Consider the following 56,399-nt stretch of genomic DNA (forward strand, 5'->3'; position numbering starts at 1 on the left):
TCTCTCTGCCGGTTATCTGCCTTTTACTTTGGCATGATGAAAACCGTGGATATTCAATATCATCCCACAGAAGTCAGGACGTTAAATAAAAAGAGACTCAGGAGTCATCCGCTAAATTATTCAATTTGCAGCAAGGCGGCAAACGAAAGAAACCGGGGAGCATACATCAGTATGTGACCCGGTTTATTGAGTGCAGCCAACGCAGCTGCGGATTGAAGAATGACGCGGATAGGAATACTCAAAATCATTCGGTCTGTGGCAAGGCGGCAAAGTGAAGATGACCGGGGAGCATACACCAGTATGTGACCCGGTCAGCTGAATGAAACCAACACAGCCACAGGCTGAAGGATGATGAGTATTTAGCGGACGCCGCCCGGCGCCATGCTCACCTCATGCACCTGAGGGTAGAATCTGTCCAGCTGATGCCGCTGGATCCAGTCATAAATAAAATCTTTATCGTGCAGGGTGTCATCATAGATAAGCCCGGCCACGCTGCCGCTGTGGGCGACATTCAGACCGTAAATCTTTCCTTTATCTGCAAGGGCATGCAGCTCGCTGAAACCGGGTTTGGGCAGCAGATCCTGGCTGGCGATCGCACTCAGAGTGGCTGCTTCGCCCAGTCGCTGCGGATCCTGTTGTTCACAGGCGGCGGTAAGCAGTTTCCAGGCCTGAGCCAGCAGAGGTTCCCGCGCCAGCAATGCGGCCCGGCGGTCGCGCTTGTGGAAATCTTCCGTCAGTACCACATCCGGACTTTCCAGCAGCAGCAGTTTCAGATCCGGCGCCCAGCCGAGTGATATTTGTGTCTCAGCCGTCTGGTGGTCAAACAGTGTCAGGGAGGAAAAGAGCGTGCTGTCTGTCGGTTCAACCGCCACACAGAGTTCTGCGAGAGTTTCCGGTGATAATTCATGGCCGTAAAAACGTGCGGTCGCCTGGGCGGTGGCGGCAATATCCGCTGTGCTGCTAGCCAGCCCTTTACCGACGGGGATGGTGGATTCATATTCGATCCGCAGCATACCGGTGGCTTCCGGCACGATATCCAGATGTTTCAGTACGCGTTCCAGCATCTGGCGCATGCGGGGCCGTTCCAGCCCCAGCGGAACACCTTCTTCCACCGAGACATAGCTGTACCAGTTGATGGGGCAGGAAACCAGTTTTTCTCCCCCGAGGATCCATCCCTGCAACAATTCTCCGCAGGATGCCGGACAATGTGCCTCAGCCATGTTGAAATACCTGTTTTAATGCGCCGATAAGATGACGGTTCTCCGCCTGACTGCGGACCGCGATCCGGTAATAAGAGCCATCCAGCCCCGGGTAGTTCTGACAGCGGCGGATCAGCAGCTTATATTTCAGCAGAGCGGACTGGAGTTCCACGCCGTTCAGGCAGCGGATAAAGATATAGTTTGCCGATGGCTGCCGGATTTTCAGCAGCGGAAACTGCCGCAGTTCATTGCACAGGTATTCCCGCTGGGCGGCAATAAAATCCTGTGTTTTGCGGATATAGTCTTCATCATCCAGCAGTGCTTCACCCACCAGCGCAGCCAGACCATTGATAGTCCACGGCTCACGCCAGGCTTTCAGATTACTGATAATGTGGCTGTCGCCGCACAGCAGATAACCGAGGCGCAGACCGGGAATGGCGAAGAATTTTGTCAGCGAACGCAGCAGATAAAGGTAGCGGGTTTCCGGCAGGCGCGCTGTCAGCGGTGATCCTTCCGGCAGAAAATCAATAAACGCTTCATCGACAATCAGATGAATATGGCGGGATTCGCACAGGGACACCAGTTTGTGCAGCAGTGCGGTATCCGGCATCAGACCGGTCGGGTTATTCGGTGTGGCGATAAACACACAGTCCGGGCGGCGGGCTTCAATATCCGCCAGCAGGGATTCATCCGGCTGGAAATCATTCTCTTCCGTCAGCGGGTGTTCGATGATATCGCAGCCCTGCTGTTCCAGTGCTCTGCGGTATTCGGCAAATCCGGGGGTTAACAGTAATGCGCTGTGGGGGTTGAGATGGCGCACCAGCGCGTAAATCAGTTCCGTCTCTCCGTTACCGGCAATGACCTGCCCCAGTTCACAACCCGCACCTTTGGCCAGTGCGGCATGCAGATAGCGGTATTCAATATCCGGGTAGCGTTCAATAACTGACAGGTTATCGCGGATGATGGCTTTAACCCTCTCGGGCGGCCCCAGCGGGTTAATATTGGCACTGAAATCGAAGATAGATGCGGGTGAGATGCCGAGGAGCTCAGCCACCTCTACCACATTACCACCGTGTTCGCTCATAGCCTCCTCCAAATGTAAGGGCTGCACACAGTATCACCTGCATACAGCCGGATGCTTATTATTTTAAGGATAATACTATGACGCAGCTTCTAATGGGGCTTCCTGCGTAATATCAATTTGTGTGGCCGCAAATGCCAGAATCTGGTGCAGATTCACCACATTACCAACGACAATCAGTGCCGGCGGATGTAATTTATGACGCGCAGCCTCTTCCGGTAAGGTGGCGAGGGTGGCAGTAACCACCTGCTGGCGCTGCTGGCTGGCATACATGACCACGGCAGCCGGGGTATCCGGTGATTTTCCGCCGTCGATCAGCAACTGACTGATTTCGGCCAGGCGGGTCATCCCCATCAGAATCACCAGTGTGCCGTTAAGGGCAGCGAGTGCATTCCAGTTCTGCGGCTCATTCCCCTGACACATATGGCCGGTGACCACATGGAAGCTTGATGCGTGATCGCGGTGAGTCACCGGGATCCCCGCATACGCCAGCCCGCCGATAGAGGAACTGATGCCCGGGATAACCTCAAAATCGAGGCCGTTTTCGGCCAGAGATTCCGCTTCTTCGCCGCCGCGGCCGAACACATACGGATCCCCGCCTTTCAGGCGCACAACATTTTTGCCTTCTGCGGCATATTTCACCAGGATGGCATTGATTTCTTCCTGCGGCACCGGATGGTGATTCGGTGTTTTACCGACATTGATGATTTTGCAGTCCGCCGGTGCACAGGCGATCAGCTCAGGATTGACAAGACGGTCATGCACCAGCACTTCGGCATGACGTATACAGTGAAGTCCCTTTACGGTAATTAATGATGCATCTCCGGGTCCGGCTCCGACCAGCCATACTTTACCTTTGCTCATTTTATTGCCTTATCAATCAGATTAATCAACATGAAAAAATCACATCATTTTATTCGTTATGCACGACACCTGGTGGTGATAAAAAATACTATTTATTAATGATGTTTTGTAGTTGGACAGCAGTATTAATTACCCGTGAACTTTATTCTTTGATCTATTCACGATAAATGCGTAATAAAGACAATTCTGTTTAATATTTTGTATTATTAAATAATTACAGGAAAAAATATATGACTAATATCCCAATAATACGTTCACGTAACGGAAGAGTTCATGAAAAAAAATCAAGTAGATCATGCACTTTCAAGCAACTGAAATAAATGGATTTTTACATTCACCTCATAAAAACAGGTTATTATAATCAACAAATAAGCCGCCATTTCTGAAATTATCATTAACAAATAATAAAAACAAGATCATTTAATTAACATATTTGCATATGTTTATAAAAATAAAATAGTTGCATTTTATTCATCTTGATCACAAATCAAGTATTTATGTGAAGAAACTCACAAACTGTAATAAGCAGATATATAAAAGCAGCATTTTATGTTTTATTAAACCCGAATATAAATAGCCGTAAAAAAATCACTATATCAAAAATCGGCAATGTTAATTAAATGATCATTACATTTTCGTGTCGCTGTTCAGCAATATTCCGTGTTGCTTATGATCATGAAAATAAAAAGACAGTTCACCGGGTTAATTTATTTAACCTTTTTTTGCTTTCCTGGTATCAGGACGTTTTTTTGGCAACAACACCGTGTCAAAGGTAGCGTATGAATAAGGCACAAAAACAGGTCTTCGTAATCGCGGGCACCAGCAGCGGCTGCGGAAAAACCACCATCACCCTCGGGATCATGCGGGCACTCAGTGCACGCGGATTGCGTGTCCAGCCCTGCAAAGTCGGCCCTGATTACCTCGACAGCAGCTGGCATACCGCCGTCACCGGCGTACCTTCCCGTAACCTGGATGCCTTTATGCTGCCGGAGTCCGTTCTGACCCCGCAATTCCGTCATTATATGCAGGACAAAGACGCCGGTGTGATTGAGGGCGTGATGGGCCTGTATGACGGCTTCGGTACCGACCCTCACTATTGCAGCACTGCCGCGATGGCAAAACAGCTGGACTGCCCGGTGATTATGCTGGTCGACGGCAAAGCGGTTTCCACTTCTATTGCCGCCACGGTGATGGGATTTCAGCATTTTGATCCGTCACTGAATATCGCCGGGGTGCTGATTAACCGGGTTAACAGTGACAGTCATTTCCAGCTCCTGAAACACGCGATTGAACACTACTGCCATGTGCCGGTGATCGGCTACGTGCCGGTGATGAGTGATATTGAACTCCCTTCCCGTCATCTGGGGCTAATCCCGCCGCAGGAGCAGGCACAGCAGACTGAACGCTGGCAGCGCCTGGCCGATCAGATAGAAAAAACCGTTGATGTGGATAAGCTGCTTTCCCTGACACACTGGCAGGCACCGGCAGACAGCACACCAATACAGCTCGCCACACCGGATGCCGGACGCGGGCTGACCGTTGCCGTGGCGGATGATGCCGCTTTTAACTTCTATTATCCTGATAATCTCGATTTACTGCGTCAGAGCGGCGCGGAGATTGTCACATTCAGCCCGCTCAATGACAGCGTCCTGCCGGATCCGTGCCATATGATTTACATAGGCGGCGGTTATCCGGAAGTCTATGCTGAAAAACTTTCATCTAACACCGTGATGCGGGACGCACTGCTGGCAGCGCATCAGCGCGGTATTCCTGTTTATGCGGAGTGCGGCGGGCTGATGTATCTCGGTGAAACCCTGACAGACAGCACCGGCAACACCTTCCCGATGACCGGCATCATTGCCGGGCACAGCACCATGGGTAACCGACTGAAGCGCTTTGGTTACTGTGAAGGTACCGCACTGACAGACACCACTCTGGTTCGTGCCGGTGAACGCCTGCGCGGCCACGAGTTTCATTATTCTGATTTTGAGACTGATCTGCCGTCTGCTTTTGAGTTTATCAAAGAGCGCGACGGCGAAATCCTCAAACGCTGGCGCGGCGGTTATCAGGTCGGAAATACCTTTGCCGGATATCTGCATGTGCATTTTGCCCAGCGTCCGGGGTTATTGGATCACTGGTTTGCCCTGGCACGGAGTGTGTTATGACGTTGCTCAGCTGGCTGGCCGCTTTCCTGCTCGACTGGCGCCTCGGTGACCCGGAGCACTGGCCGCACCCGATCCGCTGGATTGGCAACGCCATCCGTAAAACCGAAGGTGTGATCCGCCGCCGCTGTCAGAGCGGTGCGGCACTGCGCCGTGGCGGAGCCGTGTTGTGGATTGTGATCGTCGGCGGCACCTGGGCGGTGAGTTACGGCGTGCTGGCGCTGGCGTTTTATCTGGAAACCAGTCTCGGCTGGCTCGTCACCATCTGGATGACCTACACCGTTCTTGCCACCCGCTGTTTACAGGATGCGGCGATGCGGGTGTATGACGCGCTGAAAGCGGATGATCTGGCTGAGAGCCGTGAAAAATTATCATGGATCGTCGGGCGTGATACCCGGGAGCTGACACCGCCGCAAATCACCCGCGCGGTAACCGAAACCGTCGCGGAAAATACCACCGACGGCGTAATCGCCCCGCTGTTCTTCTTATTACTGGGCGGCGCACCGCTGGCGATGGCCTATAAAGCGGTGAATACCCTGGACTCGATGGTCGGCTATAAAAATGAAAAGTACGGCGATATCGGTATGTTTTCCGCCCGTGCGGATGATGTCGCCAACTATATCCCGGCGCGTCTGAGCTGGCTGCTGTTCACCTTCGCCGCCTTTGTTCTGAAATACCGTTACCGCGAGGCTTTCCGCACCGGATTACGTGATCACGCCAATCACCGCAGCCCGAACAGCGGCTGGTCCGAAGCGACTGTTGCCGGCGCACTCGGTGTGCAGCTGGGCGGGCCGAATACCTATTTCGGGCAACTGGTGGATAAACCGTGGATCGGTGACAACACCCGCGACATCAATGCAGACGATATTCTCAGCACCATCCGGCTGATGTGGGTTGCCTCCTCCGCCGCACTGGCGCTGTTCGCCGTCATTCATCTTCTGGCACAGTGGATTTTGTAAGGGAAAAATATGAGTTACATACAACAGCCGCAGGAAATCGAAAAAAACAGTTTTCTGATCATTGATGACATTATCCGCGAAACACGGCCGGAATACCGTTTCGCCAGTGATGATCACGCGGCAATTATCAAACGCGCTATCCATACCACTGCCGATTTTGACTGGCTGGATATCCTGCATTTTTCTGACGGTGTGATTGAAATCCTCCGTGACGGCATTATGCGCGGCTGCACTATTTATACCGATACCACTATGGCACTGTCTGGGATCAACAAAACCCGCCTGGCGAAATACGGTTCAGAGTGCCGCTGCTATGTCAGCGACCCGCGTGTGGTCGCTGCCGCCAAAGAGCAGCAGATGACCCGCTCTATGGCCGCCGTGGATATCGCCATGCAGGAGCCGGGTGAGAAAATTTTTGTCTTCGGCAATGCCCCGACCGCCCTGTTCCGCGTGCTGGAACACACAGAAAAACCGGTTGCCGTTGTCGGTGTACCGGTCGGTTTTGTCGGCGCGGCGGAATCCAAAGATGCGCTGGCGGAGAGTTCGCTGCCGTGTATCGCCGCGCTCGGCCGCAAAGGCGGCAGTAACGTGGCCGCTGCGATTATCAACGCCATCCTTTACCGGATGCCGGAGGCGTAATCATGACGCAGAAAAACATCACAGCACCTGACGATAACGGCACCGGCGTCGTCTGGCACAAAGGCAAGGCACTGCGCAAGGGGTATACCACCGGCTCCTGTGCCACCGCTGCCGCCAAAGTGGCGGCGCTGATGGTGTTGCGTCAGGAAGTGATTCAGCAGGTGTCGATTGTCACGCCGTCCGGTGTGACACTGAACCTGAATGTGGAAGATCCGCTGATTTGCGGGCAATCCGCCACCGCCGCCATCCGTAAAGATGGCGGGGATGATATTGATGCCACCCACGGCATGCTGATTTTTGCCCGTGTCGCAGTCAATGACAGCGGCATTATCACCCTGGACGGCGGCGAAGGTGTCGGCCGGGTGACGAAGGCCGGTGTTGGTCTGCCTATCGGTGACGCGGCGATCAACAAAACGCCGCGTCAGACTATTGAAGCGGCGGTCCGCGAAGTCATCGGCCCGAACCGGGGGGCGGATATCACCATATTTGCCCCGGAAGGGGAAGAGCGAGCGAAAAAAACCTATAACGGTCGCCTCGGTATTCTCGGCGGAATTTCTGTCATCGGTACCAGCGGTATTGTCACGCCGATGTCGGAAGAGAGCTGGAAACGCTCCCTGTCCATCGAGCTGGAAATGAAACGCGCCCAGGGTATGACCCGCGTTTTCCTGGTGCCGGGTAACCACGGCGAACGGTTTGTCAGCGAACAGCTCGGGCTGGACGGCACCTATGTCGTCACTATGAGTAACTTTGTCGGCTATATGCTGCAGGAAGCCACACGACTGAAGTTTGAGCAGGTGGTGATCCTCGGGCACTTCGGCAAGCTGGTCAAAATCGCGGCAGGCATTTTCCACACCCACAGCCATATTGCGGATGCGCGGATGGAAACCCTGATTGCTAATCTCGCCCTGATCGGCGCTCCGCTCTCCTTATTACAGGAAGTGGACGGCTGCACCACCACCGAAGCGGCGATTGAACTGATTAACGCACAAGGCTGGCAGGCGGTCTATCCGCGGATCGCGGAAAAAATCTGTGACCGGATTAATCAGATGCTGCGTTTCTCCGATGAGCCGCCGCACTGTGATGCCATTCTGTTCTCGTTTGATAATCAGGTGCTGGGGACCAACCGGCCGCTCAGCGCCATAACGGAGGGATTCCGATGATTTATGTGACAGGCGTGGGCCCCGGCTCAGAAGCGTATCTGACCCGGCGGGCAGCGGATGTGATTTCCGGGGCGGACATTTTAATCGGCGGTCAGCGCCATCTGGATGAATTTGCCGGGCTGACCACAGAAACCCGTGTCATTGATGCGGATATCAGCGGCCTGATGAACTGGATAGCAGAGCGTCTTGATCGCCGCATTGTCATTCTGGCTTCCGGTGACCCGATGTTTTTCGGCATCGGCAAACGCATCAGCGAAACCTTCGCACCGGAGCAGGTTCAGATAGTGCCGGGTATCAGCTCCGTACAATATCTGTGTTCCCGTGCGGGGATGGATATGAATGATATTTATCTCACCAGCAGCCACAACCGCAGCCCGGATTTTGACTGGCTGCTCGCCCATGAGCGTATCGGCATGGTGACGGACAGTAAGATCGGCCCGAAAGAAATCGCTGCCGAAATCCGGCAGCGCGGCCAGACCCGGCGGATGATCATCGGAGAAAACCTCTCCGGCCGCAATGAACGGATCACCATCCTCAATGCGGACGATGTCAGCGGGGATTACGACATGAATGTGGTGTTAATTGATAAACAAGGCAGTGTGGCCTGATGAAAGACGAACTGTTTCTGCGCGGACAACAGATCCCGATGACCAAAGAGCCGGTACGGGCTCTCGCCCTGTCGCGGCTGGATTTACAGGGTGCACAGCGCCTGATTGATGTGGGTGCGGGCACCGGCAGTGTTTCGGTTGAGGCGGCACTCAGCCACCCGGCGCTTGAGATTATTGCCATCGAGAAAAAACCGGAAGCCATTGCGCTTATCAAAGAGAACTGCCTCCATTTCCGCTGCCCGCAAATCCGCGTGATTGACGCGTATGCACCGGTGGAACTGGCCGAAAAAGCAGATGCCGTGTTTGTCGGCGGTACCGGAGGAAATCTCACGGAGATTATCGACTGGTCTCTCGATCATCTGCACAGCGACGGCACCCTGGTGATGACCTTTATCCTGCTGGATAACCTGACACAAGCCATTGCGCACCTGAAACAGTGTGCGGTGAGCGAACTGGACTGCTGTGAATTACAGGCCGGAAATATGACCGCGCTCGGACACAGTTATTATTTTAAACCGAATAATCCTACCTATCTTATTTCCTGCCGTAAGGAGGCGCGTTGTGGCTGAACAGTTTGACCGTCAGAAAGTCTGGTTTGTCGGAGCCGGTCCCGGGGATATCAGTCTTATCACCCTGAAAGGCTACCGTATTTTACAACAGGCTGACATCGTCATTTATGCCGGTTCGCTTATCAATACTGATCTGCTGGACTACTGCAAAGACGGCGTCGAAAGCTACGACAGCGCCGCCATGACCCTCGACGACATCATCACTGTGATGGTTGACGGCGTGAAAAGCCACAAACTGGTGGTGCGCCTGCAGACCGGCGACCTTTCCCTGTACGGCTCTATCCGTGAACAGGGCGAAGTGCTGGCGGAACACAATATCGGTTTCAGTGCGATCCCGGGCGTCAGTTCCTTCCTCGGTGCCGCAGCCGAACTGGGTGTGGAATACACCGTACCGGAAGTATCCCAGAGCCTGATTATCACCCGTATCGAAGGCCGCACACCGATGCCGCCGAAAGAGAGTCTGCGCAGCTTTGCCGCTCACCAGACCTCAATGGCGATTTTCCTGTCTGTTCAGGATATCAAAGGCGTGGTGGAGCAACTGACCGAAGGCGGTTATCCGGAAACTACCCCGGTCGCCGTGGTGTATAAAGCGACCTGGCCGGATTGTCAGGTGCTGCGCAGCACACTGGCGGAAATCACCGTCGCCGTGCGCGAAGCAAAAATCCGCAAAACCGCACTGATTCTGGTCGGTCCGTTCCTCGGCGACGAGTATCACTATTCAAAACTGTATGACGCAGGCTTCAGCCATGAGTACCGCAAAGCCTCGCGGTAAGCGCATTGCGCTGTTTTGCCTGACACCGGGCGGCAAAGCGCTGGCGGAAAAGATCCGCCCGCTGCTGCCGGTGACCTGTTACACCAGCGAAAAACTGGTCTCGGATGGCTTTGAACCGTTCCGTGACGGCTTTGCCGCCACCTTACAGCAGGCATTTGCAGAGAATGACGCTCTGATTGTCATCGGCGCGACCGGCATTACCGTGCGGGTACTGGCACCGGTGATTCAGGACAAAATGAGTGACCCGGCCGTGATCGTGATGGATGAGAAAGGACAGCATGTGATCAGTCTGCTCTCCGGCCATCTCGGCGGGGCTAACGAGCTGGCCACCTGGCTGGCGGGCCGGATCGGCGGACAGGCGGTGATCACCACCGCCACCGATGTCAATCAGGTCACCAGTTTTGATCTGCTGGCGCAGGAGATGAATGCCACCTTCACCGATTTCCGCGCCACCGTCAAAACCCTGAACCAGATGATGGTCAGCGGGGATCGTATCGGCATCTGGTGGCATCCTGATATGGCGGCAGAGCAGGATAAATACGCCTTACCGGGGCTTATCCCGGTGGCGGATCTGCGCACTCTGCCGGAACTGGATGCGCTGGTGTGCGTCAGTTACCGCCGCGAGGAAGTGATGCTGCCGGTGCCGGTATATAAACTGATCCCGCGCCGGATTATTGCCGGTATGGGCTGCCGCAGAGATACCGGGGCAGACGAGGTTCAGCAGCTGTTTGCTGAACAGCTGGCTGAGAACAATCTGCTGCCGGAAGCCGTCCGCGCTATCGGCAGTATTACCCTGAAAGCACAGGAGCCCGCCCTGCTGGCGCTCGCTGCCCGCTATCAGGTGCCGTTTACCGTATTCAGTGCTGAGGAACTTGCCCCTGTGGCGGCACAGTTCCCGGAATCAGAATTTGTTAAAAAAACCACGGGTGTCGGGAGTGTATCCCGGCCGGTCGCCTGGCTGATGAGCAAAGGCTGTCTGATAGGGCAAACCTGTAAGACCCGGGGGATCACCATTACGTTAGGAGCAGAAACAGTATGTTAACCGTTATAGGCATTGGCCCCGGCAGTGAAGCCATGATGACCGAAGAAGCCGTCACCGCACTGAAAGAAGCGGAAGTGGTCGTCGGGTATAAAACCTATACCCATCTGGTGAAACCTCTGGTGGGCGACAAAGAAGTCATCAAAACCGGCATGCGCAAAGAGATCGAACGCTGCCATCTGGCCATTGAGCTTGCACAGGAAGGCAAAAACGTGGCGATGGTGTGCAGCGGTGACGCCGGGATTTACGGCATGGCCGGGCTTATCCTCGAAATCGTCACCAAAGAGAAGCGCGATATTCAGGTGCGTGTAGTGCCGGGTATTACCGCCAGTATCGCCGCCGCGTCTTTACTGGGTGCCCCGCTGATGCACGACTTCTGCCATATCAGCCTGAGCGACCTGCTCACGCCGTGGGAGGTGATTGAGAAACGCATCAAAGCCGCCGCCGAAGCCGATTTTGTTATCTGTTTCTATAACCCGCGCAGCCTGGGCCGCGAAGGTCATCTGGCCCGTGCCTTTGAACTGATGGCACCGTTCAAAGCCGCCACCACCCCGATCGGCGTGGTGAAAGCTGCGGCCCGTAAGAAAGAAGAGAAATGGATCACCACCTTCGGTGAGATGGAATATGAGCGTGTCGATATGACCAGCCTGGTGATTGTCGGTAATAAATCCACCTATATCAGTGATGACCTGATGATCACACCACGGGGATACAAACTGTGAATGACGGCAGACTGCTGATTTTCGGCGGGACCAGTGATGCCCGTCTGCTCTGTGAGCGCCTGGATGCACAGGGAGTCCGCTACCGGCTCTCGGTCGCCACCGCCGCAGGCCGTCAGCAGGCAGCCGGATTACAGGGTGAGATCCGGGAAGGCCGGATGGATGCACAGGCGATGGCGGAATACTGCCGCCGTCACGGGATCCGCCTGCTGGCGGATCTCTCGCATCCTTACGCCGCCGTGCTCAGCGACACTATTTTGCAGGTGCAGCGTGAGCTGGGCATTCCGCTGGTGCGTTATAACCGCCCGAGTGATATTGACGCGGTTGATAACCCGCTGATTTACAAAACGGACTCCATCGACAGCGCCTGTGAGATTGCCATGACACTCGGTCAGCGGATTTTGCTGACCACCGGCAGCAAACAGCTGGCGGATTATATTGCCCGGCTGCCGGGCAAAACCGTGCTGGCGCGGGTACTGCCGACACAGGAAGTGCTGGCGCAGTGCGAATCTTACGGGATGACCATTGACCAGATTTTTGCCCTCAAAGGGCCGTTTTCGGCGGAATTTAATGAAGCGTTTTACCGTTACTGCGGCACGGATGTGGTGATCACCAAAGAGTCCGGCACCCAGGGCGGATTCAGTGAAAAAATCGCCCCCTGTCTGGCGCTGGGAATTCCCTGCATTGTCGTGGTACGCCCGCAGACCCGGGTGTCCGGTGATGTGACTGAATTGCAGGATCTTTGCGGGGTAGAGCAGTATCTGACATCCCGTTTTTCTGTCTGTTGATTTACTGAGGTTATGAGATGAAAAAAGCGTTATTAGTGATTAGTTTCGGCACCAGTTACGCGGAAACCTGTGAAAAAAATATCGAAAGCTGTGAAAAGCAGCTTGCGGCAGCGTTCCCCGGCCGTGATTTTTTCCGCGCCTTCACCTCCGGCATGATTATCCGCAAATTAAAAGAGCGCGATAACCTGCATATCAATAACCCTGAAGAGGCATTACGCCATCTGCACGAGCAGGGTTATGAGGATGTGGCTATCCAGTCACTGCATGTGATTAACGGGGACGAATACGAAAAGATTGTCGGCCAGGTTGAAAAATACCGTCCGTTCTTCCGCTATCTGCGCGTGGGCAAGCCGCTGCTGAGCAGTTTTGAGGATTACTCACAGCTGATTGATGCCCTGCACTTCCAGATGCCGGAACTGAAAGCCGACGAGCGTGTGGTATTTATGGGTCACGGTGCCACTCACCACGCCTTCTCCGCTTATGCCTGCCTGGATCACATGATGACCAACAGCGGCTTCCCGGGACGTGTCGGGGCGGTGGAGAGCTATCCGGAAATCGACCTGATTATTAAAGGTCTGAAAGCCGAAAACGTCCGCAAAGTACACCTGATGCCGCTGATGCTGGTCGCCGGTGACCATGCCATCAATGATATGGCCTCCGATGAAGAAGATTCCTGGAAAACACAGCTGGAACAGGCCGGAATCGAGGCTACCGCATGGTTACAGGGCATGGGTGAGAACAATATGATCCGTCAGATGTTTGTCGAACACCTGGCGCAGACAATGGATAACGGGGAGTAATATCCGCACATGAGTCAGCAAACAGAAAAACCACAGGGCAGACTTTACGCTATCGGCACCGGTCCCGGTGCCAGTGACCTTATCACGGTGCGCGGCGCACGGATTATCAGCGAGCTGGATATCCTGTATGCCCCGGCCGGTAAGAAAGATGCCCCGAGCCTGGCACATACCATTGTCGCCCCGTATATCACCGGTAAAACTACGGTGAAAACCTATCACTTCCTGATGAAAGCGCCTCAGGAAGCGAAAGAAGCAGTCTGGGATGATGTCGCGAAAGCGATTCAGGAGGATGTGGCTGACGGTAAAAAAGTCGGCTTTATCACCCTGGGCGATTCCATGCTGTTCAGTACCTGGGTTTCCCTGCTGGAGCGTATCGGCAATCAGCCATGGCTGGAAGTGATTCCGGGCGTGACCTCGTTTGCGGCTATCGCTTCACGGGCCGTTGTCCCGCTGGCAATGGAAAACCAGAGCCTTGCTGTCATGTCATGTACCGCATCTCCCGAAGAGCTGGAGCATGCGATCACGCATCATGAATGCATTGTGTTAATGAAGGTCTATGGTCGTTTACAACAGGTACGCGATCTGCTCCGCCGCCATGATTTGTTTGATCATGCCATCCTGATGGCCGATGCCACACTGGAAACTGAACAGTGCTGGCGGCGCCTGGATGAGATCGACGACGAACAGACACTGCCTTATTTCTCAACGGTATTAATTAATAAAACCCGGAAATAATTCGGTGAGGTTGTTATGCAACAGAAACTCACGCAGTTCTCGTTAACCGGTGCCGCCGTCACTATTCTGCTGATGATTGCACCCCAGGAAGCCTTTGCCATGCATATCATGGAAGGCTTTTTACCGCCGATGTGGGCGATTGCCTGGTGGCTGATTTTCCTGCCGTTCCTCGGCGCGGGGATTGTCCGCCTTAAAGCGATTGTTCAGGAAGATGCCAACCAGAAAGTTCTGCTGGCACTGTGCGGCGCCTTTATCTTTGTGCTTTCCGCGCTGAAGATCCCGTCAGTGACCGGCAGCTGCTCTCACCCTACCGGGGTGGCGCTGGCAGTGATCCTGTTCGGGCCATCCGTGGTAGCTGTGCTCGGCTCCATCGTGCTGCTGTTCCAGGCATTACTGCTGGCACACGGCGGCCTGACCACCCTCGGTGCCAACGGCATGTCGATGGCGGTTATCGGACCGATTGTCGGCTATCTGGTCTGGCGTTTCACCACCAAACTGGGCTGGCGTAAGGATGTCTGCGTCTTCCTTGTCGCGGTGATAGCGGATTTAACCACCTATTTTGTCACCTCGGTGCAGCTCGGTGTCGCTTTCCCGGATCCGCAGATGGGGATGGGTGCGGCGATCCTGAAGTTCATGGGTATCTTCTGTCTGACTCAGGTACCAATTGCGATTGCGGAAGGTCTGCTGACGGTACTGGTTTATGATCAGCTGGTGAAACGTAACCTGGTGGGTAACGAGGTGCGGGCATGAAAAAGACACTGATTTTACTGTTTCTGACTGTTGCGATTTTTGTCATCCCGTTCTTTATCGATCATGGCGGTGAATACGGCGGTTCAGACGATCAGGCAGAGCAGCAGATCCTCGCTATCGCGCCGGATTATGAGCCCTGGTTTGAGTCTCTGTACGAACCGGCCAGTGGTGAAATCGAAAGTCTGCTGTTTACATTACAGGGCTGTCTGGGCACTGCAGTGATTTTCTACGTGCTCGGTTACTACCGCAGCGGCCGGAAAAATGCAAAGCCTTGATGCGCTGAGTTATCAAAGCCGCTGGCGTCAGCGTGACCCGGGGATGAAGTTTGCCTTCTGGGTCGTGATGATGGTTCTGGCCATGAGCCTGCCGCCGGCAGGCCAGGCGGCTTTATTGCTGTGTATTGCGGCGTTTACCTGCTGGTTACTGCGGGTATCGCCGCTCCGCTATCTTAAATGGCTGCTGATCCCGTTCAGTTTTCTGGCGGTGGGTCTGGTGGCCATTATTATCTCATTTGCCCGCACACCGGACACTCTGCTGTGGGGCATTCAGATTGGTCAGTACTGGGTTGGCCTTGATCCCGCCGGTCTGACAACTGCCAATCAGACCTTCTGGCGCAGCATGGCGGCTCTCGCTGCCACCTTCTGGTTTATGCTCAATATGCCGTTTGAGCAGCTGATTAAACTGATGAAACGCGGCCGTCTGCCGCTGGTGCTGATCGAGCAGATCCTGCTGACCTGGCGCTTTATCTTTATCTTTCTGGAAGAAGCCGCCACCATTTATCACGCACAATCCCTGCGCTTCGGCTACCGCAACCTGCGCACCGGCTACCGCTCACTGGCTATGCTGGTTACCATGCTGTTTTCCCGCGTGATGATGCGCTATCAGCAAATGTCCGTCGCACTGAATGTGAAGCTCTATCAGGGAGATTTCCACCTATGAATCATCATCCGCAATTATCGGTCAGCGGTCTCACATTCCGCTATCAGGACGATAATATCCTGAAAAACCTGACAATGGATTTCGGCGCGCACCAGGTCACCGGGATTATCGGTGCTAACGGCTGCGGAAAATCCACCCTGTTTATGAACCTGTCCGGTATTCTGAAACCGCAGGACGGTCAGGTGAACTGGCGGGGTAATCCGCTGAAATACGACAAAAAATCCCTGCTGGAACTGCGTCAGCATGTGGTGACCGTTTTTCAGGATCCGGATATGCAGATTTTCTACACCGATGTGGACAGTGATATCGCTTTCGCCCTGCGCAATCTCGGGGTGGAAGAGGATGAAATCAAACACCGTACCGATGAGGCTCTGCGTCTGGTGGATGCGCTCGCCTTCCGTGATAAACCGGTGCAGCACCTGAGTTTCGGCCAGAAAAAACGCGTGGCGATCGCCGGGGCGCTGGTGATGCAGTCAGATTATCTGCTGCTCGATGAACCGACGGCCGGGCTGGATCCTGCCGGACGTCAGCAGATGATCGATCTGCTGGCCCGTATTGCCGCAGCCGGTAAACACATTGTGATTTCCAGCCATGACATTGATCTGATTTATCAGGTCTGTGATGGTATTTACGTGATGTCGCACGGCGAAGTGTGCGGCCACGGTGCACCGGAGTCCGTTTTCCTGCAAAAAGAGATGATCACCGCCGCCGGGCTGGAACAGCCGTGGCTGGTCAAACTCCACTGCGAAACCGGACTGCCGCTGTGCAAAACTGAACAGGCGCTGTTTGCACAATTGCAGCAGCAGACAACTCCCGCCGCCGGAACACACGAGGTAATGGCATGACATTTTCACTGATGATCCAGGGTACTGCTTCCGATGTCGGAAAAAGTGTATTAGTTGCCGGATTCTGCCGGATTTTTTCTCAGGATGGCTATCACTGCGCGCCGTTCAAATCACAGAATATGGCACTGAACTCGGGGATCACCCGTGACGGCAAAGAGATGGGCCGGGCGCAGATCTTTCAGGCGGAAGCTGCCGGTATAGAACCGGATGTGCGCATGAACCCGGTTCTGCTCAAACCGACCTCTGACCGCAAATCCCAGGTTATTCTGATGGGGAAAGTCGCGCAAAATATGGATGCGGCGGAGTATCACCTCTACAAACCTCAGTTGAAAGCCATGATCCGTGATGTTTACAATGACCTGGCTTCTGAGCACGACATTATTGTGCTGGAAGGCGCGGGCAGCCCGGCGGAGATCAATCTGCGCGACGGCGATATTGTGAATATGGGTATGGCTGAAATGATAGACGCGCCGGTGATCCTGGTGGCGGATATCGATCGCGGCGGTGTGTTCGCCTCGATTTACGGCACACTCGCCCTGCTGGCAGACGACGAACGCGCCCGGGTGATCGGCGTGATCATCAATAAATTCCGCGGTGATGTCGCTCTGCTGATGCCGGGCATTAAACAAATCGAAGATCTGACCAACGTTCCGGTGCTCGGCGTGCTGCCGTGGCTGGATGTGGATCTGGAAGATGAGGACGGCGTGGCGCTGCAGGTCGGCAAATATGACGGCAAAACAGAGGAAGTGCTGGATATTGTGGTGGTTCAGCTGCCGCACATTGCCAACTTCACCGACTTCAATGCCCTTGCCGCCCAGCCGGATGTCCGTCTGCGTTATGAATCCGATCCGCTGCTGGTCGGTGAACCGGATCTGCTGATTATCCCGGGCAGTAAAAATACCCTCGGTGACCTGCTGTGGCTGCGTCAGAAAGGAATGGATAAAGCCATTCTCACCCGCCATGCACAGGGTACACCGGTCGCCGGGATCTGCGGCGGCTATCAGATCCTCGGTAAACATATTTATGATGATGTCGAATCCGGATTATCCGATCTGCCGGGACTGGGGCTGCTCGATATCACCACCCGCTTCTCACCGGAAAAAAATACCACCCAGACCGCCGGAACCGTGTGCGGCGCACTGCCGGGGATCTGGTCTGCCTGTCAGGGTGAACCGATCAGCGGCTATGAGATCCACATGGGCGTATCCGAAACCGGCGCGGATGCCATCCCGTTTGCACAGATGCATGAGAAAAACCGCGAGCCGTGCAACCATGCTGACGGTGCGGTCAGCCCGGACGGCAGTGTGATGGGCTCTTATCTGCACGGAATTTTTGACCGCAACAATTTCACCCGTCCGCTGCTCAATCAGCTGCGGAAAAAGAAAGGGCTGGAGCCCCTGCCGGAGAGCACGTTTGATTATGCGCTGCATAAAGAACAGCAGTTTAATATTCTGGCGCAGCAGATGCGGGAACACCTCAATATTGATGAAATCTGCCATCTGATGCGTGCACACAAGGAGAAAACAGCATGATTTTAATTACCGGCGGCGCCCGCAGCGGTAAAAGCAGTTTTGCTGAAGAACTGGTGGATAACCGCTGTCACAGTGCGCTCTATATCGCCACCTCAGTGGTGACGGATGATGAAATGGCCGCCCGCGTGGCACGCCATAAGGCCGATCGCCCGCAGCACTGGCGTACGTGGGAAGGTTTTAAAAACATTGCCCATGCTATCCGTTATGAACGCAAACCGGGCGAAGGGGTGATGCTGGAATGCATCACCACGCTGATTGCCAATCTGCTCTATGACGCCTCGGGCGGCGCGGATCCGGACACGCTCGATTACGCACAACTGGAGATCAGCATCAACAGCGAAATCGACCATATTATTGATGCCTGCAAAGAGAGCGAGTGCCCGGTGTATATCGTCACCAACGAACTGGGGATGAGCATCACACCGGAAAACCGGCTGGCACGCCATTTTGTCGATATCGCCGGACGTATTAATCAGAAACTCGCCCGTCAGGCCGAACAGGTCTGGCTGGTGGTCTCCGGGATCGGAGTTCAGATCAAATGAACCTGAAATACCTGTGGGCGACACTCCAGTTTATTACCCGCATTCCGGTGCCGCAGCGCTGGAGTGAAGGCACGGAGTTTCAGCAGTACGGACGTGGCGTACCATTTTTTCCGGTGATCGGATTGATTGCCGGGATCATTGCAACACTGCTGACGGTGTGGATTGCGCAAGCGGCTCACAGTCCGCTGATCGCCGCGCTGGGCTATGTGCTGGCACTGATCCTGATCACCGGCGGTTTTCACCTCGATGGCCTGGCAGATACCTGTGACGGTATTTTCTCCGCCCGCAAACGCGAAAGAATGCTGGAGATCATGCGCGACAGCCGCATCGGTACGCATGGCTGTCTGGCACTGATTTTTGCCCTGATGGCAAAATCCGCTGCCGCGTATGAGCTTCTCGCCTCCTCTTCCCTTTCCCTGACCACCGCTGCCGGATTGCTGATTTGCGCCCCGGTCGCAGGCCGCACCTGTATGTCACTGGTGATGTACAACCAGCGCTATGCCCGCGAGGGGGAAGGTATGGGCAATATTTATATCGGCCGTATCACTCTGCGCCAGTTTGTCATCACCCTCGCCACCGGCGCGGTGATTGTCACGGTAGCGGGCGGAATGAAAGCCCTCGGCGCACTGATTATCACCGCCTTTATTATTTACGGGCTGGGGCGTTATTTCCGCCATCACCTCGGCGGACAAACAGGGGACACACTCGGTGCCGCTGAAGAGTGCGGGGAAATTATCTTCCTGCTCGCGCTGTTCTGGGTGTAAGCAGATGAGTATCAGCCGCTTTATTCTTGTCCGCCACGGGGAAACCGCCGGGAACAAAGACGGTTTGTTCTACGGCAGCACTGATTTACCGCTGACGGAACACGGCCACCGCCAGGCAGCCAGCGTAGCCGCTTATCTGCAGGATATTCAGATAGATACTATACTGATCAGTGAATTGCAGCGGGCAAAACAGACAGCGGAATACATCCGCGCCCCGGAAACTCATCACTATCACTGCGACCCGCGCCTCAATGAAATGCACTTCGGCGAGTGGGAAATGCAGCATTACAGTGAGATTGCCGCCCGTTACCCGGCGGACTGGGAAACCTGGATGAATGACTGGCTGCATGCCGCACCGACCGGCGGCGAGCCGTTTCCGCAGTTTGCGGCGAGGGTTCAGGCGGTGGCGGATGAACTGCGCCGGGAAGCATCAGAAACCCCGGCAACCCGGCTGATTGTCGCCCACAAGGGCGTGCTCGGGCTTATCATCACCCGCTGGTTCGGCCTGCCCGCAGAGGCCATGTGGCAGTTCCCCTGTGAACAGGACAGTTACAGTGTGGCGGAATGCCGCGACGGATTTATGACGTTAGCTGTGTTTAACGGGCGATCATGTTTTACGCCTGTTGTTTGATTATAAAAATATAATGTGAGCATAAAAACAATGACAACACTGAAAGACCTGATCCGTGCGATCCCACCTCTGGATCACGCGGCCATGCAGGCGGCAGAGCAGCATATCAACGGATTGGCCAAGCCGCCGCGCAGTCTCGGCCGCCTGGAAGATCTGGCGGTACATCTTGCCGGAATGCCGGGAATTGACCATCCGGATAATCTGCCGAAAGAAATTATTGTGATGTGTGCGGATCACGGCGTATTTGCAGAAGGTGTCGCCGTCACCCCGCAGGAAGTCACCGCTATCCAGGCCCGCAATATTCAGAAACAGCTGACCGGCGTCTGCGCGGTTGCCCGCAGCAACGGCACCAGCGTGCTGCCGGTGGATATCGGTATTGACTGCGATCCTATCGATGACATGATTTCCCTGAAACTGGCACGCGGCTGCGGCAATATCGCCAAAGGCCCGGCAATGTCTTACGCCGATGCGGAGCATCTGCTGGTCGCCAGTGCTGAGCTGGTAAAACAGCGGGTTGCCGCCGGGATCCGCGTTGTCGGCACCGGAGAACTGGGGATCGCCAATACCACCCCGGCGTCTGCGATGATCAGCGTCCTGTGCGGGCTTGATCCGCATGATACCGTCGGTATCGGCGCCAATCTGCCGCTGGATCGCGTCTCGCACAAAGAAGCGATCGTCAGACAGGCTATCGCGCTGAACAAGCCGGATCCTGCAGATGCCATTGATGTGCTCGCCAAAGTCGGCGGGTATGATCTGACCGGGATGACCGGTGTGATTCTGGGTGCCGCAGCCTGCGGCATTCCTGTCGTGCTCGACGGCTTTTTATCTTACGCCTGCGCCATCGCGGCCTGCCGTCTGGCCCCTGCTGTCCGGGACTATCTTATCCCGTCCCACTTTTCCGCCGAGAAAGGCGCGGGTATCGCGCTTGAGCAGCTCGGTCTGAAACCTTTTTTATATTTGGATCTCCGGCTGGGTGAAGGCAGCGGCGCGGCATTAGCCATGTCCGTTATTAACGCCGCATGCAGCATGTATTGTCATATGGGGCATCAGGCCGGGAGTGGTTTCACTCTGCCGCCATCCCCCACCCGGTAAAATGGATTATATTTTTAGGGAGTAAAACGCCATGCGAAAGAAGATCCCGAAAACGGATTTACTGATCACCTTCGAAGCTGTTGCACAGTATGAGAGCTACACCCGGGCAGCGGAAGAGTTATCACTGACCCAGAGCGCGGTTTTCCGTCAGATCGCCGCGCTGGAAGAATTTCTGAATGTGTCGCTGTTTCATCACGTCCGCAAACGTATTTTCCTCAGTGATGCCGGAAAGCATTACCTCGGGCTGGTGCATGACACGCTGGATAAGCTGGAAAAAGACACCCAGGATATTATGTCCTGGCAGTCATCACAGCAGCTGTTTGAGCTGGCGGTAACACCGACCTTCAGCACACACTGGCTGATCCCGAACCTGCAGAGCTTCCGTGAGAAACATCCGGAAATCGCATTAAGTATTAGCGCATTAACCACACCGGCGGACTTTACCAGCCTGAAATACGATGCGGCAATCATGCGTGAGGATTTCTGTAATCCGTGGCCGGATTTTGAATATCTGTTTGAGGAAGAGCTGGTACCGGTCTGCAGCCGCATGCTGTGGCGGGATGACAGTATCAAACTCACCACCAGCCAGGTGCTGGAAGAGTTTACTCTGCTGCATCAGACCACCCGCCTCGATGCCTGGAGTGACTGGTTCCAGCTCTCGGGCATTCACAACCCGAAAACCCGGGTCGGTCCGCGCTTTGATCTGCTTTCGATGCTGATCTCCGCCATCCGCTCAAATCTCGGTGTGGCGCTGCTGCCGCGTTTTGCCATCCAGAAAGATCTGGAAAACGGCGATCTGGTGATCCCGTGCGACCTGCCGATGAGCACCGGCAACCGCTTTGTTCTCACCTATAAAGAGGACAAGAAAGGATCACTCAACCTGCGGAAATTCAGTGACTGGATCCACGAGAAATCGCGGGAAAAAGAACTGATTCTGTCTTAAATAAAAAAGGTGGCTCAGCCACCTTTTTTATTATCCGGAATACTTACTGTTTATCTGCCGCGATCCGGTTGCGGATATTCTCTGCGCGCTCTGCGGTCGGCGGGTGAGAATCAAATATGCTGTTCTGCCCTTTATCCATTTTCGCAAGCTTTTCAAACCCGGTGGCCAGACCTTCCGTTGAAATGCCGCGTTTTTTCAGCAGATCATAGGAATAATTGTCCGCTTCCGTTTCCTGACGCTGTGAGAACTGCGCATTAACCAGTTTGATACCCATATCAGCAAACTGAGAATTACTCAGTTCAGACGCCAGACCGCCCGCTGAACCCGCCGCGGTTTTTGCCGCCACCGCAGCATAGGCAACCTGCATTGCTTTACGGGTGTGACCCAGGCCGACGTGTCCTAATTCATGCCCCAGGACACCTTCGATTTCATTATCATTCATGATATCCATCAGGCCGCTGTAAACACGGACACAACCGTTCGCCATCGCCCAGGCATTCGGTTCATTGGTCATATAGACCTTGTAATTCACTTTTGTGCCGTTCACATCGGAACCTAATGATTTGGCGATTTTGTCCATGCGTGCCGCGTATTTTCCGGAGGCCGGTGCAATGTTATTTTTTGCGTCCATCTCTTTGCAGGCACCGTCCGTCAGTTTCACCATATCCGCATCGGTTAAGGTGGCCGCCTGAAATAACTGGCCGCCGGACTGTGCCAGGGTGTCATAATTCATATTCTGGCAACCGGCCAGAACAACAGCGGATACCGCAAGGGCTGAGATCGTCTTTAATTTCATTCTGTCTGCTTCCGTTTACTCAGTATTTTTACGGATGCAAAGGTATCAATTTATGTTCATCCGCTGCCAGCAGTCTATTCCGAAAAACAAAGCGCAGCGCTGCCGGACCGGCAAAAAAAATCGCCCCGTATAAACGGAGCGATTGTGATAACAGACTGTATTTACGGGATGAATTACCAGTCGATACCTTTCTGTGCCTGAATACCACTGTCAAACGCGTGTTTAACCGGACGCAGCTCACTGACGGTGTCTGCCAGATCCGTGATATCGCGGTGACATCCCCGGCCGGTAATAATCACGCTCTGGTTTTCTGGGCGATTTTTCAGGTAACTGATAATCTCATCCAGGTCGATATAGCCGTAGCGCACCATGTACGTCAGTTCATCCAGCACCACGAGGTCATAGGACGGATCCTCTAACATCGCTTTGCCGAACTGCCATACTTCCTGTGCCGCTTTGGTATCGCCTTCTTTGTCCTGCGTGTTCCAGGTAAAACCGGTGGCCATGATATGGAATTCAACCCCCAGTTTTTCCAGCACATTGCGCTCGCCGCATTCCCACTGGCCTTTGATAAACTGCACCACGCCCACTTTCATACCGTGTCCGGCGGCGCGGGTCGCGGTACCAAAGGCCGCAGTAGATTTCCCTTTCCCGTTACCGGTGAAGACCATCAGGACTCCGCCGGTCTTCTGAGCCGCGGCAACGCGCCCGTCGACATGCTCTTTCAGTTTCTGTTGCCGTTGTTGATAACGTTCGTCGCTCATGCAAACTCCTCAGGGAAAGTGTTGGCTCAGGCAGGCTGGCCTGCCACGCATTTCTCACATTTTTTCGTCTGAACCTGTTCGAAGAAGTTATTCCCTTTGTCATCCACCAGGATAAAGGCCGGGAGCCCTTCCACTTCCATTTTCCAGACTGCTTCCATACCCAGTTCAGGGTATTCCAGAATATCCAGGCTCTTCACATATTCCTGAGCCAGAATCGCCGCAGAACCGCCGATACTGCCCAGATAGAAGCCGCCGTGTGCTTTACAGGAATCGGTCACCGCCTGACTGCGGTTTCCTTTTGCCAGCATCAGCATACTGCCGCCCTGCGACTGGAACAAGTCCACATACGGATCCATCCGGTTACCGGTGGTCGGGCCGAGAGAGCCGGAGACCAGGTCTTCCGGTTTTTTCGCCGGACCCGCATAGTACACCATATGATCTTTGAAATACTGCGGTAATCCCTGTCCGCTGTCCAGGCGCTCTTTCAGTTTCATATGCGCGATATCACGGGCAATGATGAGCGGGCCGCTGAGAGAGACGCGGGGGAGACCGGATACTTGCTCAGCTCTTTGAGGATTTCCGCCATCGGCCGGTTCAGATCGATACTGACCATGTCGCTTTCATTCTCTTTGCGCATGGATTCCGGAATGTAACTTGCCGGATTGTATTCCAGTTTCTCCAGCCAGATCCCGTCTTTGGTGATCTTGCCTTTGATGTTACGGTCAGACGAACAGGACAGTGCCAGACCAATCGGGCAGGAACCGCCGTGACGCGGCAGACGGATCACACGGATATCATGGGCGAAATATTTACCGCCAAACTGGGCACCGAAGCCGAACTCACGGGTGGCTTCCAGCAGTTCCTGCTCCAGCTCGCGATCGCGGAAGGCGCGTCCCAGCTCATTACCGGTATCCGGCAGATTGTCATAATATTTGGTGGACGCCAGTTTCACCGTTTTCAGGTTCATTTCCGGTGAGGTGCCGCCGATACAGAACGCAATATGGTACGGCGGGCAGGCAGTGGTACCGAGATACTTCATTTTGTCGATCAGGAATGCTTTCAGGCGATCATGTTCCAGAATGGCCTTGGTTTCCTGATACAGCGCGGTTTTGTTGGCAGAGCCACCGCCTTTATTGATAAACAGGAAGTGATATTCCGCGCCTTCGGTGGCCAGGATATCAATCTGTGCAGGTAAGTTGGTGCCGGTATTCACTTCCGTGTACATATCCAGCGCTGCGTTCTGTGAATAACGCAGGTTTTCACGCTGGAATGTGTTGTAAACACCACGGGATAAGCATTCCGCATCGTTGACGCCGGTCCATACCTGCTGGCCTTTTTTCGCCACGATAGTCGCGGTGCCGGTATCCTGACAGTTCGGCAGAACCCCTTTGGCAGAGATTTCCGCATTGCGCAGCAGTTGCAGCGCGACATATTTGTCGTTTTCGCTGGCTTCAGGGTCGCTTAAAATCTGTGCAACCTGTTTCTGATGTGCCGGACGGAGGAAATAGGAGGCATCATGCACGGCCTGCTGGGCAATCAGCGTCAGCGCTTCAGGTTCAACCTTAAGCATCTCACGGCCTTCAAATGTCGCCGTGGAAACGTGCTCCCTGCTCAGCAGATAATAGTCCGTTTTATCTTCCGATAACGGGAATGGCTCCTGATACTCAAAAGTTTTATTTGTCATTATATTCACTCGTATTAAATCAGAAAAATGAAGAACCTATTGACTCACAATTTAAAAAATAAAATTACCTGTCCCGATTATGGTGGCTTATTATGCACGAAAACAAATGATTAAAATGAAGAAGTTGGTGAATTTCATGAAGGAACAGACACGTATCACACCATTTTAATATCATTATTAAATCCGTTTAAAAACAAAGTAATAAACCATAAATTAACGATTTCAAAATGAGAAAATAACATATTATCGTTACATTTGATGATTGAATTAAATTTATAAAATAAAAAACCAAAGTTTATTTTAATAAAAATGAGATCTTAATACGGAAATACAGAATAATGAAAATGTAAAAGTGTTAAGCGGGTCATGAGATACAAACTGCAGATATAAAAAAACACAGGTGAAAATCGGTACCTGTGTTTTTTTTCATACAGAGAATAGGTTCTTCAGCCTGCTTTTTTCAGCGGCTCCGGTTCTGCCATCTCAACTACCGCTACCGGCGGTTTTCCGTGACAGCCTTCCCCGTAATGCTCGCCTTCCCAGCGCCCGACAATCGCCGCGCCCATCGCATTACTCATCACGTTGGTCGCGGAGCGGCCCATATCCAGGAACGGATCGACTCCCATCAGCAGAATTAACCCGGCTTCCGGGATATTAAACTGTGTCAGTGTGGCGGCAATCACCACCAGCGAGGCACGCGGCACACCCGCCATACCTTTGGATGTCAGCATCAGGATCAGCAACATTGTAATCTGATCTCCCATGGAAATCTCAATATTACAGGCCTGGGCGATAAAGATAACCGCAAAAGAGCAGTACGCCATAGAGCCGACGAGGTTAAAGGAGTAGCCAATCGGCAGTACAAAGCTGGCGATTTTATTGGAGACACCGAACTGCTCGAGCTGCTTCAGTGTGCCCGGAAACGCCGCTTCAGAGCTGGAGGTGGTAAATGCCAGCAGCGCCGGCTCAGCGATCCCTTTGGTCAGCCGCAGAATACAGCGCCCCACGATCAGAACTGCCAGACCGATTAACACCAGCCATAATGTTGCCAGTGTCAGGTAGAATTCACCCATAAAAATACCGGCTTCCAGCAGCACCACCAGCCCGCGCTCGGCGATCATACCGGAAATAGCGGCAAAAACCGTCAGCGGCGCAAACAGCATGACATAGCCGGTCAGTTTCAGCATCAGGCTGACCACCGACTCCAGCAGTGTCAGAATCGGCTTACCTTTTTCACCGATAGCGGAAAGAGCAATTCCCATAAAAATAGAGAAAACAACGATCTGCAAAATCTCATTACGGGCCATGGCATCAACGATACTGGTCGGGATCAGATGGGCGATAAAGTTTTTCACCGAAAACGCGGCGGTCGCCACATTGTCCACCACCGTATCCGCCGGTGCCACAAAGTTAATTCCCGCACCCGGTTTAAGCAGGTTAACAATCACCAGCCCGAGTGTAATGGAAATAAAAGAAGCGCAGACAAATAAAAACAACGTCTTGGAGAAAACCCGGCCGAGTGTCCGCGCATCCCCCATTTTTGCAATACCCACCACCAGCGTGGAGAGGATCAGCGGCGCGATAATCATTTTAATGAGTCGCAGGAAAATATCTGTCACCACTGAGATATCAGCAGAATATTGCTGATTAAACCCGGGTGTGGCCAGTTTGTTCAGCGCAAAGCCGACAATCACCCCGATAAATAACGCAGCCACAATCCAGGTCGTTAAACTTCTTGACTTCATACTATCTCCATAATGCTGATGTACTTAATCCCCCGGAGACTTTAAAAAATCTGATTAATTTCTTCTGAGCCTGACGGCAGCAGAAAAAATAATAAGCAGAAAGTGAGGGAGTTCAGAACAAAACTGACATCTGCCTTTAACAAAATGAACAATAAAATACACCGCTATTGACATAGTGATGTGTTATTTTACCGGGCGGACCGTACATTATTCCGCCATTACTTTGTTGCAGATAAAGGATTCCGTAACAGATGTTACGTAATAAAGTGTGTTTTAAACTGTTATTTACATCAGATTAACCCTGATGTTGTTTTTTTATACTACCGGCCGGTTTTCAGATGAAAAATACGGCTCTCCTGAAATCATACTCCTTTTTTATTTGATGTCCCTCTCTTTATTGTTTAATTTTTTGTTGCTGATAAAACCAGCAACTCATTATTTTTCATTAAAATTTTTAATAAAAAAGGGCCGCGTGATAATGCGGCCCTTTCCGGAACTGAATGAAAAATCACTTATTTCGGCAGAACCCCGAAGGCGCGGAAATTGCCGGTCTGCGTGATAAAGGTGTTGTAATACTCATTTTCCGCCACCGTATTGGATGATGCGGACCCGGCAGACGCGGATACCAGATCCATGGTGGTCTGGTGAATCTCTTTATTCAGCTTGTCGTGAATATCCGGATTATCAGATTCGTTAATCTGCTTCAGCAGGCCGGTTAATTTCAGCGCCTGTTTCTGTGTTTCCGCATCTTTAAACTTCGGCTCCGGAATGGCGTAATCGAAAGTCATATTGACGCTGTCTTTCAGCTCATCACCCGGCGCCACCGGCTGTAATTTTTCTCCGTAATCGGATTCGATATAGGCGACCAGTTCTGCTTTATCAAAACATTTGGTTTTAATATTGCCGACAGACTGGCGGTTACTGGTGGTAATTTCTTCTGGGAACGCCGTACCGACAGGATAACTGCAATTAAACAGATTGTGGTCAATCAGGGTGGCATTGCTGCTGCGCACCGGCATCTGTAAATCATGGCCGTTAATGGTGACATCATACAGCGCCGGTTTAAAGCGATCGCTCTGCCCTTCCACCGCATAGACCTCAGACAACATATAATAGACGTGATTATCCGGGTTAATAATGCCGCCGCTGTTATTGTCATACACCATAAAATTCTGTTTCTCACCCTTCGCATTCTCAATGCTGTGCATACCCGGTGATAATTTCAGTTTCGCGGCGGTACCCGGTTCGGTGGTGTATTCTTTGTCATCCACTTTAAAGGTCAGTGTGGTGTCAGTCGGGTTGCTGTACCAGAATTCATTTTTAGTGCTGTCCGGATCCAGACTGTCACAGGCGGCCATTAATAATACGGCAGAACCTAATACACTTAGTTTTATTGCGGTTTTCATAATCGATCTCATCATATTGTTCTGAACACAGTCCCGATATTATCAATCCTTATTTACCCGGCATAGGATAAATTACCGCCAAATCCCGGCGGCTAAAAACACAATAATCAGGTAAAGCCGGAAAATAACAGGATGATGACTTATATCATCAGGCGTTATTGTATTTTTTCCGTAGTTTCTTTTCTGTTATCGCCAATCTGCATTATTACTGTCACCACCCGCGCAGCAGTAAAAAAGCAGATTATTTTAATTCGTTATTAATATTTAACTATTCGTCATCAGGCGATGTTATCGCGCATTATGTGCACCCTGACAATATTTCTGTATGACAATCCCCGGTTCAGTGATATGTTTTTTTTATTACTTCATTTCTGTGCCGGATAATCATCATGATGATTTTTTTTGCTGTGGCGCTCGCTCACTTTATCGCTCTGATAAGCCCCGGGCCTGATTTTCTGCTGATTATAAAAAGTACCCTGCGTAACAGCAGACGGGTGGCATTTGGTGTTGTCTCCGGTATTGCCACTGCCAATGCACTGTATATTGTACTCTGCCTGGCCGGTGCAGGCGCTATCCTCGCACAATCTGTCACGCTGATGATTCTGATTAAATTGTTCGGCGGAATATTCCTGCTCTTTATCGCATGGCAGGCATTACGGGCAAAAAAATCTGATTACCGTTTTCTGATGGCACAGGCAGCTGAAGACAGAAATACAGATCCGCAGAGTACGTTTAAAAAAGAATTTCTGGTCGGCTTATCCTCCGGCCTGTTAAATCCCAAGAATTTATTATTCTATTTAAGTCTGTTTACTGTTGTGCTGGAAAGTCAGGATAATTCCGTACTATTTAAAACCGGTATTGCACTCTGGATGGTGATGGCCGTATTAATCTGGGACAGCCTGATTATGTATCTTCTGACCCGGCCCGCAGTACGTCAGCAATTTAATCGCTGTGCCTTCTGGATTGATAAAACCGCCGGTATTATTCTCGGTCTGGTCGGACTGAAAATTATTCATATGACATTTAAAAGCACGCCTTAACTTAATCAGGATATTACCGTGACTGCTGTTTTACGACATTGTTTTACCGCTCTGCTGATTATTTTTATTTCTTTGCAGACAGCTGCTGCCGGGAAAAATATCCCGGCTGAAATAAACGGCCTTAACGGCACACTGACACTGCCGGAAAACAGCACGCCGAAAGGTGTTATCCTGTTTATTGCCGGTTCCGGCCCGGTGGATCGTGACGGTAACAGCCCGGGCAGTCAGACCGATAATCTGCGGATGCTGGGCGATGCCCTGAGTGATGCCGGTTATATCACACTGCGGACCGACAAAGCCGGAACAGGTGCCGGTGCAGCAACCGTTAACCCGGCAGATATCACCTTTGCCGGTTATCTGCGGGATTATCAGGCGTGGTTCGATTTTCTGCAAAAGCGCTATCCGGACACCCCGGTGTATCTGCTCGGCCACAGTGAAGGGGCGTTGTTTGCCACCCTGATGGCGCAACAGCATAAACCGGCGGGGATTATCCTGGTTTCACCTGCGGGATATACCATCGATATTATCCTGAAAAAACAAATGAGTACCCAGCCATTCCCGCCGGAGGCGCTGGCCTATATCAACGATGTGATTGACCGGCTGAAAGCAGAGAAAACCACGGAGAATGTCCCGCCGTCTCTCAATATTCTGTTCGCCCCGGAATTACAGCGCTATTTTATGGAGTGGATGCAGTATGACCCGGCAGAAGAGCTGGCAAAAGTGAGCGTTCCGGGACTGATTATTCAGGGTGGTCATGACTGTCAAATCCCTCCGGAAAACGGCGAACGGCTTATCCGTACCGCACCGGATAATCAGTATGCGGAGATAGCAACCATGAATCACGTTCTGAAAGCGACCCCTGCTGATTGTGCGGCGGCTATCGCCAGTTACAATAACCCGGCGCTGCCGCTGCACCAGGAACTGGTTCCTGCTATTACCCGTTTTTTATCTGCCCGCTGACGTCATGTCAGCGGATGTATTCCGTCAGGGTGTTTTTTTCAGTGTCTGCAGAAAGTTATTATAAATTTCAGTGAAATCATCTTTAAAGCCGGGGAATTCCGCGAGACTTTTGATATTCAGGGTAATATGCATCATAAAACCGTGGATCAGGCTGCATAACAGATAAGAGTCATACTCTTTGATTGTCTGCTCTGCTTTCAGCTGACTGATAATATTATCCACCCGGCTGCTGATATAGCGCCGGTTAATACCCTCAAATTCATACCACCCGGCGACCGGCATCACTTCCTGAACCGGAATCAGTTCCCGGTAATGCTGTTCCAGATAATTCATAAAACTGCGGACAACAAGCTGCAGCTCTTCCCATTTATCCGCCAGAGGTTCAATATGATCGAGGACAGCACTGATTTTCTGTAATTGTATTTCATAGCAGTGCAATAACAGGTCACTTTTACTTTTAAAGTGGTGATAAAACGCCCCTTTTGTGACCCGTGCATCACGGGCAATTTCATCAATCGAAACGGACTGATAGCCTTTTTCAATAAAAAGTCCGTGTGCCGAAATCAGTAATGCCTGCCGCGTCCGTGCTGAATTTTCCTGTTGCCTGGTCAGTGTGTTCATGGTAAAAATGCCCTGTTACATACTATCAGTATGTAATCGTATCACAGTATTTTTTGGGTGCCAACAAACGGAAATCCTTATGCTTAAACATGATAACACTGTCACGGAATCCGTTGATTCCGTACCGGTCACCGATAAAGAACAGGATGACAATGCCTTTTATCTCAGCGTGATAAAAGACATTATTTTGTGGATTGAGCATAACCTGGATAAGTCACTGCAGCTGGATGTGGTGGCTGAACGTTCCGGCTATACCAAATGGTATTTTCAGCGGATTTTTAAACGCTTTACCGATATGACGCTGGCAGGCTATATCCGCCGCCGCCGTCTGACAAAAGCCGCCACCGAATTACGGCTGACCACACAAAACATCGGTGATATCGCGCTGAAGTATCAGTTTGATTCCCAGCAATCTTTTGCCCGGCGTTTTAAGGCAGTCTTTAATATGACCCCGACAGAATACCGCCGTAATCCCAACTGGGATCTGACAACGCTGCAACCGCCGGTACAACTGGAAATGCCGCCGCTGCCACAGCCGGACATTATTATGCTGGATGATATCGCTGTTATGGAAAAAGGCTATCACTACCAGTCACCGCTGGATGAAATCGGCCATCTGCATGAAGAGATCCGCACGACATTCTGGCGTGATTTTATCCGTCTGGTGTCACCGGAACTTCCGTACTGTTATGTCCGCACCGCCTATGACAGAACATCAGATCAACCGGAATGTATTGCTATCGGCTATCATATCGGGGTGGATGATCCGGCCTTTATTGTACAGGAAAACGAATTAACACCGGCGGTGATCAACCGCGGGAAATATGCAAAATTCCATTTTGACGGCTTATTCCGTGATTACCGGGATTTCACCTTCAATGTGTATTTATACGCGTTACCGCAGCTCGGATTATGCCGCCGTCCGGGACTGGATATTGAAAAATATACCCGAACCGAAGCAATAAGTGATAATCCGCCAGAGCACCTGTGTGTGGATTATTATATTCCGGTACTTTAATCTCTCCCGCATTTTCTCCCTGTTCATGCCGGTTATTTTCTGTTACAGAAAAATAACCGGTATCTGACATAATATTGATTACGGTCAGTAAATCTCAGCACGGTTATTAACCTGTTGTAATATACTATAACCTTCATTAACTCAGTATAAATACGTCACCCTCCGGCAGTTAAATACAATTACCACGGACGGACCTATGAATAAACTGACTCCGCTGAAACCTGTTCCTTCCTTAATCGCTGTTCTTATTACCTGTATTATCTGGTTTGCTGTTCCGGTACCCGATGGCGTTGATCCTAATGCCTGGCATCTGCTCGCACTTTTTGTCGGTACAATTGCCGCGATTATCGGTAAAGCGATGCCTATCGGTGCCGTTTCCATGGTGGCGATTGCCCTTGTCGCCCTGACCGGCGTGACTAATCCCGGCTCCGCGAAAGCTGCGCTCGCTGATGCCCTGAGCGGCTTTTCCAATGAGCTTATCTGGCTTATCGGGGTCTCTATTATGGTCTCCCTCAGCCTGAATAAAACCGGGCTCGGGGCACGTATCGGGTACTATTTTATTTCCCTGTTCGGCAAGAAAACGCTGGGTATCGCTTATTCCCTGGCGATCGCCGAAACCGTACTGGCACCGGTCACTCCCAGTAATACTGCGCGCGGCGGCGGGATCATCCACCCGATTATGCGCTCTATCGCTGACAGTTTCGGTTCAAAAGCCGATGACGGCACCAGCGGAAAAATCGGCCGCTATCTGGCGCTGGTGAATTACAATACCAACCCTATCACGTCCGCCATGTTTATTACCGCCACCGCACCTAACCCGCTGATTGTCACCCTGATTGTACAGGAGGCCGGTAAAGGAGCAGAGCTGAGCTGGTCGATGTGGGCAGTGGCCGCATTTTTACCGGCGCTGATCTCGCTGATTATCATGCCGCTGGTGATCTATTTTCTGTATAAACCGGAGATCACCGCCACCCCGGATGCCCCGGAATTTGCCCGTGAGCGGATCCGCGAACTCGGCCCGGTGTCTCTGCCGGAAAAAATCACACTCGGGGTCTTTATCCTTCTGCTGGCATTGTGGGCCGGCGTGCCCGGCTGGCTGTTCGGCAGTGAATATAACGTGAACCCGACTACCGCCGCCTTTATCGGCCTTGCCGCCCTGTTGTGCAGCGGTGTGCTGAGCTGGGATGATGTGCTGAAAAACAAAGGGGCGTGGGATACCGTCGTCTGGTTCGCCGCGCTGGTAATGATGGCATCATTCCTCGGCAAACTCGGGCTGATAAAATGGGTCTCGCTGACGGTCGGCGGCGGTATTGACCATCTCGGGATCGGCTGGACCGGCGGGATGCTGCTGCTGGTGCTGTTTTATGTCTATTCCCACTACTTTTTTGCCAGCACCACTGCGCATATCACCGCCATGTTCGCGGCGTTTTATGCCGCCGGACTGGCACTCGGCGCACCGCCGATGCTGCTCGGGCTGACCCTGGCGTTTTCCTCCTCGCTGATGATGTCACTGACTCATTACGGCACCGGCACCGCCCCGATTATTTTCGGTTCGGGTTACACCACCCTAGGTGAGTGGTGGAAAACCGGTCTGGTGATGAGCATCGTTAACCTGGTTATCTGGATTATCGCCGGCAGCCTGTGGTGGAAACTCCTCGGATACTGGTAACAGATTGACCGGCATCATCTTCCTGAGGGTATTCTTTGCCGAATTAAGAATTATCGCATAAAGAATACTTATATACTGACCCCGCAGTTTTTATCAGTGATAACACGGGGGGATGATGCAAAAGGAGATAGTGCAGCCGGTATCTGCGGACACCGGCGCGATTGAGCAGTCCGCGGATAATCCGTCGCCCTGTGCGCCGCTGACCCCGTCGGCGGAAACCCGCTATCTGAAAGCGATGGAGCAGACTGACCGTTATCACTGCCGCTATAATCCGTCCTATGCTCTGCTGGATAACGCAGAGCCCGCGCCGGTCATTCCCGCAGCGCTGTTCCGCAGCGGGTGTCCGGCCACGCACTCATTCTGTCAGATGCGTCTGCAATGGCTGGCGGCCACCTGCGCCATTGATTCCGCTGCAGAACATGCCCTCAGCGACTCACATTAGTACGCGGCACAGCGGGTACTGATTATTGATAACGGCCATAATCCGCTGACCACGGCAGAGCTGGTCATCGCCGCTTATATCACCGGTACAAAATGACATCCGTCTGCGGTGAAATAACACACCGCCGGCTTACGCAGCCTGACATTTGATCTGCTATTATTATTTGTCTCAGCAAAATCACGGATTTGATCGTTATGACCACAGAAGCACCCGTTTTTTTACTCGCCCCGCCTCAGCGTGATGAAGCGGATTATCTGACCCGCCTGTGCCTGCGTTCAAAACAACACTGGGGATATGATGAAAAATTTATGGCGACCTGCCGGGATGAACTGACCATTACCTCCGCTGATTTTGACCGTTCGCGGCTGATGACCGCACGAATCAACGGCAAAATTGCCGGTGTTGTGCAACTGACCATCAACCGCCAGGAAGAGAACGGAAAGCTATCCAAACTCTTTGTGCATCCGGATTATCTGCATCAGGGAATAGGCAGCGCACTGTACCAGTGGGCAGTTTCCTCCGCCCGGACACAGTGTATCAGCGCCCTTCTGGTGGATGCTGATCCCAACGCGGAAGCATTTTATATCCGCCAGGGGGCTATCCGCATCGGGGAAACGCCGTCGGAATCCCTGCCCGGCCGGGTTCTCCCGCTGTTACTGATTTCGCTGCACTGACACCGGCGCTGTTTTTTTATCCTCAGCCGCCGCATGTGCTGTCAGTGCCGGAAAATCCGCTTCGGTAAACGGCAGTGCGGTCACCGGCAGATTTCCGGGATTGTTTGTCCGCCACAGTTCAAATGACGCCAAATCCGCCAGAGACCAGCCCCGGTAGTACTGAGGTAGTGCCAGCCACGCCCCGGCAGCGGTTTCCTGCTCTGGCTGTGACGGCAGCCGGTCATCACTCACACTGTAATCCCGGCGCAGCACCAGAAACTTCTCCGGCACCCGCTGCCGCTTATCCCACCAGAGCCCGTCAATACTGTCAAACATCTGCCGGGTAACGGCTGCGGGCTGTGCATCCAGTTGTGCCAGCGCCTGCGGAAGAATACCCTCCATTCCCCGGTTAAAATCAGCCACTGACCCGCCGTGCCCCTGTAACAGCAATGTGATGGCAAGGCGCGCCCCCAGCAGATTGGAATAGAGATCTTCCGGGGTAAATGCCGAAATTTCCTCAGGAAAGCCGGGAACTGAATGATAACCATACCACTGGGCAATCTCATGCCATGCAGCCAGGCGAAACGCGAGCCGCGCCGCCAGATACACACTCAGGGTATAGCGCTCTGCCGGATCCTTCGGCGGGGTAAAACGGCGGAACTGAATACGGCGGGAAGACAGTTCATCCGACAGTATCAGCATCCGGGCCTCTCCAAGATGCGGATAGATTTGCGTGAACAGGTAATAAGTGTAATCGGCGGTATCCCGCACATGGGCGATATCAATAAATCCGCCGTGGCGGGAATAGATGATCCCGAGGTTTTCATTACTCAGGCCGATAACTTCCGCCACGCCAAACCAGAAGCTGTCATTGTAGACATGCTCCCCCAAATCACCGGCGGTCAGCACATTGCCGATGGTGTAAAACGGCACCGGAACCGGCCCCAGTTTTGCCTGCAAATCATAGCCGAATGCGCAGCAGGGGCGCAGCCCGTCAGGCGCCCCCACCTTATCTGCAACCGGAAATGCCTGAGCTGCCGTTTCCGTGGTCTGCGGAGAAAGATCGGCGCGTATAACCGGCACATCGGCCATCCGGCTCTGACAGCCGGATAACAGTACCATCATGATAATTGCGCTGATAAATACCCGCATCAGAAGGCTTCCCCGACCTGGAAATAAAAACCGCTGCTCTGTTTCCCGACCCCAAAATCAAGCCGCACATTCATCCGGGGTTTGAATTCAAAACGATATCCCACACCGACGTTCGGCAGCCAGTGACCGCCGCCGAGATGACGTGCACTCTCACTCATCGTCCCGCCGCCGGCCCAGAGCACAATACCGTGCCGCCAGTCCAGCTTGCGCCGGTACTCCACCTGTGAGGCAAAGACATGATTATCCTGATAGCGGCCGTCATAATAGCCGCGCATCTGCCGCCCATTACCGAGGCGGGAATACTGATCCCACGGCACATCTCCGGAGGCAAACCGCGCGTAGTTATCAAACGCCAGCACCGTTTTATCATCCAGCGGATAATAATAGTTGTACTGAATCTCGGTGGTATTAAACCGCGTATCACTGCCGAGTGACGGCGCATACCAGGTATAACGCAGATCCAGCGCCTGCCCCTGACGGGCATTCGGCAGGAAATCCCGGCTGTCATAACTGAAGGTGGCGCTGACCCCGGAACTGACCGCATGCCGGTCATAATCATGCTCATCCATATAGCGGCTGAACGGTTTATCCGGCGAGGCCGCATTCAGTGTGCTGAAATCCCAGCCTAACCCGATATAGGTATTATCCGCCACCCGGCGCAGCAGTGACGGCGTCAGCCGCAGTTGCTGTGACTTATATTCACCGAAATGATCTTTGACACGCCCGGCCTGATAGCCTTTCCCCCAGTAATCCGTCGGCACATTATTGATCGTGCCGCTGAGATAAAAACGCCAGTTATCATTATCCAGATAGGTGTAATTATTCAGGTTCAGCCCGAACGCCCCGGTTGAGGAGGCAAAACCACTGAGGGATAAGGTGGATATTTTACTGTCAGGATCACTATCCGCCTGATACATACCGACCAGCGCCACCCCGACGCCTAATTCCAGTTCAGGGGTATAAAACGGCCCGGGTAACACCCCCCAGTCGATGGTTTTGCTGCGGTCAAATTGGTTATTACTGCCCAGTCCGGACAGTGCATCATCAATTTGTTCCCGTGAGGGTAAATAACCGGCCTTTGCTGTGTGAACCGCCACCAGACCGGCAAATGCCAGCCCGGCGGAAAAATAACGAAATATCATTAAAAACGGAATTCTCCGGAAATAAAGAAACTGTTACGGTTATTAAAACCCACTTCTGAGATTATATTAAAATTGCGGGTCACTTCTAACCGGGCGCCGACCAGGTTGCTCCATTTATGAGCAAGATGCTGTTCAACATCGAATTTCATATCGCCGGGGATCATATTTTCCATGCCTCCCGGTAACGATAAGTTTAATCCGCTGATATCCCCTTTGAAACGCTGGGTAATATCCTGATACATAGCACCGGTCCAGACCTGTAATTTGGTATTTCCCTGACCGGCAATTAACGGTGAAAAAACAAATTCATAACCGACGCGGGGTGAAACAACCAATGCTTTAATATCACCGTCAAGGATATCAAGATTGGTTTTGGTATAGTTAACATCGACTGTACCGAAGAATTGCTCATAGGCACCGGCAAAAGTCACACCCGCACCATAAGTTTTCCCTTCGAAATCCAGTTTAAAGGGCTGACCTTCAATCTTTGAGTCAAGATTAATATTATGTATTTTTCCAAACATCTTAACATCCACCGAACCACCGGCCAGTGTTGTGTCAGATTTACCCTTTGTTTTTCCGTATAAACCATACACATTCATAAACGGAAATACCCATGAGTCTAACTTCAGCATATGGGTTTCTGTTTTTTCACGGGTATGACCGGCATCAATGTTAATACCTTCAACCGATGCTTTAAAAAGGCCTTCACCGACGACAATTTTTGTCGGCATAATAAAACCGATTTTATCCACAACAATATCCTGCCGCAGATTCATATAGTTATAACCGACACCAAACGGCTCGGGAAGATCATAACCACGGGCGCGGGCTTCATCGCCCCAGATAGGCAGAATACGGGATTTGGATTCAGAAGGACGGGTGGCATCAGGAGAGCCATCGTCATTTTGTGCAGAGCCGCCGGACTGGCTGACACTTAACGACAGAGTCGGGCCGTCAGCATAAGAAAAAGCGCTCAGGCTCAGTGAGCCGGTAATAATCAGAGTATGAAGTATCGGGCGTAACATAATATAAGCCGGTTTTGTTTAATTAAATGGTGATGAATTCTAACGGCTAATCCCCTCTGATTACGAGCTTTCTGTGCGATAATTAGTAATAATTGCTATGTACGTAACGTTATTGTCATTTACAGTAATAATAACTTAACATTATCATAATAAAATACACAGTAAATATGTAACCTGAAATATAAAACATTAATATCCATATAATCACATCGTATATTTTATATTAGATGCAATAATTTAAATAATAAGATCATTAACTTTCAATATTGCGGACATTATGCTATTTCCTTATAACTATAAACGCACCATCAACCCCACTAAATAATTAAAGGATACCAATATGCCTATTGCAGAGCCACGCAGAGATGACGTCATGACTGACTACGGTACACTTAATCGTCTTTATCCACAGACTGTTACATATAAAGTTGATAATAAAAATTATATTCTTATGGAAGATGAAAATGGTGAATTCCTCATCAAAGAAATCAGCCAGAAAGGGAAACTGGATAAAGATATTTCAAGTGGTCAATTCTCAAGATATTTCGACATCATTCAGGTAGCCTATGATGATAAAAATAAAAATACATATATTTGCGCTATCAGTTTAGGAGGAAAGAAAATGAAATTATTCCAGGCAAATAACCTGGGGATAGATAAAAAGTATTCCAAAGATTATGTCATCAACGGCCGGAAATCATTTAACTTCTTTTTCATTGACGGGTTACTCCATCTTTTTGAATGCGATGAAGACAACAAAGGCCGCTATAGTATTTATTCAATTTCTTTTTAATAAAAACCAATATTACTTTAGCATTAAAAACATCAAAATCAGTTGTAATTACGGGAGGCTTTAATTTATTATATCCGGATTATTCAGAAACAGTTATTATTCATGGATAGAATTTAACTGTTATAAGTCCTGAATCCTGGTTATAAGATAATATGTCTGATAATAAAATAGTAGATTCCTGCTGTCTCCCTGCAAAAGCCACGTTATTTTCATTACGTGGCTTTTCAGCATCAGCACCGTGATACCCGTCTGACTTCCCCGGTTTTGCGATCTTCCTCCACCCTTTTCAATAATTCACCGCGGTACAGGAAGGAATCCCCTCTTTCATCATAATCTGTGTTATTTTAAGCATATTAATGAAGACAATCCCGGGAACGGGCAGTTGATAAACCGTAACTCTTTCAGAGTGTTAACAGAATCCTTATGACTGACAACCAAAACTTTGACTCCCATACACCCATGATGCAGCAGTACTTCCGGCTCAAGGCACAACATCCGGATATTCTGATGTTTTACCGGATGGGTGACTTCTATGAGCTGTTCTTTGATGATGCCAAACGGGCAGCACAGTTACTGGATATTTCACTGACCAAACGCGGCCAGACCGCCGGTCAGCCGATCCCGATGGCCGGTGTGCCGCATCATGCGGTTGAGGGATACCTGGCAAAACTGGTTCAGCTCGGGGAATCCGTTGCCATCTGTGAGCAAATCGGCGATCCGGCCACCAGCAAAGGCCCGGTGGAGCGCAAAGTGATCCGTATCGTCACGCCGGGAACGGTCAGTGACGAAGCCCTGTTACAGGAGCGTCAGGATAACCTGCTCGCCGCTGTCTGGCAGGATGCGCGCGGCTTTGGTTACGCCACTCTGGATATCACATCCGGCCGTTTCCGTATCCTCCAGTTAGACGATAAAGACGCGATGGCCGCGGAATTACAGCGCACCCGCCCGGCAGAGCTGCTCTACCCGGAAGATATGGCGGATTTCGCCATTATTCAGAATCAGAAAGGGCTGCGCCGCCGTCCGTTGTGGGAATTTGAGCTCGAAACTGCCCGTCAGCAGCTGACATTACAGTTCGGCACCCGGGATTTGCACGGCTTCGGCGTGGAAAATGCTCCGCTGGCCTTACAGGCCGCCGGATGTCTTCTGCAATATGTCAAAGATACCCAGCGCACCTCGCTGCCGCATATCCGCAGTGTGACCCTGGAAAATCTGCAGGAAAATGTGATTCTGGATGCAGCCACGCGCCGCAATCTGGAAATTACCCAGAACCTCAGCGGCGGCACCGAAAATACCCTGTCGTCCGTACTGGATCTGTGTGTCACCCCGATGGGCAGCCGGATGCTCAAGCGCTGGCTGCACTCCCCGCTGCGTGACAGAGCCGTGCTCGCCAACCGCCAGCAGGCGATTGCCGCGCTGATGGAAATCAGCCCGGATTTACAGCCGGTTCTGCGCCAGATTGGCGATCTGGAACGAGTGCTGGCACGTCTGGCACTGCGCACCGCCCGTCCGCGCGACCTGGCGCGGATGCGCCATGCTTTTTCACAGTATCCGGATATTCAGGCACAGCTGAGTGCAGTATCTGATCCGTATATTCAGACACTGCAACAGCGTATTGGTCAGTTTGACGAATTACAGGCTCTGCTGGAGCGGGCCGTTGTTGAAGCGCCGCCGGTACTGGTGCGTGACGGCGGTGTGATTGCCCCGGGCTACAATGAAGAGCTGGATGAGTGGCGTGCACTGGCGGACGGTGCCAGTGATTATCTCGATAAACTGGAAATCCGCGAGCGGGAAAAACTCGGCATCGATACACTGAAAGTCGGGTTTAATGGTGTCCACGGTTACTATATTCAGGTCAGCCGCGGACAAAGCCACCTGGTACCGATCCATTACGTCCGCCGTCAGACCCTGAAAAATGCCGAGCGCTACATCATCCCGGAACTGAAAGAGTATGAAGATAAGGTTCTGACCTCCAAAAGCAAAGCGCTGGCGATTGAAAAAGCCCTTTATGATGAGTTATTTGATCTGCTGCTTCCGCACCTGGAAGCTCTGCAGCTCAGCTCTGATACCCTGGCGGAACTGGATGTGCTCACCAACCTGGCCGAGCGCGCGGAAACCCTCAATTACACCTGCCCGCAACTGACGGATAAAGTCGGTATTCAGATCACCGGCGGTCGTCACCCGGTTGTCGAACATGTACTGACAGAGCCGTTTATCGCTAACCCGCTGACAATGTCACCACAGCGCCGCCTGCTGATCATCACCGGCCCGAACATGGGCGGTAAAAGTACCTATATGCGGCAGACGGCGCTTATCGCGCTGCTCGCGTATATCGGCAGTTTTGTGCCGGCAGAAAAAGCCGTTATCGGCCCGGTGGATCGGATTTTCACCCGCGTCGGGGCATCGGATGATCTCGCTTCCGGCCGCTCCACCTTTATGGTGGAAATGACCGAAACCGCCAATATCCTGCATAACGCCACAGAGCAGAGCCTGGTACTGATGGATGAAATCGGGCGCGGCACATCCACCTATGATGGTTTATCGCTGGCCTGGGCTTGTGCGGAAAGCCTGGCGAACCGTATCAAAGCACTGACACTGTTCGCCACCCACTATTTCGAGCTGACCACGCTGCCGGAAAAACTGGAAGGCGTGGCCAATATCCATCTGGATGCGGTTGAGCACGGCGACACCATTGCCTTTATGCACAGTGTGCAGGATGGTGCGGCCAGCAAAAGTTACGGCCTTGCGGTCGCCCTGCTCGCCGGCGTGCCACGTGATGTGATTAAACGCGCGAAGCAGAAGTTGCGCGAGCTGGAATCGCTGTCACTGAATGCAACGGCAAGCCATGTGGAAACACCGCAAATGAATCTGCTGGATACCCCGGAGGAAGCGGCTCCGGCACTGGATGCGCTGGCGGGGATTAACCCGGATTCACTGACACCGCGTCAGGCACTGGACTGGCTCTACCGCCTGAAAGAGATGCTCTGACAGCCGGACAAAAGAAAAGGGGGGAATAAATTCCCCCTTTTACATGAATAATATTTATAACTGCTCTGAGAACGCTGTTTTACGGATCACTCAGTTAAACAGTGAATTCTCACATAACCCGTGGTTGTGCAGGATATCCTTCAGGCGGCGTAAACCTTCCACCTGAATCTGCCGCACACGTTCGCGGGTTAAACCAATCTCGCGTCCCACATCTTCCAGTGTCTCCGCCTCATAGCCCAGCAAACCAAAACGACGCGCCAGCACTTCCCGCTGCTTCGGATTCAGTTCATACAGCCATTTCACAATGCTCTGCTGCATGTTGTTATCCTGCAGCCGGTTTTCCGGTGTGACATCATTTTCGTCAGACAGAATATCCAGCAGTGCTTTATCTGAATCCGCACCCACCGGGACATCCACTGAGGTGATGCGCTCATTCAGACGCAGCATACGGCTGACATCATCCACCGGTTTATCCAGCTGTTCGGCAATTTCTTCCGCTGTCGGCTCATGATCCAGCTTTTGTGCCAGCTCACGGGCGGTGCGCAGATAGACATTCAGTTCTTTGACAATGTGGATAGGGAGACGGATGGTGCGGGTCTGGTTCATGATAGCCCGTTCAATAGTCTGACGGATCCACCATGTTGCATAGGTAGAAAAACGGAAGCCTTTCTCCGGATCAAATTTCTCCACCGCACGGATCAGCCCGAGGTTGCCCTCTTCGATCAGATCAAGCAGCGCCAGCCCGCGATTACTGTAGCGGCGGGAGATTTTAACCACCAGACGGAGGTTACTTTCAATCATACGCTGGCGCGCTGCGGTATCACCCCGCAGGGCGCGCCGTGCAAAAAAGACTTCTTCTTCTGCGCTGAGCAGCGGTGAAAAGCCTATCTCACCAAGATAAAGCTGAGTAGCATCCAGGACACGCTGGCTGACACTCTGCACGAACTCAATGTCCGGGCCGGGATCGTCAGATTCGCTCTCCTCTGCCAGCTGCTTCTCATCAAACAGCTCTTCATCTTCATCCTGCCCGGCGGCAAAATTTTCGTCGTATAACTCGTTAGCGTTCAGTGGATTACGGCTCATCAGCTTGCTCCTACCCCGATAATTCAGGCAGAACAAGCTGTTCTGCCGTTTATCGCTGCGGTAAGTACTGCAGCGGGTTGACTGATTTTCCCTTGTAACGAATTTCAAAGTGTAATCTTACAGATGTGGTTCCGCTGCTGCCCATCGTGGCAATTTTCTGACCAGCTGCGACGTCCTGCTGATCTTTAACCAGGATGGAATCGTTATGCGCGTAGGCTGTCAGGAAATCATCATTGTGCTTGATGATGACCAGATTACCGTAGCCGCGTAACGCATTACCGGTATACACCACTTTACCCGGCGCTGAAGCAAAAACAGGCTGTCCACGTGTACCACCGATATCAATACCCCGGTTACCGCTGGTAGGTCCTGTGTAGTTGGAAATGACTTTGCCTTCCGCTGGCCAGCCCCATTTAAAGGAACCACTATTTACGGCGACAGGCGCGCTGGTTGTTGTTGCCGGTGCGGTAACGGCTGCGGTTGTTGCCGCTGTGGTGGCGGCAGTGCCGTTATTCGCTTTTGCCTGTGCGGTGACCTGAGATGAGAGCATCTTACCGCCGGCCGGTTTAGCGCCTGCAGATTCAGAATACGCATTAGTTGGTTGAGAATCAACCACCCCGTTTTGCGGAGTATTCCTATTTGTTGCGACCTGAGTGCCGCTGCTGACCGGTGCAACATTGTTGCCGCCGCCGTTGCTTAACCGAATCACCTGCCCTTCGTTCAGGCTATACGGCTCAGGAATATTGTTCTGTGATGCCAGTTCGCGGAAGTCAGATCCGGAGATATAAGCGATGTAAAATAATGTATCACCGCGCTGAACCGTATAGGTATTTCCGCTGTAACTGCCTTTCGGGATCGCATCATAATTACGGTTGTACTGAATCCGGCCATCGCTGCTGGTCTGCACATTGGCAGAGCGCGGCTGCTGCACACTCCGGCTGACCGGCTGTGTGTTATTGGCGGAACTGAGCTGAGGACGTACCGGCATCGGTGTGGACACAGATGTACTGTTGTTATCATTGCCTGCTGTCATTACCGGTGCACTGCTGCTTTCGTCCACACTGCTGATTGGTGCGGCATGATACGGCGTTGAGCATCCGGCCAGAACCGTGCTCATCAGTGACCCAATTGCAACCCATCGTATTGTTTTCATAGGGTTTCTTGAGTTCATATTCCTTCTCCCGAAACTGGAAATAGTGCGAAAACTGACAATCAGAAAGTCACCACGCGGCCGCAGGCCACATGGCAGGATTGTATTATTAAAACAGATACTAAGCGAAATGAAAAAGTCTTGTTACCAAAATAGCCATTTTTATCCCAGATCGCCGTGAATCAGGGGAACAAACCGGACTGTTCCGATCGATTGGGTATGAAAATCATTGCCCCGGCGGCGGATCAGTTTGAGCATCTGCTGCTGTTCCCCCACCGGTATCACCATCCGGCCGTTATCCGCCAGCTGACTGAGCAGCGCCGGCGGGATATCACTGGCGGCGGCGGTGACAATAATGCCGTCAAACGGACCACGGGAAGGCCAGCCTTCCCAGCCGTCACCGTGACGGGTGGAAATATTATGCAGATCAAGCTGTTTAAAGCGGCGTTTGGCATGCCACTGCAGTCCCTTAACCCGCTCAACAGAGTAAACATGCGCCGCAAGGTGTGCGAGGATCGCCGTCTGATAGCCGGAGCCGGTGCCGATTTCCAGCACATGCGCCTGCGGAGCCGGATCCAGCAGTTCTGTCATTTTAGCCACCATAAACGGCTGGGAGATGGTCTGCCCGTAGCCAATCGGTAGCGCGGTATTGTCGTAAGCTTTGTGTGTCAGCGCCTCATCGACAAAATTCTCCCGCGGGACAGCCGCCATCGCCTGTAACAGACGTTCATCGCGGATCCCGGCCTGACGTAACTGTGTAATCAGATCCTGTACCACCCGGCGGATCATTCCTGTATCACCCCTGCTTTTTGTAACCAGCCTTCTAATTTTTCCTGCACGCTGTAGGCGGTCAGATCAACATGCAGCGGCGTGACAGAGACATAACCTGCATCCACCGCCGCGAAATCGGTATCCGGTCCGGTATCCAGTTTTTCTCCCGGAGGGCCGAGCCAGTACAGCGGATTTCCTTTCGGATCCATCTGTGTGTAGACCACATCCGGCGCCCGGCGCGTTCCGCAGCGGGTCACTTTCATTCCTTTGATCTCACTGAGCGGAACATCCGGCACATTCACGTTCAGAATATTACCGGCCCGTAACGGCACTTGCTGCAGCATGGTCAGCAGACGGCAGGTAATTTCCGCTGCTGTATCATAATGGGTTTCGCCGTTCAGGGAGACCGCAATCGCCGGTAATCCCAGGTGACGTCCTTCCATTGCCGCAGCAACCGTACCGGAGTAGATCACATCATCCCCGAGGTTCGGGCCGCAGTTAATCCCGGAAACCACAATTTCCGGGCGCGGGCGCATCAGCAGATTAGCACCGATATAGACACAATCCGTCGGCGTGCCTTCCACCAGCGCAATATCGCCGTTCTCATGCACTACCGTACGCAGCGGGCGGTCGAGTGTCAGCGCGTTGGATGCCCCGCTGCGGTTGCGATCAGGTGCAACCACCTGCACATGGTAAGTGCGCCGCAGCGCCTCAGACAATGTCCGGATCCCCGGCGCACTGACGCCGTCATCATTACTCACCAGAATTCGCAGCACAACGGTATCCTTTTTTATCAGTAACAGCTCGTTTATCACGACAGAAAACTATTTTATCAAGTTAGCCGCGATAAAAAAGGGTTATAACAGATTTAGTCTGATTGCTTTTTTCATATTCAGCTGCATGATACTTGTATTATTTATGACTGAAAGGATTTCTGCATGGCTATCTGTAAACGAATCACAGCTACCCTGTTCACCGCACTGACTGCCGGACTGCTTCTGGTATCAGAGGCATTCGCGCTGTCACCTCAGGAAGAGACCAGAGTGGAAAACCTGCTGACCGCTGTCGGGAAGCAGGAACAGCTGATTTTTATCCGCAACGGCAGTGAGCATAATGCCGCCGACGCGGAATCACATCTGCGCCTGAAATTAAGCAAAACGAAAAAACGTCTGAGCACCGCAGAACAGTTTGTGGATAAAGTGGCATCCGGCTCCTCCATCAGCGGTAAGCCGTATCAGGTAAAACTGCTGGGCAAAGATCCGGTGGATGCCAAAGTGTATCTGACTGAATTGCTGGCGGAAACAGACAAAGCCGCCGCAGCAAAACCTGAATAAAAAACAGAACGAAAAAAGGGGCGGAATAATTTCCGCCCCTTTTTTATGTTAATCAGTCTGTTGATTATTCACTGAATTCCGCCGCCTGATCCGCTTCCAGCTCAATAATTTCGCGGATAACACTGGTGGCAAAACTGCCGGCCGGCAGGAAGAAGGATAAACGGACGGTTTCATCATCCATCCATTCAGATGTGAAATGCTCCGGATACAACATCAGCGCTCGGCGGGCATTATCCGCCCCCTCTTTTTCCGCCAGTTGCCACAGTGATTGCCACGGTGCCAGCTGTCCTGTTTCAAAGGCCAGTGCCGCATCCTGAGACCCCAGATCACCCTTGCCCGGTAACGGCGCTGTAATGCGCAGTTCACGGTTATCCAGACGCTGCTGTACATCCGCCAGTTCATCCGCCTGAACCGCAAACCAGCTGCCGCGCCCGGCGAGCTGTACCGCATCACCCTGCAATGCGGTTGCCTGAAGCTGCTGTGTCAGACGGGCGTCCGCCACCGCGTTAAACATCGCACTGCGGGCAGCGGAGAGATAAAAACCGCGTTTGCTGCGATCTTTCACACTGATTTCACCGTCAGCCCAGCGCTGTGCGAAATGCAGATTCTGGCCGTTGCGCCCGAAACGCTGCTCACCGAAATAATTCGGCACCCCGGACTGCGCAATCTGCTGCAGACGCTGTTCTGTCGCGGCGCGATCGCTGATCCGGCGCAGCACAATAGTAAACTGATTACCTTTCAGCGCACCGATCCGTAATTTGCGTTTCTGGCGGTTAACCGCCAGGACTTCGCAGCCTTCAAGCTGCATCTGCGCGAAATCCGGTGTTTCTTTTCCCGGCATCTGCAGGCAGAACCACTGTTCGGTGACCGCATGGCGATCTTTCAGTCCGGCGTAGCTGACAGCACGGGCGGCGATTTTCGCAAATTTGGCCAGTTCTTCCGCCACAAACCGCGTGTTACAGCCGGTTTTGCGGATACGGACCATCACATGTTCGCCGTCACCGTCAGGTTCAAATCCCAAATCTTCCTGCACCAGAAAATCTTCCGGCTGTGCTTTCAGTACCCCGGTGGCCGCCGGTTTACCGTGAAAATAGCTGACCGGGAGACTCATGCTTCAGCCTTCACAAGCAGCGCCACCGCCTCACAGGCGATCCCTTCTTTGCGGCCGGTGAAACCGAGTTTCTCGGTGGTGGTGGCTTTCACATTGATATCATCCATATGACACTGCAAATCTTCCGCCAGATTCACCCGCATCTGCGGGATATGCGGCAGCATTTTCGGTGCCTGGGCGATAATGGTGACATCCAGGTTACCCAGTCTGTAGCCTTTTTCCTGAATACGTCGGAATGCCTCACGCAGCAGCACACGGCTGTCCGCGCCTTTATAGGCCGGATCCGTATCGGGGAATAATTTGCCGATATCCCCCAGCGCCGCCGCACCCAGCAATGCGTCGGTGGCCGCATGCAGAGCGACATCACCGTCGGAATGCGCCAGTAATCCCTGTTCGTAAGGAATGCGGACGCCCGCAATCACAATCGGGCCTTCGCCGCCGAAGGCATGAACATCAAAACCGTGTCCGATTCTCATCATGTTGTCTGTTCCTTATTGTTATTGGACAGGTAGAACCCGGCAAGTGCGAGATCTTCCGGCTGTGTGACTTTAATATTGTCCGCGCGGCCGGGCACCAGCAACGGCTGATAGCCGCAAAACTCCAGCGCGGAGGCTTCATCAGTGATCACTGCCTGCTGAGACAGCGCCTGCTGCAGACAGGTGCGCAGCAGATGAAGCGGGAAAAATTGCGGGGTCAGGGCGTGCCACAACTGTGTGCGCTCAACAGTGTGATCAATACCGGTATATCCGGCAGATGCCACACCCCGCTTCATGGTATCACGTACCGGTGAGGCCAGAATCGCCCCCTGCACGCGGTTACCGGTTTGTGTGTCTGACATCACGGCCAGCAGCCGGTTCAGATCTGTCAGCTGCAGACAGGGACGCGCTGCGTCATGTACCAGCACCCAGCTGTTTTCCGGAGTATGCTCAGCGAGATAATCGAGACCGGCCAGGACAGAATCCGCGCGCTCACCACCGCCGGTGACAGTGCGGATCCGGGGATGCCGCGCGACCGGTAATGTACTGAAAACCGTATCCTGCGGATGCAGCGCCACGACCACCTGTGTGATGCGCGGGTGTTCCAGCAGAATAGCGAGGGTATGTTCCAGAATGGTTTTTCCGGCAATAATCAGGTATTGCTTGGGGCATTCGCACTGCATGCGGGTACCGGTACCGGCGGCCGGGATCAGCGCCGTGACCGGAGCATCATCAGAAATACCGGACAGATCCGGTGCCGGTTGTGCGCCGGTCATTGCGGAAGAAAGTATTGTCATAAGGATTAGTTACTGCGACTTTGTGGCTGCGCATTCTGCTGTGTCCGTTTTTCGGACAGGACCCGGTAAAAGCTTTCGCCGGGCTTGATCATGCCTAATTCACTGCGCCCGCGCTCTTCGATGGCCTCAAGCCCGTCGTTCAGATCGCCGATCTCAGCAAACAGCTGTTCGTTACGGGCTTTGAGCTTCGCATTTACCTGTTCTGATGCAGCAACATCTTCACTGACCTGTACATAGTCGTGAATACCGTTTTTCCCTAACCACAATGAATATTGCAGCCAGCCCAGAATAACTAAAAGTAATAGCGTCAGTTTGCCCATCACCGCCCCCGAAAAGATCGGCTAATCTTCCCATAAGATCGGCGCAGATGCTACTGTTCCGTCCGTTATTCGGACAGAAGATCAGTAAACATCCCGCTGATAACGTTTTGCTGTCCGTAATCCGTTCAGAAAAACCTGTGCCTCTTCCGCGGACATCGCCCCTTCACTGCGGATAATATCCAGTAATGCGGCATCCGTGTCTTTTGCCATCCGGAAAGCATCCCCGCACACATAAACGTACGCGTCCTGCTCCAGCCAGCGCCAGACGGTTTCCCGCATTTCAGACAGCTTATCCTGCACATAAATCTTTTGCGGCTGATCCCGCGACCAGGCGGTTGTCAGCTCTGTCAGCACGCCCTGACGCACAAAATCTGTCAGCTCTGTCTCATACAGAAAATCGCTTTTTTCATGCGGATTGCCGGTAATCAGCCAGTTTTTTCCGCCGGATTGCTGAGCCGCACGCTGCTGAAGAAACGCACGGAACGGCGCAATGCCGGTACCCGGCCCTATCATAATCACCGGTTTTTCCGGGTCATCCGGCAGGCGGAAGTGATCATTGTGTTCCACAAAACAGGCAACCGTATCCCCGGGCTGTAACTGATGCGTCAGGTAACGGGTTGCCGCACCGTAGCGGGTGCGCCCGTCAGTCCGGAACTCCACCACCCCGGCGGTCAGATGCACTTCATCCGGTGAGACCAGCGGCGACGAGGAAATGGAGTATAAACGCGGCATCAGCGGCGGCAGGCAATCCACCCAGGCCTGTGCGGAGGTCTGCACGGCAAACTCACGCACCATATCCGCCACCGGTCTGCGCTGTGCGTACGATATCAGTTGCTGCGGATCCGCAATCATATCCAGCAGTTCCGGCGCGTTACTGAGGCGGGCGTAAGCCGCCACAACCGGTGCACTGTTGATGGTCAGCTCACACTGCGTCATCAGGGCATCACGCAGAGAATACGATTTCCCTTTCAGCATGACACGCTCAGTACCGTCAAACCAGAGCAGTCCCAGCAGCTCACTGACCAGCTCCGGGCTGTTTTCCGGATACACACCCAGCGCATCACCGGTCTGATACTGCAACCCGGTGCCGCGGATATCCAGCACAATCTGACAGACATGCTTTTCCGATTCCGGTGCGGTCAGGCGTACCGCGCGGCGCAGAACCGCAGACTGTGGTTTATCACGCTGATGCGGCTGTGAATCAATCTGCACCACCGTATTGTGAGTGAGACGGCTGAGCCGCTCTTCATCTGCCGGCGGTGTCAGGGTCAGCAACTCAGGGAGCAACTGAGAGATCCATTTATCTGCAGTGGCCTGATAATCACTGTCTGCTTCCGCACGCGCCAGGATCCGCTGCGCCCCGAGGGCATGCAGGCGGTTATCAAAATTCTTTCCGGCCTGACAAAACTGCGGATATGCCCGGTTACCCAGTGCCAGCACCGCGTAGCGGATTTCTGTCAGTGAAGGTGCCTGAACAGAATGAAGGAAATGAAACAGCGGCAGGGCTTCTTCCGGCGCATCACCATCTCCGGTGGTGGCACAGATAAGCACCACCAGCGGTGATTCCGGAAATTCAGTCAGTGAGAGATCCCCGGCATTTACCAGACGTACCGCCCGCTGCGCACTGAACAACTGATCCCGAAGGGATTCCGCCACACGCCGGGCGTTACCGGTCTGGGACGCAGCGATCAGCAGAATATCCGCCGGTTCCCGTTCCGCCGCAGACGGCGCTGCCGCTGCCCGTTCACGGCACCAGGCCGATAACCAATTCAGCTGTTGCGGAGTCAGTCTGTCAAGTAAGGGTTGCAGGTGCTGCCAGTCGGGCACGGAGAGCGGAGAGGTTGTGATCGGCGATGTCATAGTAAACCCGGTAAATGAGTGTATTCGTTATTATTCTGACGTTCCAACATAGAGAAAAGTACCGGTTTTGTCGATGAAAAATAGCCGGGCATTTCTGTTATTTATTCGCCACTTTGCTGTTTTTTGGTAACATTTTCACTGAATATTGCGTAAAATGACGCTTTTATTATGTCATACCGTCATTATCCGGAGAGAGTTATGAGCACCACGATTTTTAAAGAGTTCCAGTTCGAAGCCGCCCACCGCCTGCCGCATGTCCCGGAAGGCCATAAATGCGGGCGTCTGCACGGGCATTCCTTTCTTGTCCGTCTGGAGCTGAGTGGTGAGGTGGATGTACATACCGGCTGGCTGATCGATTTTGCTGAGGTCAAACAGGCATTTAAACCGATTTATGACCGTCTGGATCATCACTACCTCAATGAGATCCCGGGGCTGGAAAACCCGACCAGTGAAGTGCTGGCGGAGTGGATCTGGCAGCAGACCAAACCGCTGCTGCCGATGCTGAGTGCCGTGCTGGTCAAAGAGACCTGTACCGCCGGCTGTATTTACCGCGGTGAATAATCAGGCAATATTAAGATATTTATGAGTCTGCATCGAGAAACGCCAGTTACGCGCGATGCAGGTCTCAATACAGAGAGCAGTGGCAGCCGGTTTCTGACTGATCGGCTGCAACGCCACCACCGGCTGTTTATCCCCCGGCAGTTTCGCCAGCAGTAAATCCAGTTCATCAATATCCCGCTGCCGCCCGACCGGGTGTTTCACCTCATCAGCCCGCAGCAGTGAAGGTGTCAGCACATCATAGCCGCCGCGCATATTCACTTTCGGGGAAACGGTCACCCAGGTCTTCTCACTGCACTGCACCGGTTGTGTGCCGCTGGTTTCAATCTGGCACTGATAACCCCGTCCTTCCAGCACCGCCGTCAGCGGCCGTAAATCGTATAAGCACGGTTCACCGCCGGTGATCACAACATGGCGGGCTGTATAACCTTTCGCCTCAAACTGCATAATAATGCTGTCTGCATCCAGAGAGGCCCAGCGGTCGTCCTCCTCTGTTTTACTCATCATGTCTTCTGCTGAACAGGCTTTTTCCGGTAACTGTTCCCAGGTATGTTTGGTATCACACCAGCTGCACCCGACCGGACAGCGCTGCAAACGGACAAAAATCGCCGGAACGCCGGTAAAAACCCCTTCGCCCTGCAATGTCTGAAAGATTTCGTTAATAGGGTATTGCATCACTCATCTGTTCCTTACGTTTAAGGCCGTATTATTGCAGATAATTATCCCGTCAGCATGACTCTTTATGTTAAAGTACCGGGTTGACTCTGACCGCGTTTCACATCAGTAAAAACGCTGCTAATCATGACAGCGACAGGATTAATTACATGAAAGAAAATAATACGGCGCTACGACGGGGGCTTACAGGGCGGCACATCCGCTTTATGGCACTCGGATCGGCGATAGGTACCGGCCTGTTTTACGGCTCGGCAGCCTCTATTGAGCAGGCGGGTCCTGCTGTTCTGCTGGCCTACCTTATCGGGGGTGCGGCAGTCTTTATGGTGATGCGTGCGCTGGGCGAAATGGCAGTCCACCATCCGGTACCGGGTTCATTTTCACAATATGCCAGCCATTATATGGGGCCGCTCGCCGGGTTCCTCACCGGCTGGAACTATGTTTTTGAGATGCTGATTGTCTGTCTCGCGGACGTCACCGCCTTCGGCTTCTATATGAAGCTCTGGTTCCCGGATGTCGATCAGTGGATCTGGGTGCTGGGGATTGTGTGTTTCATTGGTGCGCTGAATTTATGTCACGTGAAGATATTCGGGGAGATGGAGTTCTGGCTCTCGATTGTCAAAGTGACCGCAATTATCGCCATGATTGTCGGCGGCGCGGCGATTATGCTGTTCGGCTTCGGCCAGGAAACCGCACATCCTACCGGTATCAGTAACTTATGGGAATTCGGCGGCTTTATGCCGAACGGAATAAGCGGGGTAATAGCCTCACTGGCCATTGTGATGTTTGCCTTCGGCGGCATTGAAGTGATCGGTATCACTGCCAGTGAAGCACAAAACCCGGAAAAAACCATTCCGAAAGCGATCAACGCAGTACCGCTGCGTATTCTGCTGTTCTATGTGCTGACACTGTTTATCCTGATGTGTATCTTCCCGTGGAACCAGATCGGCCATAACGGCAGCCCGTTTGTGCAGATTTTCGAGAAACTGAATATCTCCTACGCGGCCAACATTCTGAACCTGGTGGTGATCACCGCAGCCGTTTCTGCCATTAACAGTGATATCTTCGGTGCAGGCCGGATGATGTACGGCATGGCGCAGGAAGGTCAGGCACCGAAATCCTTTATGAAGCTCACCAAAAACGGTGTGCCGTGGATGACAGTTCTGGTGATGAGTGCAGTTCTGCTGGTCGGCGTGGTGCTTAACTACCTGATCCCGGAAAAAATCTTCATCATTATCGCCTCTATCGCAACCTTCGCGACCGTCTGGGTCTGGCTGATGATTCTGTTATCTCAGGTGGCAATGCGCCGTAAGATGAAACCGGAAGAGGTCAAAACCCTGAAATTCCCTGTACCGATGTGGCCGGTTGCGCCCGCTCTGACCATCGCCTTTATGGTCTTTGTGATCGCCCTTCTGGGTTACTTCCCGGATACACGTGTGGCACTGATGGTGGGGATTGCCTGGGTGGTAATTCTGACTGTTGGTTATTTTGCCGGTGTGAAAAAACGGGTATAAACAGACAACTCACTGTTCTGAAAACACGAAACCGGGTGAATCATACACCCGGTTTTTTTATGTCCGGTATCAGGGTTCGCTGTTGATACGCTGAATACGGGAGCCCATAATCTGTAACGTTCTGAGCACCATATTGATGCCTTTGAGCGTGTCCTGATCTTTCAGTAATTTATAGGTATTACGGAAATTGTACTTTTCATCACTGTACATCATTTCCATTTTGGCCTTGTTCAGCGCCAGTCCGCTTTCCCACAATAATGCGATACCTGATTCCGCATTATCCGCCAGTTTATTGACCTCATTCTTGCCGATAATATCGACCAGATCCGAGACCAGAGACAGCAAATCAATCACATTATCAAAGCGGTTCAGCTGCATTAATACCGCCAGTTTTTCCGCTGTTTGTGCGGATAATTCAGGCTGTGGCGCGGCAGTCTGTTCATTCATCTGTTCTGTTGCAGACATTGCAGTTTCCTCTGTTATACCAGGCCGCGAACGGTTGACCAGTACAGCCCGCGGTTAAAACCGGTACGCAGCAGGCCACCCAGCTTTGTCGCCGGTGTCGGTAACACATCATGCTTATAATCATACTGAAGCGGCATCCCTGCATTCAGCCCCATCTGGGCGACTGCCTGAACCCGTCCGTCATAAATGGCGGTGGTATAGCCGAAACGCATCTCGCCGATAATATTATCCACCACGACAGTCGACTGGTTATGGCAACTGCCGGCCGCTTTACTGATAGGCAGATCCACAGTATCCCCGAGGACATACACGTTTTTCAGTCCGTACACCTGCAACGTTTCCGGATCTGTCGGCAGCCAGCCCTCTTCCGGATCGCCGTCGGATAATCCGGTATTACGTACCGATTCCACCGCAGAAATCGGTGGCGTACCTATCAGCAGATCAAACGGCTGCTCTTCCCCTTCTTTGGAATACGCAATTTTCTTTTCAGGGCAGACACGCTCCAGGGTAAAACCGCGCTGAGCCTGAATATTACGCTCCTGAAAGACCGCCGGCAGGACTTCACAGACATCTTTCTGCATAAACAGGCAGTTACGTAATAACTGAGATACTGTCGGATAGGTATAAACGATTTCGATATCCTGGCGGACACGACGCTGACGGAAATAATCATCCAGCATCAGCGTGGTTTCCATCGGTGCGATACCACACTGGTGAGGAACATTCGGGGTATTCGGGAAAGAAACCGTAATAAAAATCCGGCCTTTTTCGAATTTTGCCAGCTTTTCAGCCAACTGGCGAGCGGGTTGATACTGATAGAAATGATCGGCAGCTTCTTTCATTCCGGAGATCCGATCCGGTCTCGGCTGACAGCCGGTCGCGATCACCAGGTAGTCATATCCGTATTTGGTGCCGCTCTTTCCCTGCAGCGTCTGTGATGCAAAATCAAAATGCTCGACACGGTCGTGAATAAACTGAATTTCGGGACGAAGCAGAGAGCGTTGTGACTTTCGTAATTCCTCTTTCAGATACAGATTAAAAGCCACATACATAAACGCAGGTTTATAATAGTGCCATTCACTGTCTGAAATAAGGACAACTTCCACTTTCTTCTGATAAATATCATTTAACAGCTTTCTGGTCAGAATATTTGCGACCATCGTGCCGCCGGCGCCGCCGCCAACAATAACAATACGCTGCATAGAGTCTCCGGTTTTATTACTTAATTAGTTAATAATAAATAACACCAGGCAATAACAACCAGATAACTATAGTTAGTATAAATAATATTGCATTAATATTATTACTTAATGATAACAGTGATAAACAATATCATCAGATATTTTTACATGAACTCAGCAATTAAAGGATAGTGATCTGAAGCATCTGTCTGCATAACGTCCGATAAAACCAGTTTAAATCCGCGATAAAACAGATAATCCAGCGGGTGACCAAATGCTTTTGTCCGGATATCATCCGGAAACAGCACTTCTTTCAGGCCCTGCGCACGGGCAAAACGTTTCAGGGCATTCATGCGCTGCCTGCTCCAGGCGTTAAAATCACCGCCGAGGATCACCGGCCCGATATGACAGCGGATCTGAGAGCCGACCGTATTCAGCTGGCGCCGGTAAACATCCACACCAAAACTGAAATTAATAGCATGGACGTTAATCACCATCAGCTGACGGCCATCCGGCAACGGGTACACAGTAACTAATGCGGATTTAGGCAGACGCAATAAGGGTTCTTTCTGCTGTAACGGGCAGCAATAGATTGGATGGGAGGTTGCCAGTGTCATCACACCGGAAGGATGCTGCTGAAAATGCAGCGCGGGAACCTGATCAGCAACAAGCTGGTGTTTTCCGGCCAGGCTGACCAGTTCAGGAGAAGGCTGTGCTTCCTGAAGCAGGACCAGTTGTGTGTCATGCAAAATGCGATCAAGGGTTTTGCGCCAGTCAGGACGCTGTTGCTTATAGATATTCCAGACCACAACGCGGATAGTTTGTTCCGGTGCGGATAATGGTAAACCAACCGGCAATCCGTTACCCAGCATGTCTGCCGACATGGGGGGGATTTGTCGTGCCGGATGCCCTGCGACATACCGGACGGACCAGTTTTTTTTCTCTTTCAACGATAACCCCGATACTGTTTGCTTCTGTCCGTCACTATCTTAGCAAACTTTGATTCATGCTATCCGGTTCAGAACACGTATTCAGGTGAAAAATATTTTTTCTTTTCGCCCAAACGCAAAAAAGCCA

At 52.4% G+C, this 56,399-nt stretch carries 57 protein-coding genes and 1 pseudogene; 33 read left to right on the forward strand and 25 right to left on the reverse strand.

Translation table 11 applies throughout. From position 1 onward, the window contains the following. Window positions 1-359 precede the first annotated feature (359 nt). The 3 genes from HMPREF3119_RS03690 to cobA form a co-directional block, all read right to left on the reverse strand. Window positions 360-1,220, reverse strand: coding sequence for a GHMP family kinase ATP-binding protein (locus HMPREF3119_RS03690; RefSeq protein ID WP_004236135.1), 861 nt, complete (start codon window positions 1,218-1,220; stop codon window positions 360-362). Next, window positions 1,213-2,295: a threonine-phosphate decarboxylase CobD gene (gene cobD, locus HMPREF3119_RS03695; RefSeq protein WP_255267026.1), complete on the reverse strand. Its 1,083-nt coding sequence runs from the start codon at window positions 2,293-2,295 to the stop codon at window positions 1,213-1,215. Before cobD ends, HMPREF3119_RS03690 begins: the two co-directional genes overlap by 8 nt. 63 nt (window positions 2,296-2,358) lie before the next feature. Further along, complete coding sequence (gene cobA, locus HMPREF3119_RS03700; protein WP_004236137.1) at window positions 2,359-3,144, reverse strand: uroporphyrinogen-III C-methyltransferase; 786 nt, start codon at window positions 3,142-3,144, stop codon at window positions 2,359-2,361. Window positions 3,145-3,923: 779 nt separating this feature from the next. Between cobA and HMPREF3119_RS03705 the strand changes: the two genes are divergently transcribed. The 22 genes from HMPREF3119_RS03705 to HMPREF3119_RS03810 are packed head-to-tail and all read left to right on the forward strand — an operon-like array spanning window position 3,924 to window position 22,132. Continuing rightward, on the forward strand, window positions 3,924-5,309 hold the full coding sequence (locus tag HMPREF3119_RS03705; RefSeq protein ID WP_064483885.1) for a cobyrinic acid a,c-diamide synthase CobB: 1,386 nt from the start codon (window positions 3,924-3,926) through the stop codon (window positions 5,307-5,309). Further along, the gene (gene cbiB / locus HMPREF3119_RS03710; protein WP_004236142.1) at window positions 5,306-6,265 is read left to right on the forward strand and encodes an adenosylcobinamide-phosphate synthase CbiB; all 960 of its coding nucleotides are present in this window, start codon (window positions 5,306-5,308) and stop codon (window positions 6,263-6,265) included. Before HMPREF3119_RS03705 ends, cbiB begins: the two co-directional genes overlap by 4 nt. Before the next feature lie 9 nt (window positions 6,266-6,274). After that, window positions 6,275-6,904, forward strand: coding sequence for a cobalt-precorrin-8 methylmutase (locus HMPREF3119_RS03715; protein ID WP_004239019.1), 630 nt, complete (start codon window positions 6,275-6,277; stop codon window positions 6,902-6,904). 2 nt (window positions 6,905-6,906) lie between these two features. Beyond that, window positions 6,907-8,064, forward strand: a complete 1,158-nt coding sequence (gene cbiD / locus HMPREF3119_RS03720) for a cobalt-precorrin-5B (C(1))-methyltransferase CbiD (protein ID WP_070578476.1) — start codon at window positions 6,907-6,909, stop codon at window positions 8,062-8,064. Beyond that, window positions 8,061-8,672, forward strand: a complete 612-nt coding sequence (locus HMPREF3119_RS03725) for a cobalt-precorrin-7 (C(5))-methyltransferase (protein WP_004239022.1) — start codon at window positions 8,061-8,063, stop codon at window positions 8,670-8,672. Before cbiD ends, HMPREF3119_RS03725 begins: the two co-directional genes overlap by 4 nt. Beyond that, the gene (locus HMPREF3119_RS03730; RefSeq protein WP_004239024.1) at window positions 8,672-9,241 is read left to right on the forward strand and encodes a decarboxylating cobalt-precorrin-6B (C(15))-methyltransferase; all 570 of its coding nucleotides are present in this window, start codon (window positions 8,672-8,674) and stop codon (window positions 9,239-9,241) included. Before HMPREF3119_RS03725 ends, HMPREF3119_RS03730 begins: the two co-directional genes overlap by 1 nt. Continuing rightward, window positions 9,234-10,013, forward strand: a complete 780-nt coding sequence (locus HMPREF3119_RS03735) for a cobalt-precorrin-4 methyltransferase (protein ID WP_024472824.1) — start codon at window positions 9,234-9,236, stop codon at window positions 10,011-10,013. The genes HMPREF3119_RS03730 and HMPREF3119_RS03735 overlap by 8 nt, the downstream gene beginning before the upstream one ends. Next, window positions 9,988-11,055, forward strand: a complete 1,068-nt coding sequence (locus tag HMPREF3119_RS03740) for a cobalt-precorrin 5A hydrolase (protein WP_004236152.1) — start codon at window positions 9,988-9,990, stop codon at window positions 11,053-11,055. Before HMPREF3119_RS03735 ends, HMPREF3119_RS03740 begins: the two co-directional genes overlap by 26 nt. Beyond that, window positions 11,049-11,774, forward strand: coding sequence for a precorrin-3B C(17)-methyltransferase (locus HMPREF3119_RS03745; protein ID WP_004239028.1), 726 nt, complete (start codon window positions 11,049-11,051; stop codon window positions 11,772-11,774). The genes HMPREF3119_RS03740 and HMPREF3119_RS03745 overlap by 7 nt, the downstream gene beginning before the upstream one ends. After that, the gene (locus HMPREF3119_RS03750; protein WP_004239029.1) at window positions 11,771-12,559 is read left to right on the forward strand and encodes a cobalt-precorrin-6A reductase; all 789 of its coding nucleotides are present in this window, start codon (window positions 11,771-11,773) and stop codon (window positions 12,557-12,559) included. The genes HMPREF3119_RS03745 and HMPREF3119_RS03750 overlap by 4 nt, the downstream gene beginning before the upstream one ends. 17 nt (window positions 12,560-12,576) lie before the next feature. Further along, the gene (locus HMPREF3119_RS03755) at window positions 12,577-13,359 is read left to right on the forward strand and encodes a sirohydrochlorin cobaltochelatase (protein ID WP_070578480.1); all 783 of its coding nucleotides are present in this window, start codon (window positions 12,577-12,579) and stop codon (window positions 13,357-13,359) included. Between the two features lie 9 nt (window positions 13,360-13,368). Then, a complete protein-coding gene (locus HMPREF3119_RS03760) occupies window positions 13,369-14,094 on the forward strand; it encodes a cobalt-factor II C(20)-methyltransferase (protein ID WP_004236156.1) in 726 nt (241 codons plus the stop codon). Between the two features lie 15 nt (window positions 14,095-14,109). Further along, on the forward strand, window positions 14,110-14,844 hold the full coding sequence (locus tag HMPREF3119_RS03765; protein WP_004236159.1) for an energy-coupling factor ABC transporter permease: 735 nt from the start codon (window positions 14,110-14,112) through the stop codon (window positions 14,842-14,844). Further along, a complete protein-coding gene (locus HMPREF3119_RS03770; protein ID WP_004236160.1) occupies window positions 14,841-15,119 on the forward strand; it encodes an energy-coupling factor ABC transporter substrate-binding protein in 279 nt (92 codons plus the stop codon). The genes HMPREF3119_RS03765 and HMPREF3119_RS03770 overlap by 4 nt, the downstream gene beginning before the upstream one ends. Next, window positions 15,106-15,783: an energy-coupling factor ABC transporter transmembrane protein gene (locus HMPREF3119_RS03775; protein WP_004236162.1), complete on the forward strand. Its 678-nt coding sequence runs from the start codon at window positions 15,106-15,108 to the stop codon at window positions 15,781-15,783. The genes HMPREF3119_RS03770 and HMPREF3119_RS03775 overlap by 14 nt, the downstream gene beginning before the upstream one ends. Then, window positions 15,780-16,628, forward strand: a complete 849-nt coding sequence (locus tag HMPREF3119_RS03780) for an ATP-binding cassette domain-containing protein (protein WP_004239033.1) — start codon at window positions 15,780-15,782, stop codon at window positions 16,626-16,628. Before HMPREF3119_RS03775 ends, HMPREF3119_RS03780 begins: the two co-directional genes overlap by 4 nt. Next, window positions 16,625-18,160 (forward strand): cobyric acid synthase, encoded by a 1,536-nt coding sequence (locus HMPREF3119_RS03785; protein WP_070578483.1) that lies wholly within the window; start codon window positions 16,625-16,627, stop codon window positions 18,158-18,160. The genes HMPREF3119_RS03780 and HMPREF3119_RS03785 overlap by 4 nt, the downstream gene beginning before the upstream one ends. After that, window positions 18,157-18,702: a bifunctional adenosylcobinamide kinase/adenosylcobinamide-phosphate guanylyltransferase gene (gene cobU, locus HMPREF3119_RS03790; protein WP_070578486.1), complete on the forward strand. Its 546-nt coding sequence runs from the start codon at window positions 18,157-18,159 to the stop codon at window positions 18,700-18,702. Before HMPREF3119_RS03785 ends, cobU begins: the two co-directional genes overlap by 4 nt. Next, window positions 18,699-19,466 (forward strand): adenosylcobinamide-GDP ribazoletransferase, encoded by a 768-nt coding sequence (cobS, locus tag HMPREF3119_RS03795; RefSeq protein ID WP_070578489.1) that lies wholly within the window; start codon window positions 18,699-18,701, stop codon window positions 19,464-19,466. The genes cobU and cobS overlap by 4 nt, the downstream gene beginning before the upstream one ends. A gap of 4 nt (window positions 19,467-19,470) precedes the next feature. Continuing rightward, window positions 19,471-20,097, forward strand: coding sequence for an alpha-ribazole phosphatase (cobC, locus tag HMPREF3119_RS03800; RefSeq protein WP_004236168.1), 627 nt, complete (start codon window positions 19,471-19,473; stop codon window positions 20,095-20,097). Between the two features lie 30 nt (window positions 20,098-20,127). Next, window positions 20,128-21,189 (forward strand): nicotinate-nucleotide--dimethylbenzimidazole phosphoribosyltransferase, encoded by a 1,062-nt coding sequence (gene cobT, locus HMPREF3119_RS03805; RefSeq protein ID WP_024472837.1) that lies wholly within the window; start codon window positions 20,128-20,130, stop codon window positions 21,187-21,189. A 31-nt stretch (window positions 21,190-21,220) separates the two neighbouring features. After that, window positions 21,221-22,132, forward strand: coding sequence for a LysR substrate-binding domain-containing protein (locus tag HMPREF3119_RS03810; RefSeq protein ID WP_004236170.1), 912 nt, complete (start codon window positions 21,221-21,223; stop codon window positions 22,130-22,132). Between the two features lie 43 nt (window positions 22,133-22,175). Here HMPREF3119_RS03810 and HMPREF3119_RS03815 read toward each other — a convergent pair whose 3' ends face one another. The 5 genes and pseudogenes from HMPREF3119_RS03815 to HMPREF3119_RS03835 form a co-directional block, all read right to left on the reverse strand. Beyond that, window positions 22,176-22,928 carry a metalloprotease LoiP gene (locus tag HMPREF3119_RS03815; protein ID WP_004236171.1) on the reverse strand — a complete coding sequence of 251 codons (753 nt, stop codon included), beginning with the start codon at window positions 22,926-22,928 and terminating at the stop codon, window positions 22,176-22,178. Window positions 22,929-23,101: 173 nt separating this feature from the next. Next, window positions 23,102-23,692, reverse strand: coding sequence for a cob(I)yrinic acid a,c-diamide adenosyltransferase (cobO, locus tag HMPREF3119_RS03820; protein WP_004236172.1), 591 nt, complete (start codon window positions 23,690-23,692; stop codon window positions 23,102-23,104). Between the two features lie 26 nt (window positions 23,693-23,718). Beyond that, window positions 23,719-25,376, reverse strand: a pseudogene (locus HMPREF3119_RS03825) (fumarate hydratase). A gap of 446 nt (window positions 25,377-25,822) precedes the next feature. Continuing rightward, on the reverse strand, window positions 25,823-27,121 hold the full coding sequence (locus tag HMPREF3119_RS03830) for a dicarboxylate/amino acid:cation symporter (RefSeq protein ID WP_004236174.1): 1,299 nt from the start codon (window positions 27,119-27,121) through the stop codon (window positions 25,823-25,825). 512 nt (window positions 27,122-27,633) lie between these two features. Beyond that, window positions 27,634-28,527, reverse strand: coding sequence for a hypothetical protein (locus tag HMPREF3119_RS03835; protein ID WP_032098945.1), 894 nt, complete (start codon window positions 28,525-28,527; stop codon window positions 27,634-27,636). Between the two features lie 389 nt (window positions 28,528-28,916). Between HMPREF3119_RS03835 and HMPREF3119_RS03840 the strand changes: the two genes are divergently transcribed. Then, window positions 28,917-29,567, forward strand: coding sequence for a LysE family translocator (locus HMPREF3119_RS03840; RefSeq protein ID WP_070578492.1), 651 nt, complete (start codon window positions 28,917-28,919; stop codon window positions 29,565-29,567). 18 nt (window positions 29,568-29,585) lie between these two features. Further along, window positions 29,586-30,527: an alpha/beta hydrolase gene (locus HMPREF3119_RS03845; protein WP_036419363.1), complete on the forward strand. Its 942-nt coding sequence runs from the start codon at window positions 29,586-29,588 to the stop codon at window positions 30,525-30,527. 24 nt (window positions 30,528-30,551) lie between these two features. Here HMPREF3119_RS03845 and HMPREF3119_RS03850 read toward each other — a convergent pair whose 3' ends face one another. Next, a complete protein-coding gene (locus HMPREF3119_RS03850; protein ID WP_062773397.1) occupies window positions 30,552-31,148 on the reverse strand; it encodes a TetR/AcrR family transcriptional regulator in 597 nt (198 codons plus the stop codon). 79 nt (window positions 31,149-31,227) lie between these two features. On the opposite strand from HMPREF3119_RS03850, the gene HMPREF3119_RS03855 reads away from it, so the two are divergent. The 4 genes from HMPREF3119_RS03855 to HMPREF3119_RS03870 all read left to right on the forward strand — a co-directional run bounded on the left by HMPREF3119_RS03855 (window position 31,228) and on the right by HMPREF3119_RS03870 (window position 34,951). Continuing rightward, complete coding sequence (locus tag HMPREF3119_RS03855) at window positions 31,228-32,166, forward strand: helix-turn-helix domain-containing protein (protein WP_036413815.1); 939 nt, start codon at window positions 31,228-31,230, stop codon at window positions 32,164-32,166. A gap of 196 nt (window positions 32,167-32,362) precedes the next feature. Then, window positions 32,363-33,835: an anion permease gene (locus HMPREF3119_RS03860; RefSeq protein ID WP_062773394.1), complete on the forward strand. Its 1,473-nt coding sequence runs from the start codon at window positions 32,363-32,365 to the stop codon at window positions 33,833-33,835. A gap of 115 nt (window positions 33,836-33,950) precedes the next feature. Then, entirely contained in the window at window positions 33,951-34,277 is a 327-nt protein-coding gene (locus HMPREF3119_RS03865; RefSeq protein ID WP_239670177.1) for a hypothetical protein, read from the forward strand. A gap of 194 nt (window positions 34,278-34,471) precedes the next feature. After that, window positions 34,472-34,951 (forward strand): GNAT family N-acetyltransferase, encoded by a 480-nt coding sequence (locus HMPREF3119_RS03870; RefSeq protein ID WP_004239054.1) that lies wholly within the window; start codon window positions 34,472-34,474, stop codon window positions 34,949-34,951. Here HMPREF3119_RS03870 and HMPREF3119_RS03875 read toward each other — a convergent pair. Genes HMPREF3119_RS03875 through HMPREF3119_RS03885 form a run of 3 tightly spaced genes read right to left on the reverse strand, consistent with a single transcriptional unit; the run spans window position 34,931 to window position 38,252 of the window. Continuing rightward, complete coding sequence (locus tag HMPREF3119_RS03875; RefSeq protein WP_070578494.1) at window positions 34,931-36,082, reverse strand: DUF4056 domain-containing protein; 1,152 nt, start codon at window positions 36,080-36,082, stop codon at window positions 34,931-34,933. The genes HMPREF3119_RS03870 and HMPREF3119_RS03875 overlap by 21 nt on opposite strands. Then, window positions 36,082-37,224: a BamA/TamA family outer membrane protein gene (locus tag HMPREF3119_RS03880; RefSeq protein ID WP_036419353.1), complete on the reverse strand. Its 1,143-nt coding sequence runs from the start codon at window positions 37,222-37,224 to the stop codon at window positions 36,082-36,084. The genes HMPREF3119_RS03875 and HMPREF3119_RS03880 overlap by 1 nt, the downstream gene beginning before the upstream one ends. Continuing rightward, a complete protein-coding gene (locus HMPREF3119_RS03885; RefSeq protein WP_004236191.1) occupies window positions 37,224-38,252 on the reverse strand; it encodes a hypothetical protein in 1,029 nt (342 codons plus the stop codon). Before HMPREF3119_RS03885 ends, HMPREF3119_RS03880 begins: the two co-directional genes overlap by 1 nt. Before the next feature lie 340 nt (window positions 38,253-38,592). On the opposite strand from HMPREF3119_RS03885, the gene HMPREF3119_RS03890 reads away from it, so the two are divergent. Both HMPREF3119_RS03890 and mutS read left to right on the forward strand, forming a co-directional pair. Continuing rightward, the gene (locus HMPREF3119_RS03890; protein ID WP_015422468.1) at window positions 38,593-39,045 is read left to right on the forward strand and encodes a hypothetical protein; all 453 of its coding nucleotides are present in this window, start codon (window positions 38,593-38,595) and stop codon (window positions 39,043-39,045) included. Window positions 39,046-39,468: 423 nt separating this feature from the next. Further along, on the forward strand, window positions 39,469-42,030 hold the full coding sequence (gene mutS, locus HMPREF3119_RS03895; protein ID WP_036419350.1) for a DNA mismatch repair protein MutS: 2,562 nt from the start codon (window positions 39,469-39,471) through the stop codon (window positions 42,028-42,030). 90 nt (window positions 42,031-42,120) lie between these two features. On the opposite strand, the gene rpoS is transcribed toward mutS, so the two are convergent. From rpoS to surE, 4 genes are all read right to left on the reverse strand, one after another. Beyond that, window positions 42,121-43,113: an RNA polymerase sigma factor RpoS gene (gene rpoS, locus HMPREF3119_RS03900; RefSeq protein WP_004236195.1), complete on the reverse strand. Its 993-nt coding sequence runs from the start codon at window positions 43,111-43,113 to the stop codon at window positions 42,121-42,123. 49 nt (window positions 43,114-43,162) lie between these two features. Further along, window positions 43,163-44,284 carry a murein hydrolase activator NlpD gene (gene nlpD, locus HMPREF3119_RS03905; protein WP_015422466.1) on the reverse strand — a complete coding sequence of 374 codons (1,122 nt, stop codon included), beginning with the start codon at window positions 44,282-44,284 and terminating at the stop codon, window positions 43,163-43,165. A gap of 141 nt (window positions 44,285-44,425) precedes the next feature. Then, window positions 44,426-45,052 (reverse strand): protein-L-isoaspartate(D-aspartate) O-methyltransferase, encoded by a 627-nt coding sequence (locus HMPREF3119_RS03910; protein WP_004236198.1) that lies wholly within the window; start codon window positions 45,050-45,052, stop codon window positions 44,426-44,428. Further along, entirely contained in the window at window positions 45,049-45,810 is a 762-nt protein-coding gene (gene surE, locus HMPREF3119_RS03915; protein WP_070578496.1) for a 5'/3'-nucleotidase SurE, read from the reverse strand. Before surE ends, HMPREF3119_RS03910 begins: the two co-directional genes overlap by 4 nt. 162 nt (window positions 45,811-45,972) lie before the next feature. Between surE and HMPREF3119_RS03920 the strand changes: the two genes are divergently transcribed. After that, window positions 45,973-46,368, forward strand: coding sequence for a DUF5329 family protein (locus tag HMPREF3119_RS03920; RefSeq protein ID WP_070578499.1), 396 nt, complete (start codon window positions 45,973-45,975; stop codon window positions 46,366-46,368). A gap of 64 nt (window positions 46,369-46,432) precedes the next feature. On the opposite strand, the gene truD is transcribed toward HMPREF3119_RS03920, so the two are convergent. The 5 genes from truD to HMPREF3119_RS03945 all read right to left on the reverse strand — a co-directional run bounded on the left by truD (window position 46,433) and on the right by HMPREF3119_RS03945 (window position 50,932). Beyond that, a complete protein-coding gene (gene truD / locus HMPREF3119_RS03925) occupies window positions 46,433-47,479 on the reverse strand; it encodes a tRNA pseudouridine(13) synthase TruD (RefSeq protein WP_004236201.1) in 1,047 nt (348 codons plus the stop codon). Next, window positions 47,476-47,955, reverse strand: coding sequence for a 2-C-methyl-D-erythritol 2,4-cyclodiphosphate synthase (gene ispF / locus HMPREF3119_RS03930; protein WP_024472856.1), 480 nt, complete (start codon window positions 47,953-47,955; stop codon window positions 47,476-47,478). Before ispF ends, truD begins: the two co-directional genes overlap by 4 nt. Continuing rightward, complete coding sequence (gene ispD, locus HMPREF3119_RS03935; RefSeq protein WP_004236203.1) at window positions 47,955-48,731, reverse strand: 2-C-methyl-D-erythritol 4-phosphate cytidylyltransferase; 777 nt, start codon at window positions 48,729-48,731, stop codon at window positions 47,955-47,957. The genes ispF and ispD overlap by 1 nt, the downstream gene beginning before the upstream one ends. A 26-nt stretch (window positions 48,732-48,757) precedes the next feature. Further along, on the reverse strand, window positions 48,758-49,072 hold the full coding sequence (gene ftsB / locus HMPREF3119_RS03940) for a cell division protein FtsB (protein WP_004236204.1): 315 nt from the start codon (window positions 49,070-49,072) through the stop codon (window positions 48,758-48,760). Window positions 49,073-49,153: 81 nt separating this feature from the next. Continuing rightward, window positions 49,154-50,932: a diflavin oxidoreductase gene (locus HMPREF3119_RS03945; protein WP_070578502.1), complete on the reverse strand. Its 1,779-nt coding sequence runs from the start codon at window positions 50,930-50,932 to the stop codon at window positions 49,154-49,156. A gap of 198 nt (window positions 50,933-51,130) precedes the next feature. Here HMPREF3119_RS03945 and queD point away from each other — a divergent pair, with 198 nt between their 5' ends. Next, window positions 51,131-51,493 carry a 6-carboxytetrahydropterin synthase QueD gene (queD, locus tag HMPREF3119_RS03950; RefSeq protein ID WP_032098913.1) on the forward strand — a complete coding sequence of 121 codons (363 nt, stop codon included), beginning with the start codon at window positions 51,131-51,133 and terminating at the stop codon, window positions 51,491-51,493. Here the strand turns inward: queD and queE are convergent, their stop codons facing one another. Then, on the reverse strand, window positions 51,494-52,165 hold the full coding sequence (gene queE, locus HMPREF3119_RS03955; protein ID WP_062773386.1) for a 7-carboxy-7-deazaguanine synthase QueE: 672 nt from the start codon (window positions 52,163-52,165) through the stop codon (window positions 51,494-51,496). Window positions 52,166-52,314: 149 nt separating this feature from the next. On the opposite strand from queE, the gene HMPREF3119_RS03960 reads away from it, so the two are divergent. Beyond that, a complete protein-coding gene (locus tag HMPREF3119_RS03960; RefSeq protein ID WP_015422464.1) occupies window positions 52,315-53,676 on the forward strand; it encodes an amino acid permease in 1,362 nt (453 codons plus the stop codon). A 69-nt stretch (window positions 53,677-53,745) separates the two neighbouring features. On the opposite strand, the gene HMPREF3119_RS03965 is transcribed toward HMPREF3119_RS03960, so the two are convergent. The 3 genes from HMPREF3119_RS03965 to HMPREF3119_RS03975 all read right to left on the reverse strand — a co-directional run bounded on the left by HMPREF3119_RS03965 (window position 53,746) and on the right by HMPREF3119_RS03975 (window position 56,272). Continuing rightward, complete coding sequence (locus tag HMPREF3119_RS03965; protein ID WP_004236209.1) at window positions 53,746-54,141, reverse strand: hypothetical protein; 396 nt, start codon at window positions 54,139-54,141, stop codon at window positions 53,746-53,748. Window positions 54,142-54,155: 14 nt separating this feature from the next. Then, the gene (locus HMPREF3119_RS03970) at window positions 54,156-55,343 is read right to left on the reverse strand and encodes an NAD(P)/FAD-dependent oxidoreductase (protein ID WP_004236210.1); all 1,188 of its coding nucleotides are present in this window, start codon (window positions 55,341-55,343) and stop codon (window positions 54,156-54,158) included. A gap of 143 nt (window positions 55,344-55,486) precedes the next feature. After that, window positions 55,487-56,272 carry an endonuclease/exonuclease/phosphatase family protein gene (locus tag HMPREF3119_RS03975; protein WP_032098911.1) on the reverse strand — a complete coding sequence of 262 codons (786 nt, stop codon included), beginning with the start codon at window positions 56,270-56,272 and terminating at the stop codon, window positions 55,487-55,489. Between the last annotated feature and the right edge of the window lie 127 nt (window positions 56,273-56,399).

The organism is Morganella sp. HMSC11D09 (assembly GCF_001807955.1).
Lineage (GTDB): Bacteria > Pseudomonadota > Gammaproteobacteria > Enterobacterales > Enterobacteriaceae > Morganella > Morganella morganii.

Excerpts from the sequence above, each read along its gene's own strand:
- ispD (WP_004236203.1), bottom strand. The coding sequence starts at position 48,731 with ATGACCGGCGCACAACCGGCACCGGATCTGTCCGGTATTTCTGATGAT.
- cbiD (WP_070578476.1), top strand. The coding sequence starts at position 6,907 with ATGACGCAGAAAAACATCACAGCACCTGACGATAACGGCACCGGCGTC.
- rpoS (WP_004236195.1), bottom strand. The coding sequence starts at position 43,113 with ATGAGCCGTAATCCACTGAACGCTAACGAGTTATACGACGAAAATTTT.
- HMPREF3119_RS03785 (WP_070578483.1), top strand. The coding sequence starts at position 16,625 with ATGACATTTTCACTGATGATCCAGGGTACTGCTTCCGATGTCGGAAAA.
- HMPREF3119_RS03875 (WP_070578494.1), bottom strand. The coding sequence starts at position 36,082 with ATGCGGGTATTTATCAGCGCAATTATCATGATGGTACTGTTATCCGGC.
- cobS (WP_070578489.1), top strand. The coding sequence starts at position 18,699 with ATGAACCTGAAATACCTGTGGGCGACACTCCAGTTTATTACCCGCATT.
- nlpD (WP_015422466.1), bottom strand. The coding sequence starts at position 44,284 with ATGAACTCAAGAAACCCTATGAAAACAATACGATGGGTTGCAATTGGG.
- cobT (WP_024472837.1), top strand. The coding sequence starts at position 20,128 with ATGACAACACTGAAAGACCTGATCCGTGCGATCCCACCTCTGGATCAC.
- mutS (WP_036419350.1), top strand. The coding sequence starts at position 39,469 with ATGACTGACAACCAAAACTTTGACTCCCATACACCCATGATGCAGCAG.
- HMPREF3119_RS03830 (WP_004236174.1), bottom strand. The coding sequence starts at position 27,121 with ATGAAGTCAAGAAGTTTAACGACCTGGATTGTGGCTGCGTTATTTATC.
- HMPREF3119_RS03870 (WP_004239054.1), top strand. The coding sequence starts at position 34,472 with ATGACCACAGAAGCACCCGTTTTTTTACTCGCCCCGCCTCAGCGTGAT.
- HMPREF3119_RS03860 (WP_062773394.1), top strand. The coding sequence starts at position 32,363 with ATGAATAAACTGACTCCGCTGAAACCTGTTCCTTCCTTAATCGCTGTT.
- HMPREF3119_RS03970 (WP_004236210.1), bottom strand. The coding sequence starts at position 55,343 with ATGCAGCGTATTGTTATTGTTGGCGGCGGCGCCGGCGGCACGATGGTC.
- cobU (WP_070578486.1), top strand. The coding sequence starts at position 18,157 with ATGATTTTAATTACCGGCGGCGCCCGCAGCGGTAAAAGCAGTTTTGCT.
- HMPREF3119_RS03945 (WP_070578502.1), bottom strand. The coding sequence starts at position 50,932 with ATGACATCGCCGATCACAACCTCTCCGCTCTCCGTGCCCGACTGGCAG.
- HMPREF3119_RS03920 (WP_070578499.1), top strand. The coding sequence starts at position 45,973 with ATGGCTATCTGTAAACGAATCACAGCTACCCTGTTCACCGCACTGACT.
- cbiB (WP_004236142.1), top strand. The coding sequence starts at position 5,306 with ATGACGTTGCTCAGCTGGCTGGCCGCTTTCCTGCTCGACTGGCGCCTC.
- HMPREF3119_RS03965 (WP_004236209.1), bottom strand. The coding sequence starts at position 54,141 with ATGTCTGCAACAGAACAGATGAATGAACAGACTGCCGCGCCACAGCCT.
- HMPREF3119_RS03835 (WP_032098945.1), bottom strand. The coding sequence starts at position 28,527 with ATGAAAACCGCAATAAAACTAAGTGTATTAGGTTCTGCCGTATTATTA.
- queE (WP_062773386.1), bottom strand. The coding sequence starts at position 52,165 with ATGCAATACCCTATTAACGAAATCTTTCAGACATTGCAGGGCGAAGGG.
- HMPREF3119_RS03705 (WP_064483885.1), top strand. The coding sequence starts at position 3,924 with ATGAATAAGGCACAAAAACAGGTCTTCGTAATCGCGGGCACCAGCAGC.
- HMPREF3119_RS03770 (WP_004236160.1), top strand. The coding sequence starts at position 14,841 with ATGAAAAAGACACTGATTTTACTGTTTCTGACTGTTGCGATTTTTGTC.
- HMPREF3119_RS03760 (WP_004236156.1), top strand. The coding sequence starts at position 13,369 with ATGAGTCAGCAAACAGAAAAACCACAGGGCAGACTTTACGCTATCGGC.
- HMPREF3119_RS03765 (WP_004236159.1), top strand. The coding sequence starts at position 14,110 with ATGCAACAGAAACTCACGCAGTTCTCGTTAACCGGTGCCGCCGTCACT.
- HMPREF3119_RS03745 (WP_004239028.1), top strand. The coding sequence starts at position 11,049 with ATGTTAACCGTTATAGGCATTGGCCCCGGCAGTGAAGCCATGATGACC.
- HMPREF3119_RS03755 (WP_070578480.1), top strand. The coding sequence starts at position 12,577 with ATGAAAAAAGCGTTATTAGTGATTAGTTTCGGCACCAGTTACGCGGAA.
- ispF (WP_024472856.1), bottom strand. The coding sequence starts at position 47,955 with ATGAGAATCGGACACGGTTTTGATGTTCATGCCTTCGGCGGCGAAGGC.
- HMPREF3119_RS03725 (WP_004239022.1), top strand. The coding sequence starts at position 8,061 with ATGATTTATGTGACAGGCGTGGGCCCCGGCTCAGAAGCGTATCTGACC.
- HMPREF3119_RS03855 (WP_036413815.1), top strand. The coding sequence starts at position 31,228 with ATGCTTAAACATGATAACACTGTCACGGAATCCGTTGATTCCGTACCG.
- HMPREF3119_RS03690 (WP_004236135.1), bottom strand. The coding sequence starts at position 1,220 with ATGGCTGAGGCACATTGTCCGGCATCCTGCGGAGAATTGTTGCAGGGA.
- HMPREF3119_RS03775 (WP_004236162.1), top strand. The coding sequence starts at position 15,106 with ATGCAAAGCCTTGATGCGCTGAGTTATCAAAGCCGCTGGCGTCAGCGT.
- HMPREF3119_RS03780 (WP_004239033.1), top strand. The coding sequence starts at position 15,780 with ATGAATCATCATCCGCAATTATCGGTCAGCGGTCTCACATTCCGCTAT.
- HMPREF3119_RS03865 (WP_239670177.1), top strand. The coding sequence starts at position 33,951 with ATGCAAAAGGAGATAGTGCAGCCGGTATCTGCGGACACCGGCGCGATT.
- HMPREF3119_RS03715 (WP_004239019.1), top strand. The coding sequence starts at position 6,275 with ATGAGTTACATACAACAGCCGCAGGAAATCGAAAAAAACAGTTTTCTG.
- cobA (WP_004236137.1), bottom strand. The coding sequence starts at position 3,144 with ATGAGCAAAGGTAAAGTATGGCTGGTCGGAGCCGGACCCGGAGATGCA.
- cobO (WP_004236172.1), bottom strand. The coding sequence starts at position 23,692 with ATGAGCGACGAACGTTATCAACAACGGCAACAGAAACTGAAAGAGCAT.
- HMPREF3119_RS03910 (WP_004236198.1), bottom strand. The coding sequence starts at position 45,052 with ATGATCCGCCGGGTGGTACAGGATCTGATTACACAGTTACGTCAGGCC.
- HMPREF3119_RS03810 (WP_004236170.1), top strand. The coding sequence starts at position 21,221 with ATGCGAAAGAAGATCCCGAAAACGGATTTACTGATCACCTTCGAAGCT.
- queD (WP_032098913.1), top strand. The coding sequence starts at position 51,131 with ATGAGCACCACGATTTTTAAAGAGTTCCAGTTCGAAGCCGCCCACCGC.
- truD (WP_004236201.1), bottom strand. The coding sequence starts at position 47,479 with ATGAGTCTCCCGGTCAGCTATTTTCACGGTAAACCGGCGGCCACCGGG.
- HMPREF3119_RS03850 (WP_062773397.1), bottom strand. The coding sequence starts at position 31,148 with ATGAACACACTGACCAGGCAACAGGAAAATTCAGCACGGACGCGGCAG.
- ftsB (WP_004236204.1), bottom strand. The coding sequence starts at position 49,072 with ATGGGCAAACTGACGCTATTACTTTTAGTTATTCTGGGCTGGCTGCAA.
- HMPREF3119_RS03880 (WP_036419353.1), bottom strand. The coding sequence starts at position 37,224 with ATGATATTTCGTTATTTTTCCGCCGGGCTGGCATTTGCCGGTCTGGTG.
- HMPREF3119_RS03890 (WP_015422468.1), top strand. The coding sequence starts at position 38,593 with ATGCCTATTGCAGAGCCACGCAGAGATGACGTCATGACTGACTACGGT.
- HMPREF3119_RS03885 (WP_004236191.1), bottom strand. The coding sequence starts at position 38,252 with ATGTTACGCCCGATACTTCATACTCTGATTATTACCGGCTCACTGAGC.
- HMPREF3119_RS03840 (WP_070578492.1), top strand. The coding sequence starts at position 28,917 with ATGATGATTTTTTTTGCTGTGGCGCTCGCTCACTTTATCGCTCTGATA.
- cobC (WP_004236168.1), top strand. The coding sequence starts at position 19,471 with ATGAGTATCAGCCGCTTTATTCTTGTCCGCCACGGGGAAACCGCCGGG.
- HMPREF3119_RS03960 (WP_015422464.1), top strand. The coding sequence starts at position 52,315 with ATGAAAGAAAATAATACGGCGCTACGACGGGGGCTTACAGGGCGGCAC.
- HMPREF3119_RS03730 (WP_004239024.1), top strand. The coding sequence starts at position 8,672 with ATGAAAGACGAACTGTTTCTGCGCGGACAACAGATCCCGATGACCAAA.
- HMPREF3119_RS03740 (WP_004236152.1), top strand. The coding sequence starts at position 9,988 with ATGAGTACCGCAAAGCCTCGCGGTAAGCGCATTGCGCTGTTTTGCCTG.
- HMPREF3119_RS03815 (WP_004236171.1), bottom strand. The coding sequence starts at position 22,928 with ATGAAATTAAAGACGATCTCAGCCCTTGCGGTATCCGCTGTTGTTCTG.